This is a genomic window from Pseudomonas allokribbensis (assembly GCF_014863605.1).
Lineage (GTDB): Bacteria > Pseudomonadota > Gammaproteobacteria > Pseudomonadales > Pseudomonadaceae > Aquipseudomonas > Aquipseudomonas allokribbensis.
Genome location: NZ_CP062252.1, coordinates 5,430,957 through 5,488,132 on the forward strand (window position 1 = coordinate 5,430,957; position 57,176 = coordinate 5,488,132).

Genomic DNA, 57,176 nt, shown 5'->3' on the forward strand with positions numbered 1-57,176 from the left:
CTCGGTGCGCATGCTCGCCAGGTCGATGGTGAAGAAGCTCGACGCCACGTACGGGGCGATTCGCTGCTGCACCGCTTGCTGGCTGATGTAGCTCAGGTCGCCCTGCACCGCGATCTTGGTGATCGGCCGGTCGGCGTACGGCAACAAACGCTGCGCGCCTTCGTAGGTACCGAACCCGAGTACCACCAGCAATACCGGCCAGAACAGGCTTTTCAGAAAGCCGAAATTGGCTTTGGGCAGGCGCGCGGACATCGGCTCTTTGGCCACCATTCGGCTGGCACCCCGCGGCACCGGCTTGCGGCCGGGAGCGGGTGGCTGATGTCTGAGCTGTGCGCCTTGCATGGTCTTAACCTCGCGCCTCTTTCTTGCCATCGGCATCGACACTGGCGGCCAGAATGGCCAGGACCAGTTGCTGGAAATCCAGACCGGCCGCTTTCGCCGCCATCGGTACCAGGCTGTGATCGGTCATGCCGGGAGCGGTGTTGACTTCCAGGAACCAGAATTTGCCGTCGGCGTCCTGCATCACGTCCGCCCGACCCCAACCACCAATGCCCAGCGCTTCGCAGGCTTGCGCCGTGAGGTCCATGAGTTCTTTTTCCTTGGCGGCATCCAGCCCGCACGGAATCCGATACTGGGTATCGTTGGCGATGTACTTGGCGTCGTAGTCGTAGAACGTGTGTGGCGTACCCAGGGCGATAGGAGGCAACACCTGGTCACGCAGGGTGGCGATGGTGAACTCCGGACCGTGGATCCATTGCTCGACCAACACTTGCGAATCGTAGGTACTGGCCGCTTTCCATGCGTCGATCAACTCGGACGCAGAACTCACTTTGGCCATCCCGATACTTGAACCTTCATGCGCCGGTTTGACGATCAAAGGGAAGCCCAGTTCCGTCGCTGCCGAAATACAATCGGCCTCGCTGCGCAGCACGGCGTGACGTGGCGTCGGAATACCCAGCGTGTGCCAGACCTGCTTGGTGCGCAGTTTGTCCATCGCCAGCGCGGAAGCCAGGATGCCGCTGCCGGTGTACGGAATGCCGGCCACTTCGAGCAGGCCCTGCATACTGCCGTCTTCACCGCCACGACCGTGGAGGATGATGAACGCGCGGTCGATTTTTTCGCTCAGCAAGCGCTGCAGAATGTCAGCGCCGACGTCGATCCCGAACGCGTCCACACCGGCGCTTTGCAGCGCAGTGAGCACGGCGTTGCCGGACTTCAGCGAGACTTCACGCTCGGCACTCAAGCCACCGAACAGCACGGCAACGCGGCCGAAGTCTTTCGGGGCAATGGTGGAGAACAGATTGGCGTAGGCAGCAGTCATTTCAACTTCCCCTCGACCGGCGCCGCCACGGCACCGGCGAACAACTCGCTTTTCAACAGTTTCGGTGCGAGGCCGCCGATGTCACCGGCGCCCTGGCACAGCAGAATGTCGCCGGCACGCAGCAGCGGCTTGACCAGCGGCGCGAGATCGACACCGCGCTCGATGTAGATCGGGTCCAACTGACCGCGCTGACGGATGCTGTTGCACAGCTTGCGGCTGTCAGCCCCCGGAATCGGCTCTTCGCCGGCCGGATAGACTTCCATCAGCAGCAGCACGTTGGCGTCGGCCAGTACATTGACGAAGTCGTCGTACAGGTCACGGGTGCGGCTGTAGCGGTGCGGCTGGTAGACCATCACCAGGCGGCGCTCTGGCCAGCCACCGCGCACAGCCTTGATCACGGCCGCGACTTCGGTCGGGTGGTGACCGTAGTCATCGACCAGCATCACGTTGCCGCCGTCCACCGGCAGCTCGCCGTAGACCTGGAAACGTCGGCCGACACCCTGGAACCCGGACAGGCCCTGGACGATGGCTTCATCACTGACGCCCTCGTCGGTGGCGATGCAGATGGTCGCCAGGGAATTGAGCACGTTGTGGTTGCCCGGCATGTTCACGGACACATCCAGCGGCTCGCGATCAGGACGCAGCACGGTGAAGAAAGTCTGCATGCCTTGCTGGCGCACATTGATAGCGCGCACGTCAGCGTCTTCGCTGAAGCCGTAGGTGACGGTCGGACGCTTCACCTGCGGCAGGATTTCACGCACCACCGGGTCGTCCAGACACATCACCGCCAGACCATAGAACGGCAGGTTGTGCAGGAACTCGACGAAGGTTTTCTTCAGTTTGTTGAAGTCACCGTCGTAGGTCGCCATGTGGTCGGCGTCGATGTTGGTGACCACGGCCACCAGCGGTTGCAGGTGCAGGAAGCTGGCGTCGCTCTCGTCGGCCTCGGCGATCAGATAGCGGCTGGTGCCGAGCTGGGCATTAGTGCCCGCGGCATTCAGACGGCCACCGATGACGAACGTCGGGTCCAGGCCACCGGCCGCGAACACCGAAGCGATCAGGCTGGTGGTGGTGGTTTTGCCGTGCGTACCGGCGACGGCGATGCCATGGCGGTAGCGCATCAGCTCGGCGAGCATCTCGGCACGTGGCACCACCGGAATACGACGCTCAAGGGCGGTCGCCACTTCCGGGTTGGAGGTGTTCACGGCGCTCGACACCACCAGCACGTCAGCGGCAGCGGCGTTCTCGGCACGGTGACCGATGAAGATCTGCGCACCGAAGGATTCCAGACGCTCAGTGACCGGCGAAGCCTTCAGGTCGGAGCCGGAGACGGCGTAACCCAGGTTCAACAATACTTCGGCAATGCCGCACATGCCCACGCCGCCGATCCCGACGAAGTGGATGCGACGGATGCGGCGCATTTCCGGTTGCGGCATGGCTTTCTGATTCTCAACCATGGGCCACCTCCAGACAGGTATCGACCACGCTGCGGGTGGCTTCGGGTTTTGCCAGACGGCGGGCCGCTTGGGCCATTTCTTCGAGTCGTTGCGGTTGCATCAAGACCTCTGTCAGGCGCGCGGCAAGGTCCGCGGCACCAGTCGTTCTTTGCGGCATCAGGAAGGCAGCGCCTTCGCGGGCCAAATAATCGGCGTTGCGGGTCTGGTGATCGTCGATCGCGTGGGGCAAGGGCACCAGCATCGAGGGCAGACCGGCGGCAGCCAGCTCACTGACGGTCAATGCGCCTGCGCGGCACACCACCAGGTCAGCCCAGCCATAGGCCTGGGCCATGTCCTTGATGAAGGGCTGCACCTGCGCGTCCACGCCGGCGGCGCGGTAGCGCTCCGCAGTCACTTCATCGTGATTTTTGCCGGCCTGATGAAACACTTCCGGACGCAAGTCGGCAGCGACTTGTGCCAGGGCTTCAGGCAGCAACTTGTTCAACGGTTCTGCGCCCAGGCTTCCGCCCAGAATCAGCAAACGCGCCTTGCGTCCGGCCAGGGCCGCACGCGGTGTTTCGAGGAACAGCTCGCTGCGCACCGGATTACCGGTGGTACGGCGGCTGTCCGACAGGGTAAAGGTGTCGGGGAAGGCTTCACACACCCGGGCGGCGAACGGCACCAGCAACCGATTGGCGGTGCCGGCCACGGCGTTCTGCTCGTGAACGATCACCGGTACGCCGGCCAGTTTCGCGGCGATGCCACCAGGGCCGGTCACGTAACCACCGAAGCCGACCACACACACCGGACGCAGCCGGCGAATGATCGCCCGCGCCTGCCACACCGACTTCAGCAGCATGAACGGCGCCTTGAGCAGCGACAGCTTGCCCTTGCCGCGCAGACCGCTGGCGTTGATGCGATGCAATTCGAGGCCGGCGGCCGGCACCAGGTCGTTTTCGATCCCGCGTGGCGTGCCGAGCCAGTGCACGGTATAGCCGCGCGCCTGGAATTCACGGGCACAGGACAGTGCCGGGAACACGTGGCCACCGGTACCGCCGGCCATGATCAATACGTTAGCGCCCATGATTCGGCTCCTCCGCGAAGTCGCTCTCATGGAATTCCATCTCTTCACTGCCCAGGTGGGTCCGACTCTCCCACTCGATCCTCAGCAACAAGCCAAGGCAGGCGCAGCAGATCACCAGGGAACTGCCGCCATAACTGAGAAACGGCAAGGTCAGGCCCTTGGTCGGCAGCAGGCCGACGTTCACGCCGATGTTGATCAGGAACTGACCGATCCACAGGAACGACAGACCGTAGGCAACATAAGCGGCAAAAAACTGTTTGGCTTTCTCGGCCCACAGACCGATGTACATGCCGCGAATACACACGAACACGAACAGCGCGACGGTGCACAGCGAACCCACCGCGCCCAGCTCTTCAGCCAGTACCGAGAACACGAAGTCGGTGTGGGCTTCCGGCAGGTAGAACTGCTTCTGCACACTGTTGCCCAGACCCACGCCCAGCCACTCGCCGCGACCGAACGCGATCAACGCTTGCGACAATTGATAACCGGCACCGAACTGGTCGGCCCACGGGTCGGCGAAGTTGGTCAGACGCGCCATCCGGTACGGTTGCATCTGAATCAGCAACACCACCGCCGCCACCGCCAGCACCACCATCAGTGAGAACCGGAACAACCCGACCCCGCCGAGGAACAGCATCGCCGCCGCGGCGCCCATCATTACGACGGTGGCACCGAAGTCCGGCTCCATCAGCAACAGGCCGGCCATCGGCAGCAGCACGATGAATGGCTTGAAGAAGCCCATCCAGCTCTCGCGCACTTCCTTCTGGCGACGCACCAGATAACCGGCGAGGTAAATCACCACGAACACCTTGGCGATCTCGGACGGCTGAACGTTGAAGAAGCTGAAACCGATCCAGCGCATCGAACCGTTAACCTCACGGCCGATCCCCGGGACGATCACCATCACCAACAGACCGAACGCACCAATCAGCATCAGCCAGCCCAGCCGCTGCCAGGTGGCGATCGGAATCATCATGGTGACGATGCACGCGCCCAGTCCCAGCACCACGTAGATCAGGTGACGGGTCATGTAATACAGCGCACTGCCCGACTGCACCGCACCGACTTCAGTCGATGCCGAAGCGATCATGATCAGGCCCAAGCCGAGCAGCGCCAGGCAACCGGCGAGCATCGGGAAGTCGAGGTCGATCCCGCGCCCGGTGATGATCGGCGACGGATACGGCTTGATGATGTTTCTCAGGCTCATGCCAGTTCCTCCACGGCGCGGACGAACTGGTGACCACGGTCTTCGTAATTCTTGAACATGTCGAAACTGGCGCAGGCCGGCGACAGCAGCACCACGTCACCCGGTTGGGCGGCGGCGCGGCATTGTTCGACCGCATCGACCAAGGAAGTGGCGCGAATCAGCGGCACGGCGTCGCCGATGGCCTCGCCGATCTTGTCGGAGTCGCGGCCCATCAGGATCACGGCGCGGCAATGAGCGGCTACCGGGTCACGCAGGTCCTTGAACTCTGCACCCTTGCCATCGCCACCGGCGATCAGCACGACCTTGCCTTCGATGTCCGCACCCAGGCCTTCGATGGCAGCCAGTGCGGCGCCGACGTTGGTGGCTTTGGAATCGTTGTAGTAACCGACGCCGCCCAGGTCACGCACCCACTGGCAGCGATGCTCGAGGCCGGCGAAGTTGCGCAGGGCCGCGAGCATGGCGTCGAACGGCAGCCCGACCGCGTGGCCGAGCGCCAGCGCCGCCAAGGCGTTGGACTGGTTGTGGGCGCCGCGAATCTTCAGTTCACGTACCGGCATCAGGTTCTGGAATTCGAAGGCCAGGTATTTCTCGCCATTCTCTTCGCGCAGACCGAACGCCTTGAAATCGGGTTTGGTGAGGCCGAAGGTCCAGCATGGCTGGCCCTCGCCCATCAGCGGACGGGTCAACGCGTCCTGACGATTGACCACGAACTGCTTGGCGCCACGGAAAATCCGGTGCTTGGCCAGGTGATAGGCCGGCAGACCGCTGTAGCGATCCATGTGGTCTTCGCTGATGTTGAGCACGGTCGCCACTTCGGCGTTGAGCTGGTCGGTGGTTTCCAGCTGGAAGCTCGACAGCTCCATCACGTACAGCTCGACGTCATCGCTGAGCAGGTCCAACGCCGGCGTACCGAGGTTGCCGCCCACTGCCACACGTTTGCCGGCCGCAGCCGCCATCTCGCCGACCAGGGTGGTGACGGTGCTTTTCGCGTTGGAACCGCTGATGGCCACGATCGGCGCCTTCGCGTTACGCGCGAACAGCTCGATGTCGCCGGACAACTTCACGCCACGGGCCGCGGCGGCTTGCAGGGCCGGGGTCGCCAGCGCCAGACCGGGGCTCACGTAGAGCTCGTCGGCACGGCACAGGAACTCGACGTCCAGCTCGCCACAACGCACTTCCACGTGCGGATAGTCACGCTGGAGCGTGGCCAGTTCCGGTGGATTTTCCCGCGTGTCGGCCACCGCAAACGCCACGCCCCGGTTCGCCAGGAAGCGAACCAGGGACATGCCGCTCTTGCCGAGGCCGACAACGATACGGAAGTGGTCAGAAGCGATCAGAGACACTCGTTCTACCTCAGCTTCAGGGTGGCAAGGCCGATCAGCACGAGAATCACGGTGATGATCCAGAAACGGACGATCACACGCGGCTCGGGCCAGCCCTTGAGTTCAAAGTGGTGGTGTATCGGAGCCATGCGGAACACACGGCGACCGGTCAGCTTAAAGGAAGCAACCTGAATCACGACTGACAGGGTTTCCATCACGAACACGCCGCCCATGATGAACAGGACGATTTCCTGACGGACGATCACCGCGATGGTGCCCAAGGCTGCGCCCAGCGCCAGTGCGCCGACGTCACCCATGAAGACTTGCGCCGGATAGGTGTTGAACCACAGGAAGCCCAGACCGGCACCGATCAGTGCACCGCAGAACACGATCAACTCACCTGCGCCCGGTACGTAAGGGATCAGCAGGTATTCAGCGAACTTCACGTTACCCGACAGGTAGCAGAAGATGCCCAGGCCACCGCCGACCATCACCGTCGGCATGATCGCCAGACCGTCGAGGCCGTCGGTCAGATTGACCGCGTTGCTCGAACCGACAATCACGAAGTAGGTCAGCACGATGAAACCGGCGCCCAGCGGAATGCTGTAGTCCTTGAGCATCGGCAGGATCAGGGTGGTTTCCACCGGAGTGGCAGCGGTCATATAAAGGAAGATCGCCGCGCCGAGGCCGAACACCGACTGCCAGAAATACTTCCAGCGACTCGGCAGACCACGGGAGTTCTTCTCGATCACCTTGCGGTAGTCGTCGACCCAGCCGATGGCGCCGAACAGCAGGGTCACCAGCAGAACGGTCCAGACATAACGATTGCTCAGGTCAGCCCACAGCAAAGTGCTGACACCGATCGAAGACAGAATCAGCGCGCCACCCATGGTCGGCGTACCGGATTTGGACAGGTGCGATTGCGGGCCGTCGTTACGAACGGACTGACCGATCTGACGGTTCTGCAGGGTGCGGATCATCCACGGGCCATAGCACAGCGACAGGACCAGCGCGGTCAACACACCGAGAATCCCGCGCAGGGTCAGGTACTGGAAGACCGCGAAGCCTTTGTAGAACTGTTGCAGATACTCCGCTAGCAGCAGCAGCATTAATGTTTCTCCAGACTGGACCCGCACAGGGCCGCAACGATGTTTTCCATCGCTGCGCTGCGCGAACCCTTGATCAAAATGGTGGTGTTTTTGTCCTGCTCGGCGCCGAGGGCCTGGATCAGTTCGGCCTGTGTGCCGAAGTGATGCGCCTCGTTACCGAATGCGTTCACGGCGTGGACCATGTTCGGCCCGACGGCGTAAAGCGCGGAAACCTTGCCCCGGGCGTATTCGCCCACGTCGCGGTGCCCCTGCTCCGCCCAGTCGCCCAACTCGCCGATATCCCCGAGCACCAGAACGGTGCGGCCGGGAAAGCCGGCGAGTATATCAACGGCCGCACACATGGAGGTGGGGTTCGCGTTGTAAGTGTCATCGATCACGCGCATGCCGTTTTTCGCCAGTTGCGCGACGGTGCGACCCTTGACCGGTTGTACCGCGCCAAGCCCGGTGGCGATGCCGAACAGCGACACGCCCAGGGCGTGAGCGGCAGCGGCAGCGGCCAGGGCATTGGCGACGTTATGAGTGCCGAGCAGGTTCAGTTGAACCCGTTCCACACCTTCAGGACTGTGCAGGTTGAACGCCGGGCAGCCACGGGCATCGGTGGCCAGATCGCTGGCGTGGAAATCTGCCTGGGTGTTGCTCAGGGCAAAGGTCAGCACCTTGCGACCGGCAGCGCGGGTCTTCCAGATACCGAACGCCTTGTCATCGAGGTTCAGCACGGCGACGCCATCGGCCGCCAGCCCTTCGATGATTTCACCTTTGGCTTCGACGATTTTCTCTGGCCCACCGAACTCACCGACGTGAGCGGTGCCGGCGTTGTTGAGGATCGCTACGTGCGGCTTGGTCAGCCCGACGGTGTAGGCGATTTCACCCAGACGCGAAGCACCCAGTTCGATCACTGCCGCGCTGTGTTCCGGGGCAAGTTCGAGCAGGGTCAGCGGCACGCCGAGGTCGTTGTTCAGGTTGCCACGGGTCGCGTGCACCGAACCGCGCGTGCGCAGGATGCTCGCGAGCATTTCCTTGACCGTGGTCTTGCCGCTGGAGCCGGTGACAGCCGCAACCGGTTTGGTAAATGCGGCACGGTTCAGCGCGCCCAACTGGCCGAGGGCCTGGCGGGTGTCCTTGACCAGCAATTGAGGCAGCGTGCTGTCGGCGACCTCACGCTCGACCAGCGCCGCGACCGCGCCTTTTGCAGCGACGTCGTTCAAATAGTCATGACCGTCGAAACGCGGGCCGGTCAGTGCAATAAACAGTTGGCCAGCCTTGATGGCGCGACTGTCGATGCTCACGCCGTCAAAACTGGCGTCCGCACTGATCAGACGTGCGTCGAGTGCATTGGTCAGTTCGCTGAGTTTCAGGGCCTTAAGCATGGGCCACCTCCCACGCGGTCAGGGCGTGATCCGCCTCGACCAGATCAGAGAATGCGTGGCGCTCGCCGTTGATTTCCTGATAGTCCTCGTGACCTTTGCCGGCCAGGACCACCACGTCATCCGCCGAGGCGCTGGCGATCAATTGCGCGATGGCCTGGCCACGGCCGGCCACGAATGTCACGTTATCCACAGCCGTGAAACCGGCGCGGATGTCATCGAAGATCACCGCCGGATCTTCGGTGCGCGGATTGTCATCGGTGACCAGCACGCGGTCGGCCAGACGCTCGACCACTTCGGCCATCAACGGACGTTTGCCGCGATCGCGATCACCGCCGCAACCGAACAGGCACAGCAACTGGCCTTTGACGTGTGGACGCAGTGCGGTCAGAACTTTTTCCAGCGCATCCGGCGTGTGGGCGTAATCGACCACCACCAGCGGCTGGGTGCCACCGCCGAGACGCTGCATGCGTCCGGCCGGGCCTTCGAGTTTCGGCAGCACCTTGAGGATTTCGTCGAGGGCGTAGTCCAGACCGAGCAAGGCGCCAACCGCAGCCAGTACGTTGCTCAGGTTGAAACGGCCCAGCAATGTGCTGCGCAGATGATGCTCGCCCTGCGGCGTGACCAGCGTGGCGCGCACACCATGGTCGTCGAACTGCGCTTCGCGGACATACAGATAGGCACTGCTGTCGAGCAAGCTATATGTAATCAAACGCGAATCACGCTTTTCAGCGGCCAGTTGCCGGCCGAAATCGTCGTCCAGATTGACCACGCGGCACTTCAGGTCATTCCAGGCAAACAGCTTGGCCTTCGCTTCGGCGTAGGCCTCCATGGTGCCGTGGTAATCGAGGTGATCGCGGGACAGGTTGGTCATCACCGCCACGTCAAACGCCAGTGCAGTGACCCGGCCCTGATCCAGACCATGGGACGAAACTTCCATGGCCACGGCTTTGGCGCCGGCCTTTTTCAGGTCGCCCAAGGTCGCTTGCATGGCGATCGGATTCGGCGTGGTGTGCAGGCCGCTTTGCAGCGAACCGTAGAAACCGGAGCCAAGGGTGCCGACGATGCCGCAATGCTGGCCGAGCAGGTCCAGCGCCTGCGCCACCAGTTGAGTCACGCTGGTCTTGCCGTTGGTGCCGGTCACGCCCACCAGGTTCAGGTGATGACTTGGCTCACCGTAAAAACGACCGGCAATATCCGACAGCTGCGCGGCCAGGCCTTTGACCGGAATCAGCGGCACGTCAGTGATCGGCAGCACGGTGGCGCCTTCCACTTCGTAAGCCACGGCGGCGGCACCACGGTTGAGCGCATCAGTGATGTGCGCACGACCGTCGAACTTGCCGCCCGGCACCGCGAGGAACAGGTCGCCCGCGCGCACGTTGCGGCTGTCGAGTGCCAGTTCACGGATCAACAGATCGTGGCCGGCGTGGGGGAAAATCTTGTTCAGACTAAGAGACATCAGCCGCGCCCTCCATTGGCTTTCAGCGGAACGGCCGGGGTGGCGTTGGCCTGTTGTGTTGTCGGCAGGTTGTCCGGGGTCACGTTCATCAGACGCAGGGTGCCGGACATCACACGGCTGAATACCGGCGCCGAAACCAGACCACCGAAGTAACCGGCCTTGCTCGGTTCATCGATCACCACGACGATGGCGTAACGCGGATCGCTCATCGGGCCGAAACCGGCGAACAGCGAGCGGTACGAGTTTTCGGCGTAGCCCTTGGTACCCACCGACGTCTTGCGCGCAGTACCCGACTTGCCCGCCACGTGATACGCCGGCACCTGCGCACGGAATACACCGCGCGGGGCCTCGATCACCTGTTGCAGCATGCCTTGCATGGTTTTCGCGACGGCTTCCGGCAGCACCTGAGTGGTCTGTGGCGCCTTGTCGGTTTTGATCAGGGTCAGCGGCGCGAGGCGACCGTTGTTGGCCAGCGCCGAGAACGCGTGCACCAGCTGAATTGCGGTCACCGAAATACCGTAGCCGTAGGACAGCGTTGCGGTTTCGGCTTTACGCCACTCGCGGTAATTCGGCAGGTTACCGACACGTTCGCCCGGGAAGCCGAGGCCGGTGTCCTGGCCGAGGCCGACTTTCTGCGCGAGACGGAAAATGGTTTCGCCGCCGATATCGAACGCGACCTTGCTCATGCCGACGTTACTGGAATTGATCAGAATGCCGGTCAGGTCGAGTACCGGACCTTCGGTCTTCGATACGTCCTTGATCGTGTATTTGCCGATCTGCAGGGAGCCCGGATACACCTCGACGGTGTCGCTCGGTTTCCAGCGGCCGGTTTCGATCGCGGCGCTCATCGAGATCGCTTTCATGGTCGAACCCGGTTCGAACACGTCGATCATCGCGCGGTTACGCATCATCGCCGGTTGCAGGTTGCGACGGTTGTTCGGGTTGTAGGTCGGCTGGTTGACCATGGCGAGGATTTCGCCGGTCTTCACGTCCATGATCACCAGGCTGCCAGCCTTGGCGCCGTTCTCGATGATCGCGTTACGCAGCTCGCGGTTGGCCAGGTATTGCAGACGCAGGTCAATGGACAACGCCAAGGGCTTGCCGGCCTTGGCGTTTTTGGTGACCTGGACATCCTTGATCAGCCGTCCGCGCCGATCCTTGATGACTTGCCGCTTGCCGGGCACGCCGGCCAGCCACTCGTCGTAGGCCAGCTCGACGCCTTCACGACCGTGATCATCGATGTCGGTGAACCCGACCATGTGAGCGGTGACTTCACCGGCCGGATAGAACCGGCGGAATTCTTCGATGCCGTAGACGCCCGGCACTTTCAGGTCGAGCACGGCCTGGCCCTGCTCGGGGGTCAGCCCGCGCACCAGATAAATGAATTCTTTGTTGGCCTGGGCTTCGAGGCGTTCGGCCAGGGCTTTCGGATCCTGCCCCAGCGCCGCCGCCAGTGCCGGCCACTTCTCTTTGGCCGTCTGCATTTCCTTGGCGTTGGCCCACAGCGTGGTCACCGGGGTACTCACGGCCAGAGGCTCGCCGTTGCGGTCGGTGATCAGGCCACGGTGTGCTGGAATCGGAATGTGACGAACGCTGCGCGCATCGCCCTGCCCCTTGAGGAAGTCACGGTCGACCACTTGCAGGTCAATGATGCGCCAGCAGATCGCGGCCACCATCACGCCGAGCAGACCTACCAACAGACGGAAGCGCCACGGGAAGAGTGCCCCTTCGAGTTTCATCATGGCGCCACCATCTTCACGTCAGCCGCGCCAGGGATGTGCATCTTCAGTTGTTCGGTGGCCAGCACTTCGATCCGGCTGTGGGCGGTCCAGGTGCTTTGCTCCAGGATCAGGCGCCCCCACTCGGCCTGCGCCTTGTCGCGCACGCTCAGTTCGTTGTACAGGGTATTGAGCAACTGCCGGTTCCAGTGGGCGCTGTAAGACACGCCGATGGCCGACACGAGCACGCCGATGAACAGCAGCAGCATGAAAAAGCTGCCGCCAGGCAGTGGCTTGGCGAAAAGCTTGCTCACCGCAGCTTCTCCGCGACGCGCATGACGGCGCTACGGGAACGTGGGTTGGCTTTGAGTTCGGCGTCGGAGGCCGTCTGCGCTTTGCCATGGACTTTGATTTTCGGTTCGAACGCGACGTGGCGAACCGGCAGGTTGCGCGGCAGGTTGTCGGCTTCGCCTTTCACCAGCTTGCGCATGAACAGTTTGACGATGCGGTCTTCCAGCGAGTGGAAGCTGATCACGACCAGACGACCGCCCACTTCCAGGCATTCGAGCGCGGCTTCAAGGCCCGCTTCCAGATCGCCCAGTTCGTTGTTGACGTGAATGCGCAGACCCTGAAATGCACGGGTTGCCGGGTTCTTGCCCTTTTCCCACGCCGGGTTGGCGACTTTCAGGACTTCGGCCAGATCGGCGGTACGCTCGAACGGCGTGATGTCACGACGTTCGGCCACGGCGCGAGCCATGCGGCCGGAGAAACGTTCTTCGCCATATTCCTTGAACACCCGGGCGATTTCTTCCACAGGCGCGGTGTTGACGAACTCGGCCGCGCTGATGCCACGGGACGGATCCATGCGCATGTCCAGCGGGCCGTCATTGAGGAAGCTGAAGCCGCGTTCGGCATCATCGAGCTGCGGCGAAGACACGCCCAGGTCGAGCAGAATGCCGCTGACCTTGCCGTCCAGACCACGCTCGGCAACCACCGAACCGAGCTCGGCAAAGCTGCGCTGCACAACGACAAAGCGGCCGTCTTCGGCCGCTAGCGTTTGCCCGGTGGCAATCGCTTGAGGATCCTTGTCGAATCCGATGAGCCGGCCGTCGGGACCGAGCTTGCTGAGGATCAACCGGCTGTGCCCGCCGCGTCCGAACGTGCCGTCCAGATAGCAGCCATCAGGACGTACGGCGAGAGCCTCGACGGCTTCGTCAAGCAGTACGGTGATGTGGTTAAAGCCGCTATCAATAGTCACAGGATCAAATCACGCAGTTCGTCAGGCATGGCGCCCGGTTGTTGTATGGCAGCCAGGTCAGCGGCAGAAACCGCGTTCCAGGCATCTTCGTCCCACAATTGGAACTTGTTCAGTTGGCCGACCAGCATCGCGCGCTTGTCCAGCTTTGCGTATTCGCGCAGACGCGGCGGAACCAGAAAACGACCACTGCCGTCGAGCTCGAGGTCAACGGCATTACCAATCAATAAACGCTGCAGACGACGGTTCTCTTCGCGGAGCGAAGGAAGCGCGCGCAACTTGGTTTCAATAATTTCCCACTCATCGAGCGGGTAGACACACAAACATGGATCAACGGCATCAATGGTCACGATCAACTGGCCGGAACTACGCGAAACGAGCTCGTCACGGTACCGGCTCGGCATGGCGAGACGGCCCTTTGCGTCGAGACTGATAGCGTTAGCTCCGCGAAACACGTCTGCGTTTCTCCAATTTTTATCGTTTTGAGCTCAAAAAACCCACTTCATGCCACTTTCCGCCACTTGCGCACACTATAGGAATGCGCCCACCACACCGTCAAGGCGCGGATTAAAGGAAAACCCTTACAGAACGGAGATTTAGGAGCATAAAAGGAGGCGCAACGAGAATCTGGCGGATGCTTTTATCCAATAACTTGATGCAGCACTGAAAGCTGCGCTCGAAAGTTAAAGTAATTTGTTAAGAGTAAGATTTTTTCGGTATTACAAAAGCGCTTCTGCTGTTGATTGAAGCAAGGTGGGAAATGGCTATTACTGCGGTTGCCGCTGCCGGATTTCCAGAGCAGGCCTGCTGATAATAAACAGCCCTGTCGCCTTTAATTCAAGCAGGGAAAAGAAAAAGGTGGAGAGTCGATCTGTAAGCCGGGTTCTGTCTTGAACAGTCATTCGTCTACGATGGCCATCACTGGACATCTTTAGCAACCTACCCGGTCCCAGCGCGGGCCACGCCTTGGGACCCTATTTGGTCTTGCTCCAAGTGGGGTTTACCTAGCCACGAACTGTTGCCAGACGTGCGGTGCGCTCTTACCGCACCTTTTCACCCTTACCGGCGCCGAAGCGCTTAGGCGGTTATTTTCTGTGGCACTTTCCGTAGGCTCACGCCTCCCAGGCATTACCTGGCACTTCGCCCTATGGAGCCCGGACTTTCCTCCCCCCCCTAATTTTCATAGAGGGCAGCGACTGTCCGATCGACTCTCCGCCGCGCAGGTTAACGGCAGAGCGCCCGAAGAACAAGCGCTAATAGCCCGCAAACCGGTCTGCGCGACGGGTTACGCGTCTTTTTGCTGATCCAGCGCGACCTGATACAGCACGTTTTTGCGCTCACCGGTGATTTGCGCCGCCAGAGCCGCCGCGCGCTTGAGCGGCATCTCTTCGAGCAACAGATTGAGGATGCGCATCGCCTCGCTGCTGACGGCATCTTCGGATTCCGGCGCAGTCCAGCCAGCCACCACAACAACACATTCGCCACGCTGTTGATTGCTATCCGCCTCGACGAATGCGCGCAACTCGGCCAGCGGCAGGCCCTTGAGCGTTTCAAAGGTTTTGGTGATTTCACGGGCGAGCAATGCCGGGCGATCAGCGCCAAATACGGCTTCCATATCCTGCAGACACTCCAGAATACGATGCGGCGCCTCGTAGAAAATCAGCGTGCGCGGCTCTTCCTTGATCGCCTCAAGACGCGCCTTGCGCCCCACCGCCTTGGCCGGCAGAAAGCCTTCAAAAATGAAACGATCAGACGGCAGACCGGCAGCCGACAGTGCCGCAATCAACGCGCAGGCACCCGGTACCGGCACCACATTGATCCCGGCGGCACGCGCCTGACGCACCAGGTGATAACCCGGATCGGAAATCAGCGGCGTACCGGCATCGGAAATCAGCGCCACGTTATCGCCAGCCAACAGGCGGGTGATGAAGCGACTGCCTTCGTCACGCTCATTGTGTTCGTGACAGGCCGCCAGCGGTGTAGTGATGCCGAAGTGCTGCATCAGACGCTGGGAATGGCGCGTGTCTTCGGCGGCAATCAGCGCCACTTCGCGCAGGATTTTCAACGCCCGGGCGCTGATGTCATCCAGGTTGCCGATGGGCGTCGCCACCACATAAAGCGAGCCCATAGCGGAATTCAAAGCACCTGGAGCAGTCAAAGCGCACACCTCATGATCGGTAAAAACCGCCATTGTAGCGCGTCGAGCGACCGGCGATGCGGTCGCGGCAGACACGGTTTGTCGCACCATTGTGCGGTCGCGCAACATTTGTATCAGCTAAATTGACGGTTTCACGCCAGTAACATCGCGCCCCGGCCAGCGCTTGGGTACAATTCGACGCTAATTTGATCGAGTATCAGGAACACTTACATGATCGCTTGCCTGCGGCTGTTCACTGCCCTCTGCCTCGCTGCCTTGCTGGCGGCTTGCGCCAGCTCCCCTTCCTCCAGCCTTGGCGAACTTCCACGGACTCCGGATGCCAGCATCGAGCAACTGCTCGAACAGGCCGCCCAGGCCAAATCGCCGGATAAGGCTGCACTGCTGCGCCTGAGTGCGGCGGACATGGCTTACCGTCAAGGCAATGCCGGACAGTCCGCGCAGATCCTGCAACAGGTGCCAATGGAGCAACTCCAGCCGGGCCAGCAGGCATTCGCCAGCACATTGGCCGCTGAACTGGCCATGACCCGCAACCAGCCGAAAGCCGCGCTGGCAGCCTTGAACCATCCAAGCCTGCAGCGCCTGAGCGAAATGTCGATACCGCTGCAGGTTCGCGCCGGCACCGTTCACGCCCGCGCCCTTGAAGCCGATGGCCAGACACTGGCTGCCGCTCGCGAGCGCATCTTCATCGCACCGATGCTGGAAGGCGAAGCCGCCAGCAAGAACCACGAAGCGATCTGGACCCTGATTGCATCGCTGCCGACCGATCAACTGCAACCGAACACCACCGATGACCTCGGCGGCTGGATGAGCCTGGCTCTGGCAGTGAAAACTGCCGGCACCCTCGAGCAACAGCAAGCCGCCATCGACGCTTGGCGCTCTCAGCACCCGAAACACCCGGCCGCGATCAACCTGCCGCTGCCACTGACCAAGCTCAAGGAACTGGCCAGCCAGCCTCTGAGCAAGATTGCCCTGCTGCTGCCACAGGACGGCCAACTGGCCTCGGTCGGCAAGGCCCTGCGTGACGGCTTCATGGCCGCGCACTACCAGGCTCAGCAAGCCGGTCAGAAACCACCGGCCATCGTGTTCTACGACAGCTCGCACCTGACCAACATGGACGAGTTCTACCGCAAGGCCCAGGCCGACGGCGTGCAACTGGTTGTCGGGCCACTGGAAAAACCACTGGTCAAACAGCTGAGCACCCGCCCACAACTGCCGATCACGACCCTCGCGCTGAACTACAGCGAAGGCGACCAGGGCCCGGCGCAACTGTTCCAGTTCGGCCTGGCTGCTGAAGACGAAGCCCGCGAAGTGTCCCGCCGCGCCCGTGCCGACGGTCTGCACCGCGCCGCGATCATGGTGCCGAAAGGCGAATGGGGCGACCGCGTCCTGCGTGCGTTCAGCCAGGACTGGCAAGCCAATGGCGGCAGCATCGTCGCCACCGAGCGCGTCGATCAGCCTGTGCAACTGGCCCAACAGATCGCCGACATGTTCCAGCTGCGCCAGAGCGAAGCCCGCGCCAAGAGCCTGCAGAATGCTGCCGGCACGAACGTCGCCGCCCAGCCTTCGCGTCGCCAGGACATCGAGTTCATCTTCCTCGCCGCGACCCCGCAACAGGCGCAGCAGATCAAGCCGACCCTGAACTTCCAGTACGCCGGCGACGTGCCGGTCTACGCGACCTCCCACGTGTTCAGCGCCAGCGGCGACGTGAACCAGTACAACGACATGAACGGTGTGCGCTTCTGCGAGACCCCATGGTTGCTGGATGCCAACGACCCGCTGCGCAAGCAGGTCACCGCACAGTGGCCACAAGCCTCCGGCAGCCTCGGCCGCCTGTATGCGATGGGTGTTGATGCCTACCGCCTGGCGCCACGCCTTGATCAGCTCAAGGCGCTGCCGGACAGCCGCATCGACGGTCTGTCGGGCAGCCTGGGCATGACTCAAACACAACGTGTCGTGCGTCAACTGCCATGGGCTCAGTTCGTCAGCGGTCAGGTTCAGCGCCTGCCGGACACTCCGCGCTGATGCCCGACAGGTCACACCTGCAAAGCGGCAAGGATGCCGAGCGCCAGGCGCTCGAGCATCTGCAACACCAGGGTCTGCGCCTTCTGGCGCAGAACTGGTTATGCAAACGCGGCGAGCTTGATCTGGTCATGCTTGATGGCGATACAGTAGTATTCGTCGAAGTACGTTACCGAAAGAACACTCAATGGGGTGGAGCGCTCGACAGTATCGATGGGCGCAAACGGCAGAAACTGATTTTCGCCGCACAGTATTTTCTTCAGCGCGAGTCGCGTTGGGCCAATTCCCCCTGCCGCTTCGACGTGGTGGCCATCGACAGCCACCAGGGTCAGCTGAACTGGTTGCAGAATGCGTTCGACAGTTGAGCGCCTGCGCCGACCTGGACATTTTCACTCAACACTTTTGCTCTTTGCTTTGCGGGCTGCACATTCACGTGCCGGACAGCCGCGCTAATTAAGGTCACACAGATGGACATGCAATCCCGAATTCGCCAGCTTTTTCAGGCCAGTATCGACACCAAGCAACAGGCGATGGACGTACTTGCACCGCACATCGAGCAAGCCAGCCAAGTGATGGTCAACGCCTTGCTCAACGAGGGGAAGATGCTCTCGTGCGGCAACGGCGGTTCGGCCGGCGATGCCCAGCACTTCTCCTCGGAGCTGCTCAACCGCTTCGAGCGCGAGCGCCCGAGCCTGCCGGCTATCGCCCTGACCACCGACAGCTCGACCATCACCTCGATCGCCAACGACTACAGCTACAACGAAGTATTCTCCAAGCAGATCCGCGCGCTCGGCCAGCCAGGCGATGTATTGCTGGCGATTTCGACCAGCGGTAACTCGGCGAACATTATTCAAGCGATCCAGGCCGCACATGATCGAGAAATGATTGTCGTAGCATTGACCGGCCGCGATGGCGGCGGCATGGCGTCGTTGCTGTTGCCCGAGGACGTCGAGATTCGCGTACCGGCCAACGTCACCGCACGTATTCAGGAAGTCCACTTGCTGGCGATCCATTGCCTTTGCGATCTGATCGACAGCCAACTGTTCGGGAGTGAAGAATGACCCCTAATCGCCTTGGCCTTCTGGCCTTGACCCTGTGCCTCGGAATTACTGGCTGCACCTCCGTGGTGAATGCCAGCCGCGAAGCACCGATCGAAGACGATCGCGGCACCCGCACCTTCGGCAGCAAGATCGACGACTCACTGATCGAAACCAAAGTCGGCGTCAATGTGTCCAAGGCCGATCCGAACATGGACAAAAAATCGCACATCGTCGTCACCAGCTTCAACGGCGTCGTACTTCTGGCCGGCCAGACCGAGAACGCAGACCTCAAAGCCAAGGCCGAACAGGCTGCCGCCAACGTGCAACGAGTGAAGACGGTGCACAACGAGCTGCAATTGATTGCACCTTCAAGCTTCCTCGCCCGCCAGAATGACTCCTGGCTGACGACCAAGATCAAAACCCAGATGCTTGCCGACGCCAACATTCCCGGCTCGCGCATCAAGGTCGTGACCGAGAACGGTATCGTCTATCTGCTCGGCCTGCTGACCAAGCAGGAAGCGGCCCAGGCCACCAATCTGGTGCAGGGTGTTTCCGGCGTGCAGAAAATTGTGAAACTGTTCGAATACATCGACTGATACGCAAAGCGCAGGCACAAAAAAGGCGATCCGATTGGATCGCCTTTTTTATTACTTCACCACTTTCAGGCTTGGCCGGCCGCTTGGGCGTGGCGGCTCGCTGTCCGGCGGCGGAATATCGTCATCCTGATCGATCTCGTCTTCGTCATCCATCGGCGACTCCAGATCGAACACCATGCCCTGACCGTTCTCCCGGGCATAAATACCCAGGATCGCGGCAATCGGCACGTACAGGCTGTGCGGAACGCCACCGAAGCGACCTTCGAAGGTCACGACGTCGTTGTCCATGTGCAGATGACGCACGGCACTCGGCGAAATATTCAGGACAATCTGCCCGTCACTGGCAAAACCCTGTGGCACCTGAACCGCCGGGTATTCGGAATTGACCAGCATGTGCGGGGTGCAATCGTTATCCACAATCCACTCGTAGAGCGCGCGGACCAGATAAGGTCGACTGGAGTTCATAGCGGCTCCTTAAGCCTTAGCGCATGTCGCGTTCGACACCAGACAGACTCGCCTGGAAAGCCTCACGCGCAAACTGACGCTCCATATAATCAAGCAGCGGCTTGGCTGGCCGCGGCAGTTCTATACCCAGAATCGGCAAACGCCAGAGTATTGGCAATAGGCAGCAATCCACCAGACTTTGTTCCTCACTGAGGAAAAACGGCTTGTCGGCAAACAACGGCGACACGCCCGTCAGGCTTTCGCGCAATTCCTTGCGCGCCACGACGCGCGCGGCTTCCTTGGTGCGTGAATCCAGAATCAGATCCACCAGACCACACCAGTCGCGCTGGATACGGTGTATCAACAGACGACTGTTGGCACGCGCCACCGGGTACACCGGCATCAATGGCGGATGCGGGTAACGCTCATCCAGATATTCCATCACCACGGTCGACTCCCACAACGCCAGGTCGCGATCGACCAGCGTCGGGAGACTCCCGTAAGGGTTCACCTCAATCAGTTTAGGCGGCTGACGACCAGCCTCCACATAAATGATTTCGGCGCTGACACCCTTCTCTGCAAGCACGATGCGCACTCGGTGGGAATAGTGGTCGGCGGGGTCGGAGTAACAGGCCAACCGATTGGTCACGCCCATGGCGATCCTCCTCGCTTGTTGAAATTGTCGGAGCCGGAAAAACGCGCGCGCCCAGAGGGCGCCTCCCGCAATACCTGACAGACCAGGCGTTGCGTTTTCAGAGGCGCCCTTGGGCGCGCGCGATTAACAGCAATTGCTTGAAGCGTTATCAGTGCACGTCTTTCCAGTATTCACGCTTGAGCAGGTAGGCGAACACAAAGAAGAACGCCAGGTACAGCAAGACGTAAGTACCGATGCGCTGATGTTGCAGCTTAACCGGGTTAGCCGAGTAAGCCAGGAAGGTTACCAGATTCTTGACCTTCTCATCGAACTGCTCTTCGTTCAGGGCTCCGGTTTTCGGCACGATGGTCAACTGATCGCACGCTTCATGAGTCAGAGGCGTACCGGTCAGCGGGTCATATTGCTTCTTGCCGTTTTCGACGATCTGCACCTGCTTGCAACCCACGACCTGACGACCTTGCAGGCCGACCAGCACGTTTGGCATGCCGACGTTCGGGAAGACCTTGTTGTTCACGCCCCATGGACGCGCAGGGTCTTCGTAGAACGACTTGAGGTAACCATAAAGCCAGTCAGTGCCACGAACACGAGCCACCAGGGTCAGGTCCGGCGGCGCTGCGCCGAACCAGGTCTTGGCGTCGGCCGGCTGCATGCCGATGGTCATGTGATCGCCGATCTTGGCGCCAGTGAACACCAGTTTCTGCAGCATCAGGTCATGCGGTACGCCGAGGTCATCGGCAACACGCTCGTAACGCTGGAACTTGGCACTGTGGCAACCCATGCAATAGTTGGCGAAGGTACGCGCACCATCCTGAAGGGCAGCCTTGTCGGAAACGTCGATGTCGACTTTTTCCAGTTCCGGACCACCGTGTTCGGCAGCGAAAGACAGCACTGGCAGCGCAGCAAAAATCAGAGCAAAAAATAACTTTTTCATCAGCCAGTCACCCTTTCCGGAACCGGTTTGGTCTTCTCGAGCCTGGTGTAGAAAGGCATCAGAATGAAGTAGGCGAAGTACAGGAAGGTACATACCTGCGACAGCAAGGTGCGCTCCGGCGTCGGGGCCAGAACGCCCAGAATGCCGAGGATCACGAACGAAATGCAGAACACCACCAGCCAGATCTTGCTCATCCAGCCTTTGTAGCGCATCGACTTGACCGGGCTGCGGTCGAGCCATGGCAGGACAAACAGCACCGCAATCGCCGCACCCATGGCGATAACACCCATGAGTTTGTCAGGGACCGCACGCAAGATCGCGTAGAACGGCGTGAAGTACCAGACCGGTGCAATGTGCTCAGGCGTCTTGAACGGGTTGGCTTGCTCGAAGTTTGGTTTTTCGAGGAAGTAGCCGCCCATTTCCGGGAAGAAGAACACAATGAAGCAGAAGATGAACAGGAACACCACGACGCCGACAATGTCTTTCACGGTGTAGTACGGGTGGAAGGCGATGCCGTCCAGCGGGATACCGTTTTCGTCTTTGTGCTTCTTGATGTCCACGCCGTCGGGGTTGTTTGAACCGACTTCGTGCAACGCCAGGATGTGCAACACCACCAGACCGAGAATCACGATCGGCAGGGCCACAACGTGCAGAGCGAAGAAGCGGTTCAGGGTGATTCCGGAAATCAGGTAGTCACCACGAATCCACTGGGTCAGGTCGTTACCGATTACCGGAATCGCGCCGAACAGCGAGATGATCACCTGGGCGCCCCAGTAGGACATCTGGCCCCATGGCAGCAGGTAACCCATGAAAGCCTCAGCCATCAGCGCCAGGTAGATCAGCATGCCGAACACCCACACCAGCTCGCGCGGCTTCTGGTACGAACCGTAAAGCAGGCCACGGAACATGTGCAGATAGACCACGATGAAGAACGCCGAAGCGCCGGTGGAGTGCAGCAAACGCAGGATCGAGCCGTACTCGACGTCGCGCATGATGTATTCGACGGAGGCAAACGCCTCTTCCGCCGACGGGGTGTAGCTCATGGTCAGCCAGACACCGGTGACGATCTGGTTGACCAGAACGAGCAGCGCCAGCGAGCCGAAGAAGTAGAAGAAGTTGAAGTTTTTTGGAGCGTAATACTTGCTGAGATGGTCTTCCCACATCTTGGTGGCGGGGAAGCGCGCATCAACCCAATCCATGAACTTGCTCATCACGCTTTCTCCGTATCGACGCCAATGACAATCAGGTCATCGGTCTCATAGGAATGCGGGGGTACTGGCAGGTTCAAAGGCGCAGGTTGCGACTTGTAGACGCGGCCAGCCAGATCGTAGTGGGAACCGTGGCAAGGGCAGAAATAGCCGCCTACCCAGTCTTTTCCCAGATCCGCGGGTGCCACTTCGGGACGGAAAGTTGGTGAGCAACCCAGGTGAGTGCAGATCCCGATCAGCAGCAGAATTTCCGGCTTGATCGAACGCACTTCAGGGTCGACATAGGTAGGTTGCGTGGAGTTTTTGGAGGTCGGATCGGAGAGCTGGCCCTCGATCTTCTTGAGATTCCCCAGGATTTCCGCAGTACGGCGAACAATGAATACCGGCTGGCCGCGCCATTCAGCAATCATCTGCTGTCCGGGCTCGATTTTGCTGACATTCACTTTCACCGGTGCACCGGCAGCTTTCGCCTTGGCACTGGGAAACCATGACCCCACGAACGGGACCGCAGCCCCCACCGCTCCTGCAGCACCCACCACGGATGTGGCTGCTACCAAGAAGCGACGCCGGCCTGCATTCACGCCGTCATTGCTCATTCAGTCCTCTCCCATCAGCTTTGTGGCCTGTTAAATCAGGCATCTACTAAATATGAATCTATGTACTTATAAAAATTTTGCCGAATGGTAATGAAAAGCCCCAATTCTGACAAGGTAATTACCCGGAGGGGTGGCCCCCAAGCCTTGTAGTATAGGGGGTCTACGAATGTGGCAAGTTGTCACAGCGCAATTATTCGAGAAATCGCACGCATAAAAAAACGCCCGGTTCCGTGAGGAATCGGGCGTTCTTTTTGAACGTGGAAGCGAAATTAACGCTTCGAGTACTGCGGACGCTTACGCGCTTTACGCAGACCAACTTTCTTACGTTCAACTTCACGGGCGTCGCGGGTAACGAAGCCAGCTTTGCGCAGAGCGCTACGCAGGGTTTCGTCGTAGTCCATCAGAGCGCGAGTGATGCCGTGGCGGATTGCGCCAGCTTGACCACTTACACCACCGCCGATCACGGTGACGTAGATGTCGAATTTCTCGACAGTCTCGGTCAGTTCCAGCGGCTGACGAACTACCATGCGGGCAGTTTCGCGGCCGAAGAACGAATCCAGCGAACGGTTGTTGATGGAGATGTTACCAGTACCCGGACGCAGGAAAACGCGTGCGGTTGCGGTCTTGCGACGGCCAGTGCCGTAATTTTGAGTCGCCGACATAATGAACTATTCCGTTAAATCTTCAGTTCTTGGGGCTGCTGAGCAGTATGAGGGTGTGCAGCGCCCGCATAGACTTTCAGCTTACGGTACATGTCGCGACCCAGTGGGTTCTTAGGCAGCATGCCTTTAACCGCGGTCTCGATCACGCGCTCAGGGGCTTTGGCGATCAGCTTTTCAAAGTTGATCGACTTGATGCCGCCCGGGAAACCGGAGTGGGAGTAGTACATTTTGTCAGTGGTTTTAGCACCGGTAACACGGATCTGCTCGGCGTTGATTACGACGATGTAGTCGCCGGTGTCAACGTGAGGAGTGTACTCAGGCTTGTGCTTGCCACGCAGACGGCTCGCGATTTCGGTGGCCAGACGACCCAGGGTCTGACCAGCAGCGTCGACGACAAACCAGTCGCGCTTTACTGTTTCCGGTTTAGCAGTAAAAGTTTTCATTCTTTATAGCCTCAGGGGCCGCCTGTAAATAAGACGGCGGATCTTACTGAATAGTGCGTACTTTGACAAGTCAAAGGCAGCCGGATACAGACGCTTTCGGGGGCTCGGGTCGGCGCGTCCGTTCAACGGCAAGATTCTTCGGCGGCGGCGCATCACTTCCACTGCAGAAAGAGGTCGGCAATTATGCAGATTGCGAAAAAAATTTCAACCTGCTTTTATGCTTGTTTTGCCCAAGGAGCACCCGATGGACTATCGCCAGCTAGGCCGTACCGACCTGAACGTGAGTGCAATCTGCCTCGGCACCATGACCTGGGGCGAGCAAAACACTGAAGCTGAAGCCTTCGCCCAGATCGAACGGGCCAAGGGCGCCGGGATCAATTTCATCGACACCGCCGAGATGTACCCGGTGCCGCCGAAAGCCGAAACCTATGCCACCACCGAGCGCTACATCGGCAATTACTTCAAGAGTCGCGGCGACCGCGCCGACTGGATCCTCGCCAGCAAGATCGCCGGTCCCGGCAATACCATCGACTACATCCGCGACAAGAACCTGCGCCACAACCGCCAGCACATCACCGAAGCCGTGGACGCCAGCCTCAAGCGCCTGCAGACCGACTACATCGACCTGTATCAATTGCACTGGCCGGAGCGCAGCACCAACTTTTTCGGACAACTGGGCTACAAACACAAGATCGAAGCCAACCTCACCCCGCTCGAGGACACCCTCGAAGCGCTCGACGAGCAAGTGAAGGCCGGCAAGATCCGCCACATCGGCCTGTCCAACGAAACCCCGTGGGGCACCATGCGTTTCCTGGCTTTGGCCGAAGCCCGTGGCTGGCCGCGCGCGGTGTCGATCCAGAACCCGTACAACCTGCTCAACCGCAGCTTCGAAGTCGGTCTGGCGGAAGTCGCCATTCGCGAACAGTGCGGCCTGCTCGCCTATTCGCCGCTGGCGTTCGGTTTCCTGTCGGGCAAGTACGAAGGTGGCGCCCGTCCGCCAAAAGGTCGCCTGAGCCTCTACAGCCGCTTCAGCCGCTATTTCAACCCGCAATCGGAAGCGGCGTGCAGCCGTTACGTGGCACTCGCTCGGGAGCACGGCCTGGATCCGGCGCAAATGGCGTTGGCCTTCGTCAATCAGCAACCGTTCGTCACCAGCAACATCATCGGGGCGACGACGCTTGAGCAACTGGACAGCAACATTGCCAGTTTCTATCTGAATCTTTCAGACGAAGTGCTTGAAGGGATTGAAGCGATTCACAAGGATCATCCGAACCCGGCGCCTTGATCCCGCGCTAAAAGTCGCGCTCCCACGCACGAGCGTGGGAGCGCCCAGGTCATAGCGACCGCGCAATGATCTCTTTCATGATTTCGTTGGTGCCGGCATAGATCCGCTGCACCCGCGCATCTGCCCACGCCCGGGCCACCGGGTACTCCCACATGAAACCGTAGCCACCATGCAACTGCACGCATTCGTCGAGCACCTTGCATTGCAGATCCGTGCCCCAGTACTTGGCCATCGCTGCGGTCGGTACGTCGAGCTTGCCTTGCAGGTGCAGCTCCAGGCAGCGATCGACGAACACCCTGCCGATCTGAATCTCGGTGGCCATTTCCGCCAGCTTGAAGCGCGTGTTCTGGAAGTCGGCAATCGCCTTGCCGAACGCCTTGCGGTCACGGGTGTATTCCAGCGTCCATTGCAGCGCCGCCTCGGCCGAGGCCAGCCCGCCAATGGCCACGGTCAGACGCTCCTGCGGCAATTCCTGCATCAGATAGGCAAACCCGGCCCCGGCCTGACCCAACAGGTTTTCCTTCGGCACTCGCACGTCCTGGAAGAACAATTCCGACGTGTCCTGAGCCTTCATTCCGACCTTCTCCAGGAGCTTGCCCTTGTCGAAGCCCGGCGTGTTCGCCTCCACCAGAAACAGACTGGTGCCCTTCGCTCCAGCCTTGGGATCGGTCTTGGCGACGACGATCACCAGATCGGCGAGAAAACCATTGGTGATGAAGGTTTTCGAACCGTTGATGACATATTCGTCACCGTCCAGCACGGCGGTGGTCTTGACCCCCTGCAAGTCGGAACCCGCGCCTGGCTCGGTCATGGCGATGGCCGTAACCATCTCGCCGGACACCAGTTTCGGCAGGTACTTGTGCTTCAACGCCTCGCTGCCGTAATGCAGGATGTAAGGCGCAACGATGTCCGAATGCAGCGAGAAACCGATGCCGGTCAGACCCAGCCGCCCCACTTCTTCGATGACCACAGCGCTGTACAGGAAGTCCGCCCCCAGCCCGCCGTATTCTTCCGGCAGGTGTGAGCAGAGCATCCCCGCCTCCCCTGCCTTGTTCCACAATTTGCGGTCGATGTAGCCTTGTTTTTCCCATTGCCCGTGGAACGGCACGGCCTCTTTTTCAAGGAATGTCCGCACGCTGTCGCGGAACAATTCGTGCTCGGAGCTGAACAGGGTTCTGGGGATCATGCGACACCTTTTCTTTATTGTTGAAGGGATCAGACCTTCAGAGACTAAGCCTCGCTTCCGATACAGGACACTGGACACATCCGACAAAAAATAAGACGATCCAGCCGTCTGGTGACCACTTTCCCTTATAAAAACAAAAGTTGAATTATGTCTAAGCAAGTCTCCACGCCCTTGCGGCGCGTCAGCATCCTGGCGATCGACCGGGTTTTCGCTTCCACCCTCATGCAAGCCAAGGATTTCTTCCATCTGGCCAGCCTGCGTTACGGCAAACAACTGGGCCACGGCCTGACTCCGGCGTTCGAAACCCGCCTGGTCAGCCCCGACGGCAAACCGGTGAACAGCTTCAGTGACGTGGTCATGCCGGTGGACGGCGGCCTGGAAAACGCCGACGTCATCATCCTTCCTGCGTTCTGGGATGACTTCGACACGCTGTGCCAACGTTATCCACAGGTGCTGCCGTGGCTGCGCGAACAACACGCCCGCGGCGCAGTACTCTGCGGCGAAGCCACCGGGGTGTTCTGGCTGGCCGAAGCCGGCCTGCTCAATGGCAAGGAAGCGACCACCTACTGGCGCTTCTTCAATGCCTTCGCCGAGCGTTTCCCGCAGGTCTATCTCAATCAGGACAAGCACCTGACCGACGCCGACAACCTGTACTGCGCCGGCGGCACCACCTCGGCCTGCGACCTTTACATCTATCTGATCGAACGCTTCTGCGGCGCCAATGTGGCGCAAGCTGTAGCCCGCGACATCCTCTACGAAGTGCAGCGCAGCTATTCGCCGGGCCGCATCGGTTTCGGCGGGCAGAAACTGCACCAGGACGTGATCATCTTGCAGATCCAGCACTGGCTCGAAGAGCATTTCGCCGACAAGTTCCGCTTCGAAGACGTGGCCCGCGAGCACGGCATGAGCATCCGCAACTTCATGCGCCGCTTCCAGACCGCCACCGGCGACAAGCCGCTGCACTACCTGCAACGGCTGCGCATCGAGACCGCCAAAGGCTTGCTCTCCGGCAGCCGCAAGAGCATCAAGACCATCAGCTACGAAGTCGGCTACGACGATGCGAGCTTCTTCGCACGCCTGTTCCGCCAGCACACCGAACTGTCGCCGAACCAGTATCGACAGCAGTTCCAGCAAGCTGCCTGACGATTCGACCAGACACAAAAAAGGGCCTGCATCTGCAGGCCCTTTTTGTTTGCCGAATCCGCTTAAGGCTTGTGTGCCCGGGACAGGAATTCGTGGGATTGCATTTCCAGCAGACGGCTGAGGGTCCGCTGGAATTCGAACGTCAGACGCCCGCCGGTGTACAGGTCTTTCAACTCGACTTCAGCAGAAATGATCAGCTTGACGTTACGGTCGTAGAACTCGTCGACCATGTTGATGAAACGTCGGGCGATGTCGTCGGTAGCAACGCTCATCTGCTCCACGCCACTGAGCAACACGGCGTGGAAAATCTTGCCCAGCTCGATGTAGTCGTTCTGGCTACGCGGGCCGTCGCACAGTTCGCGGAAGTCGAACCAGGCCACGTCATCGCAGGTGCGCAGCGCGCGGATTTCGCGGTTTTCGATGATCAGCACATCGTTTTCCACGGCAGCCGTGCATTCCGGCGTCAGCGCACGGAAGCTCTTGCGCAGGCTTTCGTGAGCGGCTTCGTCGAGCGGGAAGTGGAACAGCTCCGCTTGTTCGAGGTGGCGCAGACGGTAGTCGACGCCGCTGTCGACGTTGACGATCTCGGTGTTCTGCTTGATCAGCGCGATGGCCGGCAGGAAGCGCGCGCGTTGCAGGCCGTCCTTGTACAAGCCGTCCGGCACGATGTTCGACGTGGCGACCAGGGTCACGCCGTTCTTGAACAGCTCTTCCATCAGCGTGCCGAGGATCATGGCGTCGGTGATGTCGGAAACGAAGAATTCATCGAAGCAGATGACCCGCGATTCAGTGGCGAAACGCTTGGCGATGATGGTCAGCGGGTTTTTCTCGCCGCCGAGGGTCTTCATCTCTTCGTGCACGCGCTTCATGAAGCGGTGGAAGTGGGTACGGGTCTTTTCCTTGAATGGCAGCGCTTCGAAGAAGGTGTCCACCAGGTAAGTCTTGCCGCGACCCACGCCGCCCCAGAAGTACAGGCCCTTGACCGGGGTCTGATCCTTTTTGCCAAACAGCTTGCCCAGCAAACCCGGCTTGTTCTGCTCGGCCGCGATCAGATCGTCGTACAGGCGTTGCAAGTGACGCACGGCAGTTTCCTGCGCCGCGTCATGGAAGAAGTCCGGGCGTTTCAGATCAGCTTGATATCGTTCTAGGGGCGTCATAATTCGTTAGCAAGGCAACAAAAACGGGCCGTCACTGTAGCGATGGCCCGTGGGAATGGCAATCGGCCCTTGGTCGGGCCGGCCCGTTGATTATTCCTGAACCGGTGTCAGAGCGATCCGCAAAGCTTCGACGGCCGCATCCCGCGCAGCCACGTCGGCGAACGCCGGGCTGTCGCCGACGCACTCGCCTTCCAGCCAGACGCTGAAGCTCAGGTCTTCGCTGCGCACATCCAGCGCCTGACCCGATTGCAGCTGCTTGGTCACCTGGCCCGCGGTCTTGCCGTCGGCGAAGTTGCGCGAGAGCAGCAATTGCTCGCCATCGGCGGCCAGCAGACGGAAACGGAAGCTGCCGTCGTCTTCACGGAAGCTGACGAAACGTGCGGCTTTCGCAGCCTTCTTCTTGGTGGTTGCGGCCACCTGAACCTGATTGACGAAGGAGCGCAGGCCGACCGCCTCGCGCAGTTCGTTGAGGAACGGCGTCGCTACCGCACGGGCCTTCTTGGCGCCGTGTTGCAGGATGTCTTCCAGATCCGCCGGACGTTCGATCAACTGGTGATAACGCTCGCGGGACTCGCCCAACTCGTTGTCCAGCAGCTGGAACAGACGGTTCTTCGCCTCGCCCCAACCCAGACCGCCCAGCAGCTCGCTGCGGAACTCGTCGGCCTGCGTCGGCGTGGAGAACGCCTGGAACAGGGTGAACAGGTGCGAATTGTCAGGATCCTTCGCTTCGCCCGGCGCGCGGGAGTCGGTGACGATGCGCGAGATCGCGTCCTTCATTTCCTTGGCGCTGGAGAACAGTGGAATGGTGTTGTCGTAGCTCTTGGACATCTTGCGACCGTCCAGGCCCGGCAAGGTGGCAACGCTTTCCTCGATCAACGCTTCGGGCATGGTGAAGAACTCCTTGCCCTGGCCGAACAGGTGGTTGAAACGCTGGCCGATGTCGCGGGCCATTTCCACGTGCTGGATCTGGTCACGACCGACCGGCACCTTGTGTGCGTTGAACATCAGGATGTCCGCTGCCATCAGCACCGGATAGCTGTACAAGCCCATGGTGATGCCGGCATCCGGGTCTTCGCCGGTCTCGACGTTCTTGTCCACCGAGGCCTTGTAGGCGTGGGCGCGGTTCAGCAGGCCCTTGGCAGCGACGCAGGTCAGCAGCCAGGTCAGCTCGGGGATTTCCGGGATGTCGGACTGGCGGTAGAAGGTCACGCGATCCACATCCAGGCCACCGGCCAGCCAGGTCGCGGCGATTTCCAGACGCGAGCGCTGAATGCGCAGCGGGTCATCGCACTTGATCAGGGCGTGATAGTCGGCCAGGAAGTAGAACGAGTCGGCATTGCTGTCGCGGCTGGCGAGAATCGCCGGGCGGATGGCGCCGGCGTAGTTGCCCAGGTGCGGGGTGCCGGTGGTGGTGATGCCAGTGAGGATGCGGGTACGGTTCGTCATGGGTAATCGCTTGTCAGACTGCAATCAATTCGAGAGACGCGGCAGGATCAGATCCTTGAGATCGGTCAGCTTGCCATGAAAAAAGTGTCCGCATTCTGCCACTTTCAGCAGCTCATGGGGGCGCTGGAGTTTGTCAGACCAGTCGTAGACCAGCTGCGGATCGATCACTTCGTCGGTTTCCGGCTGGATCACCGTGAGTTCGCCCTGCTGCGGCAACTGATCCTGATCGCCCAGGCGCATCACCGCCGGTGCAACCATGAACAGGTGCTTGAGCTGTACGCCCTGGGCTTCGAGTCGGCCGTCGAGACTTGCTGCAACAAATCCGCCGAAGGAGAAACCAAACAGGGTCAACGGCAGATCCGGGTGTTTTTCCAGCAGCCAGGCAGCGGCTGCCTGGGCGTCATCGACTTCACCGCTGCCCATGTCATGGGAACCTTCGCTGGCACCGACGCCACGATAGTTGAAGCGCAAGGTGATCAGACCCGCGTCACGCGCGGTGCGCTGCAGGGTCGAGACGACCTTGTTGAGCATGGTGCCGCCCTGCACCGGGTTGGGATGGCAGATCAGCGCGATGCCGCGCGGCTGCTCGTTATCCAGGTACAGACTTTCAAGTTGACCCACCGGGCCATCAATCACTACAGGGGTTTCACGCATCAGCAAGGAAGGAACTCCGTGACCTCGAATCGGGTCGACTCGTCTAGCAAATTGTCTGTGCCAATCTATTGCGAGTGAATCGCGGTATACAGCGCAGGTTCGAGCCGTTAACGTAAAGCAAAGCCGTTTATAGAGGAAGGACTCGTGGAACACTCGCTCTTAGTTTGGTTGTTACCGACTCTTGCCCTGGTTGTGGGTGTCGCCATTGGTTTCCTGATCGCACGCGTTGCGCCGAACGCCGCGCCCAGCCGCACACAGCGTCAACTGGACGACATTCAGGAACGCTTCGACAGTTATCAGAACGAAGTGGTGACCCACTTCAACAGCACCGCCAATCTGGTCAAGAAGCTGACCCAGAGCTATCAGGAAGTGCAGGATCACCTCGCCGAGGGCGCCAATCGCCTGGCCCTGGACGAACAGACCCGTCAACGTCTGCTCGCCTCTCTGCACGCAGAGGCTGCGCAGGCCCCACGCGAACGCCTGACGCCACCGCGCAATCAGGAGCCGCCGCGCGACTACGCGCCGAAGACTCCAAACTCGCCGGGCATGCTCGATGAGCATTACGGCCTGAAGAAGTAATCAGTCTTCAGCGCAAAAAAAGCCCCCGGACAATCACTTGTCCGGGGGCTTTTTTGTGCCTGACGATTACGGATACTGCTGAACCGTACCCGGCTGCTGTTGCTGCTGACCACCGTACTGCTGGCCCGGAATCGCCTTCAGGTTGACTTCAACGCGACGGTTCTGCGCCCGACCGTTGACGTCACCGTTGCTGGCAATCGGATTATCCGGGCCGGCACCGCGGGCCGACAGGTTGGCACCGCTGACACCTTGCGAAGTCAGGTAGGTCGCCACGCTCTGCGCACGACGCTGGGACAGGTCCATATTGTGCTGGCGGCTGCCCGTGCTGTCGGTGTATCCGACGATCTCGATCTGGTTCTGGCTGAACTCCTTGAGCGAGCCGGCCAGGTTGTTCAGCGGCTGGTAGAAGCTTGGAGCGATGTTCGCCGAATCGGTGGCGAAGGTGATGTTGCCCGGCATGATCAGCTTGATCTGATCGCCCTGACGCTGCACCTCGACACCGGTGTTGGCCATGCTGGCGCGCAGCTTCTTCTCTTGCTGGTCGGCGTAGTAACCGTAACCGGCTGCCGAAGCACCGACGACGGCGGCACCGATCAAGGCGCCCTTGCCGCGGTTGTTGTGGTCGATGGCAGCACCGGCCAACGCGCCGGCCAGTGCGCCGAGGCCACCGTATTTGGCGGTTTTGCTCATGCCCTGGGAGCCGCCGTCGGCCTGGCCCTGATTGTCATACGGGTTGGGCGAGGCGCAGCCGGACAGCACGGCGACGGCAGTAGCGACAATAATCAAACGACGCGTGGTGAACATGGAGAGCTCCTACTTTTTGCATTCTGTGGTGCAACGGCCGTTTGGCAATGGACCTTTGCGGGCGTTGGATCATGACAATGCACAAAAATTCCACCGCGCACTCGTGACAAAATGTTTAGGCGCGCACGAACGGATTTTCCCGCATTTCATCGCCCAGACGCGTGTCCGGGCCATGTCCGGCCACAACGATCGCGTCTTCATCCAGTGTGTACAGCCGCTGCTTGATCGATCGCACGATGGTCGCCTGATCGCCGCCCCACAAATCCGTGCGCCCTACTCCGCGCCGGAACAACGTGTCGCCGGCAATCAACAGCTTAGCCTCGGAAAACCAAAAGCTCATGGAACCGGGTGTATGTCCCGGCGTGTGCAGTGCCACGCCGCAGCCGCAGGCCAGTTCCTCGTCGTCGCTCAGCCAGCGATCCGGTGACGGCACCGGGGTGTAGGGCACGCCGAACATCTGGCATTGCATTTCGAGGTTGTCCCACAGGAACTGATCTTCCTTGTGCAGGTGCAGGGTCGCGCCGGTTTTCTCTTTCATCTGACCGGAGGCCAGGAAGTGATCAAGGTGCGCATGGGTGTGGATGATGCTCACCACTTTCAGACCCAGCGCATCGAGGCGCGCCATGATCAGATCGGGATTGCCGCCCGGGTCGACGACAATGGCTTTTTTCGTGACCGGATCGCCGATGATCGTGCAGTTGCACTGGAGCGGGCCGACGGGGAAGGTTTCGCGAATCAGTGCAGGGCTGGGAGCAGTCATGAAAAATCCTGGACGAACGGTCGTGAGGCTTATTTCAGAATTCTACTGCACAAGCCGATACAGATCGCCCGGTCAGTTATTTGACGCCACTAATCCGAAAAATGATGGCTCAATGATGTCAAATGTATTGTTTCTGGTGCAAAATCGCATTTTTTTGTAGCGGTCGCATTCAGGAAGGGCCGCAGCGCACTCAGGAAATCCCCGCATGCCTACGCCCAAGACTTACTCCATTTCGTTCCCCGCTACTCTGACCGGCAATGCCACTGTTGACAGCCTCATTTCCGGCACCTACTGGCTGGGATCCAACTGGGGTAAAGGTGGAACCAGTTTGAGCTATAGCTTCATGGCTCCTGGTACCTCGTACTTCGTCACCGACTACAGCCCCGACAATGAATACAACGCGCTGTACGAGCTCACCCCGGGTCAGAAGGCGGCGGTGAACTACTCACTGGGGACTTGGGCAGCCGTCACCAATCTCAACTTCAGCTTTACCACAGACACGCTGACCAACGTGGGCGACCTGCGTTTCGGCGGCTATCGGTTGATGGACAACAAGACCGCTGCCTGGGCTTATTTCCCTGCCAACACCCCGGCCGGTGGCGATGTCTGGATTGGCCCGCAAACGGGCGAAGCCACCCCGCTGAAGGGGTCTTATGATGTCATGACCTTCATCCATGAGATCGGTCACGCACTGGGTCTCAAGCATCCGTTCGACGCCAGCTCGACCAACAAGACACTGCTGGATCCTTCACTGGACGACGTTCACTTCACGGTGATGAGTTACAGCAGCAATTACTCGTACCAGCCGACGACACCGATGGTTCTCGACATCATCGCGATTCAGAGCCTGTATGGCGTCAACACGATGTGGCAGACCGGCGACAACGTCTACAAGTGGGCACCTGACCAGTCGATTTTTGAAACCATCTGGGATGCCGGCGGTAACGACACCATTGATGGCAGCAATCAACTTGCCTCCGTGAAAATCAACCTGAATGAAGGGGCCTACAGCCAGATCGGCAAGACCTTCACTGACCTGAACACTCAGGCTGCGATCAATGACGGCCTGGCGATTGCCTATGGCGCAAAAATCGAGAATGCCATCGGCTCGGCATTCGATGACGTCCTGATCGGCAACGCACTGAACAACACCCTTAACGGCATGGCAGGTGCAGACTCCATGACCGGGGGCGACGGTAATGACACCTACTACGTCGATAACGCCGGCGATACCGTGGTTGAGCTTGCAAACGCCGGCTCGGGTATCGATACCGTCATTTCTTCCCTCAGCTACACCTTGGGCAACAATGTCGAAAACCTTACGCTGGTGGGCACCGACAATCTGACAGCCACCGGCAATGCGCTGAACAACGTATTGAACGGCAACAGTGGCAACAACTTCATTGATGGTGGCGCCGGCGCGGACTTCATGGCCGGTGGCGCGGGCAACGACACCTACATCGTCGACAATGCCGGCGACGTGGTCAGCGAAACCAGTACCGTAGCCGGTGAAATCGACACCGTTCGCTCTTCGGTCAACTTCATCCTGGGCGCTAACCTCGAAAACCTCACCCTCACCGGCACTGGCGACATCTTTGCCTTGGGCAACTCGCAGGACAACGTGCTGATCGGCAACGACGGCAACAACCAGCTGTCCGGCGCCGGCGGCCTCGACACCATGATCGGCGGCAAGGGCAACGACACCTATGGCCTCGATCAGGCCGGTGAACTGGCCCTGATCCAGGAGCTGGCCAACGAAGGCACCGACACCCTGCTTCTGACCTATGCCGCCACCTCGCAGATTGTCGATATGACCATCAGCAACCTGCAGAACGTGGAAAACGTGACAGTGCTGGGCAGCGGTGCTTTCGCAGTACTCGGCAACAGCCTGGACAACGTGCTGATCGGTAATGCCGACAACAATGTTCTCAACGGCGGAGCGGGCGCAGACACCCTCAATGGCGGCGCAGGCAATGACACCTATGTAGTCGACAACGTCGGTGACGTGGTTATCGAAAACGGCACCTCGGCGACGGAAATCGATCAGGTTTACTCCTACATCAACTACACCCTGGGCAATAACGTCGAAAACCTTTCGCTGGTGGGTACTGACAATATCAACGCGACAGGCAACGCCCTGAACAACGTGTTGAACGGCAACAGCGGCAACAACATTCTCGACGGCGGAGCCGGCGCGGACTTCATGGCCGGTGGCGCCGGCAACGACACCTACATCGTCGACAATGCCGGCGACGTGGTCAGCGAAACCAGCACCGTAGCCGGTGAAATCGACACCGTTCGCTCTTCGGTCAACTTCATCCTGGGTGCCAACCTCGAAAACCTCACCCTCACCGGCACTGGCGACATCTTTGCCTTGGGCAACTCGCAGGACAACGTGCTGATCGGCAACGACGGCAATAACCAACTGTCCGGCGCCGGCGGCCTCGACACCATGATCGGCGGCAAAGGGAATGACACCTATGGCCTCGATCAGGCCGGTGAACTGGCTCTGATTCAGGAGCTGGCCGACGAAGGCACCGACACGCTGCTTCTGACCTATGCCGCCACGGCGCAGACCAACGTCGTCGACCTGAACCTCAGCAACCTGCGCAACGTCGAGAACGTCACGCTGCTGGGCAGCGGCAACTTCACGCTGACCGGTAACAGCCTGAACAACACCCTGATCGGCAACGCCGACAGCAACATTATCGACGGCGGTGCCGGCGCGGACTTCATGGCCGGTGGCGCGGGCAACGACACCTACATCGTCGACAATGCCGGCGACGTGGTCAGCGAAACCAGTACCGTAGCCGGTGAAATCGACACCGTTCGCTCTTCGGTCAACTTCATCCTGGGCGCTAACCTCGAAAACCTCACCCTCACCGGCACTGGCGACATCTTTGCCTTGGGCAACTCGCAGGACAACGTGCTGATCGGCAACGACGGCAACAACCAGCTGTCCGGCGCCGGTGGCCTCGACACCATGATCGGCGGCAAAGGTAACGACACCTATGGCCTCGATCAGGCCGGTGAACTGGCCCTGATCCAGGAGCTGGCCAACGAAGGCACCGACACCCTGCTTCTGACCTATGCCGCCACCTCGCAGATTGTCGATATGACCATCAGCAACCTGCAGAACGTGGAAAACGTGACAGTGCTGGGCAGCGGTGCTTTCGCAGTACTCGGCAACAGCCTGGACAACGTGCTGATCGGTAATGCCGACAACAATGTTCTCAACGGCGGAGCGGGCGCAGACACCCTCAATGGCGGCGCAGGCAATGACACCTATGTAGTCGACAACGTCGGTGACGTGGTTATCGAAAACGGCACCTCGGCGACGGAAATCGACCTGGTTTACTCCTACATCAACTACACCCTGGGCAATAACGTCGAAAACCTTTCGCTGGTGGGTACTGACAATATCAACGCGACAGGCAACACCCTGAACAACGTGTTGAACGGCAACAGCGGCAACAACATTCTCGACGGCGGTGCCGGCGCGGACTTCATGGCCGGCGGCGCCGGCAACGACACCTACATCGTCGACAATGCCGGCGACGTGGTCAGCGAAACCAGCACCGTAGCCGGTGAAATCGACACCGTTCGCTCTTCGGTCAACTTCATCCTGAGTGCCAACCTCGAAAACCTCACCCTCACCGGTACTGGCGACGTCTTTGCCTTGGGCAACTCCCAGGACAACGTACTGATCGGCAACGACGGCAATAACCAACTGTCCGGCGCCGGCGGCCTCGACACCATGATCGGCGGAAAAGGTAACGACACCTATGGCCTCGATCAGGCCGGTGAACTGGCCCTGATTCAGGAACTGGCCAACGAAGGTAACGACACCCTGCTTCTGACCTATGCCGCCACCTCGCAGATTGTCGATATGACCATCAGCAACCTGCAGAACGTGGAAAACGTGACAGTGCTGGGCAGCGGTGCTTTCGCCGTGCTCGGCAACAGCCTGGACAACGTGCTGATCGGTAATGCCGACAACAATGTTCTCAACGGCGGAGCGGGCGCAGACACCCTCAATGGCGGCGCAGGCAATGACACCTATGTAGTCGACAACGTCGGTGACGTGGTTATCGAAAACGGCACCTCGCCGACGGAAATCGACCTGGTTTACTCCTACATCAACTACACCCTGGGCAACAACGTCGAAAACCTTTCGCTGGTGGGTACTGACAATATCAACGCGACAGGCAACGCCCTGAACAACGTGTTGAACGGCAACAGCGGCAACAACCTTCTCAACGGCGGTGCCGGGGCGGATACGCTCACCGGTGGTGCAGGTGCGGACACGTTTGTCTTCGGTGGCGTCAACGAAATGGGTACCGGCAGCAACCGCGATGTCATTACCGACTTCAACAGTGCGCAAGGCGACAAGATCGACCTGACGAAGTTCGACGCCAACCTGCTGACCGCAGGCTTCAACGGCTTCACCTTCATCGGTGCGAGCGACTTCACCGGCGCCGGCCAACTGCGTTTCGTCGACCACGTGCTTTCGGGCAACGTCAGCGGCAACGCCGGTGCGGACTTCGAAATCCAGCTGGTGGGTGTAAACAGCTTCAGCGCCACCGATCTGGTGGCCTGATACAACCCGACATCCGACCTGTTTTCACAGGTCGGATGCCAACAAAAACGCCCCGATGATTCGGGGCGTTTTTGTTGGCGTCGATCGAGCCAAAGACCTAGCTCAGAACCCCGAGCTCCTTGGCCCTCGCCACTGCCTGTGTGCGCCGCTCAACCCCCAGTTTGCTGTTGATATGACTGGCGTGGGTTTTCACGGTATGCAGCGAAATGAACAGTTGTTCGCTGATTTCCTGATTCGAGCATCCTTGGGCAATCAGACGCAGGACTGCCAGTTCGCGACTGCTCAACTGTTCAGTAATCGGAGAATCCTGCACCGTGCGCAACGCTGGCGGCGGGAAGTGCTCCAGCAGTTGCTGACCGACAAGACCCGGTGCGTTCAGCGACAGTTGCCCGCGCAACCAATCGGCGTGGTCTTTGACCAGGCACTCGAATGGCTGCAACACCCCGCCACTGGCTGCTTCCATTGCCTGTGCCAACGCTTTGCGGGCCTCGGGTTCGCGATTGTTCACCAGCAGCGCCACCTTCTGCGTCAACGCCATCACACTCAACAACTGGCGCCCGGTCTGCTGGCCGTTTTCCAACAGTACATTCAACCGGCCTTCGGCCAGCATCGGTTGCCCCTGAATGACATCCAGCAGCGCCTGCTGCAATTCGACATGCAACGGCAACTGCGGGTGAAACTCCGGCGGTGCCGCGGCGCGTTCGCCGGTGTAGGTCTGCCCCAGACGCGCCAGCCAGGCCTCGGCCAGGTCAATCCGCCCCTGCGCCAGCCACAGCTCGCATTTGACCAGCGTGATCATCGCCAGGTAGTAGATCGGCGGAACATCCCAGATGTGCATCAGACGCTCGGCTTCGGCCAGTTCGGCAAAAGCCCGGGCGTAATCCCCGCGGCTGCCGTCGAGCCGGGCAATCACACAGTGACCAATCAACACGCTGATATCACGACAGGCGCGCGCTTCACTCAGGCCGGCCTGCAATCGCACTCGCGCCGCGTCGGGCTGCAAGCGCATGGCCAACAGAAACCCCTCATACAGCGTCAATCGCGCGCGCACGGCATACAAACGCTGCGCCGACAATCCGCGCAGACGCTCGAGGCCCTGATGCACTTCATCGAGCGAGCGCACTATCTCCCCCCGCGCCTGCAATACCCGGGCACGGTCGTAGTGGGCCAGCGCTTCGAACAGTGGATTGCCGACCCGCTGCGCCAGCTCCAGAGATTCGCGGTTCAAGCCCCGGGCGCGCCACAGATCGCCGTCGGCAATCGCCAGGTTGGACAAAGTCGACAAACACATCAGGCGCTGGCCGTAGCGTTTGGCCGGCAGGCTTTCCAGCGCTTCGCTGCAATACTCGATGGTCTGCTCGCGATGCCCTCGGCCACGGGCGATGATGCCCTTGAGCGCCAGCCATTGGGCCAGCATGGATTTCTGCGCGGTGGCCGACGGCGCCGGCAGAAACCGGCTCAGGTGACTGGCGAGCTCTTCGGCCGCGTCGAGCTGACACGCCAGCCCCAGCGCCCAGCTGTACAACACGATCAGGCGTGGCGTGCTGATCAGCAGACTGTCAGGCAAGTCCATCTTCCAGCGCAGCAACATGCCGACGTTCTGCTCGGCGAGCAGTTGTTCCTCGGACAGGTTCTGCACCAGATTCGCCGCCACGTCCAGGTGCCCTGCCCGCAACGCCTGCTCCACGGCCTCATCCAGCAGACCCTGGGCATTGAACCAGCGACAGGCGCGCAGGTGCAGTGTTGCCGCGGGGACGATCGCCCGGGCGATCGGCCTGCTGCGCAACAGATCGGAAAACAGATGGTGATAGCGATACCAGTGCCCGTGCTCATCCAGCGGCACCAGAAACACCTGATGCGCCAGCAGGAAGCGCAGAATCTCGGCACTGTCGTGGGATTCGCGCACCGCGTCGCATAACTCGCTGCAAAAGCGTTCCTGCGGTGCGGTGTCGTAGAGAAACGCCTGCACCTCGGCCGGCAGGCAGTCGATGACTTCTTCCAGCAGGTAATCACGGATCAGCCCTTCCCCGCTGTTCAAGGCCTGCGGCAACGCTGCGTCACTCCCGGCCTCGGACACCGCCAGCAACCAGAAGCGCAGCCCGGCCACCCAGCCTTCGCTGCGCTGGATCAGGTTTTCCAGGGCCTCGCCGCGCAGCGAGCTACTGTGACGGTCGAGCAACGCCAGGGCTTCGTCGTGGGTCAGGCGCAGATCCTGTTCATGCAGTTCCAGCAACTGTCGCGACAGGCGCAGACGGGCGAGATGCCAGTCCGGTCGCTGACGGCTGGTAACCATGACCAGCAGGCCATCGGGCAAATGATTGAGGAAAAATTGCAGGCAACGGTCGAGTACCGGCCCTTGGGCGAGGTGGTAATCGTCCAGCACCAGCAACAGGGGCGAGGTCGGTTGCAGGTGCAGGGCCAGCTCATCAAGCAGGCCGTCGAGCCATTCTTCGAAGGCGAACGGCTGATGACGCTGACGCATTTTCAACAGGCCGAGTGCACGGCTGCCGAGTTCCGGGAAGTAGTCCTGCAAGCCTTCGAGCAAGCGCTCGAGAAAGCGCCCCGGGTCACTGTCCCGGGCGCTCAGTCCCAGCCACAGGCTTTGCCAATGGCCCGGCAGGCTTTGACAGAACTCCACGGCCAGCGAGCTTTTGCCGAACCCGGCCGGGGCGCAGACCAGCAACAGACGTCCACCGAGCCCGGCTTGCAGGCGCTCGCAGAGGCGGGGTCGCAGTACGTATCCGTCAGGCAGCGGAGGACGGAAAAAACGTCCGTCCAATGCCGCGACGGCAACGCTTGCGGGACCCGGAAGTGGGGACAGATCAGTCATGGCCGGCTCTTGTTTGAATGGCTGTTGGCGGCGTAGCAGATGTCCGCAGACTAGCCTTAAACGGCGTACATATGAAGTTGTTGCTACAAATGGCTACAAAATCACGACGCAAAAAAACGCCCCGAACCAGTCGGGGCGTTTTTTCGAGGATGCGGCCTCGGGTTACAGCTTAGCGGATACCGTCCTGGCCCAGGTTGCCTGGCTGGAATTCGCTTTTACTGGCAGAGAAGCCGAAGTCATACGCTGATTTCTCTTCGTTCTTCATGCCCAGTGCCAGATAGCGACCCGATTGCAGGTCATACAGGGTTTCCAGCGCGTACCACGGCACTTGCTTGTCGTAGTAGTCCTCGGCATGGGCCTCGGCGACACGCCACAGCTGACCGCGACCGTCGTAATGGTCGATGACGGCTGCCTGCCAGGTATCTTCATCGATGAAGAAGTCACGTTTGGCGTAGATGTGACGCTGACCCGGTTTCAAGGTTGCCACCACATGCCAGACGCGACGCAGCTCGTAACGAGCCAGGTCCTGATTGATGTGGCCGGCCTTGATGATGTCGGTGTACTTGAGCGTTGGCGAATCGATCTTGTAGCTGTTGTTGGCAATGTACATCTCTTTCTTGCCTTCAAGCTTCCAGTCATAACGATCCGGTGCACCGTTGTACATGTCCAGGTTGTCGGAGGTACGCAGACCGTCCGCCGCTGTGCCCGGACCGTCATAGGACACTTGTGGCGCCTGACGTACGCGACGCTGGCCGGTTGCATAAACCCAGGCCTTGCGCGGCTCCTTCACCTGGTCGAGGGTCTCGTGCACCAGCAGCACGGTACCTGCCAGACGAGCCGGCGCTGTCACTTTCTGCTTGAAGTAGAACAGCACGTTGCCCGGGTTGGCCGGATCGTAATCCTTCATCTTGTCGCGGAACACGAACTGATCCTGGAAATACACCAGGCTGAACGAGCCGTTGGTCTGCGGCGTCGCCTGGGTCACCAGACGGGTCACGCTGCCACCGCGATAGCGAGTGATGTGGTTCCAGATGACTTCCAGACCGTCTTTCGGGATCGGAAACGGTACGGCAGTCTGGAAGTTTTCCAGACCGTTGCCACCGGCCACCAGCGTGGTGGTCGTGGCGTTTTTCCTGATGGCGGCGAACACGTCATCCGGCACGGTGGCACCGCGATGGGACGGGTAAACCGGCATCTTGAACGTGTCCGGGTAACGCTTGAACATCGCGTACTGGCCCGGCGCAAGCTTGTCCTTGTACTGGTCGACGTTCTGCGCGGTGATGGTGAACAGCGGTTTCTCACTGCCGTATGGATCGGACAGGAAGCCTTTGCTGTCGACGGTGCCGGCATTTTTCGCCAGCGGTTTCCAGGCCGGGATCGAACCGTCGGCGTTGCCCGCCATCTCGGCACCCATCGGGGTCAGGCTCTTGCCCAATTTGTCGGCCTCGGCGGCAGGGACCGCCGCCATCACGCTGGTCGCCAGCAGCGAAAGCCCCAGAACACCGGCGTGGAACAGACTCTTTGTTATTTTCATATGGTTGTTCGTCCTGAAAAAACTGTGCTTAGAAGTTCACGCCAACACTGAGGGCAACGAAGTCGCGATCATCCACCGTGCTGTATTCACCACCAAAGAAGTTGGTGTAGGCCAGGCTTGCGGTGTAAGTGTTCTGGTATTCGGCATCAAGCCCGAGGCTGATGGCCTTGCGGCCTTCCTCGAAGTTGCCGCCAGGGCCTGGGGAGTAACCCTTGACGTCGTGGGACCAGGCCACGTTCGGCTTCAGGTTCACGCCGGCGAACACGTCGCTGTAATCCCAGATGGCACGAGCGCGATAGCCCCAGGAAGTGGCGGTGGTGAAGCCATTGTTGTCGCAATTGCTGGAGCGGTTGCTGGTCGAAGCGCCAGGGCCGGCACCGTTGATGGTCGAGGTGTTGAGGATCTGCGAGCAGGTATCCAGGCCGCCGGTCGCCGGCAGCTCACCCGGACCGAAGACCGGATCGCGGCCGTAACGGGCTTCGGACTTGCTCTCGAGGCCGCCGACGTGAGTCACACCGACTTCACCCACCAGGGTCAGACGGTTGGCGCCCATCACCTGATCGAAGAAGTGCGTCAGGGTGGTCTGGAGCTGAGTGATTTCCTTGCGGTTGTAACCGTGCAGATCCTGGCCCGGAACACCATTGAGGATCGAGGCGTTGGTCAGCGCGCCGCCCAGCGGACGCACACCGGCGAACAGGATGTCGGTGGAGTTCAGTTGCACTGGCGCGTTCGGCCGGTAGCTGATCTCACCACTCCACGCCGTGCCGGTAGGCAGGGTGGTGGAGAAACTCAGACCGTAGAGACGAATGTCCTCTGGATACTCGATGAAATACTCGGAGTTACCCGCTACCACCAGAGGGCCCAATGCCTGGAACGGGCCCGGGAGCGCCTTGACGCCGTTGTAGATGGACTGTGGCGCACCGGTTGCGCTGAAGATCGGCGCCCGGCTGTGGTAGTTCATGAAGTACGCACCGAACTCGGTGGCCAGCGGATCGAACATGTACTTGGCGGACACGCCCCACTGCCCGCTGTCCCGCGCATTGCGGTTCGGGGAGCGACGCACCAGCACGCCTTCTTCGTTGACGTCGACATTGGCGGCTGCCAGCGGGCCGAGGGCAACACCCGGAATGGTCGAGCGCTTGTTCAGCACGCGCAGGTTGTCGTCGCAACCGGTGGTGACGATGTCAGGCTGGGAGAAGAACGTGCCGCAGTTGTCGGTCACGGTCTTCTGCCAGTCGATCTGGTAGAAACCTTCGGCCGACAGGTTTTCGGTGATGCTCTGGGACAGGTAGAACATGTTGACCGGGATCAGGCCTTCCTTGATCTCGGCGCCCGGACGGCGGAAGGCGGAAACGTCGATCGGGTTGATCGAGTTGATGCCGCCACCGATGAAGGTACTTTCACCCCAGTTCACCACCTGTTTGCCCAGACGCACCGAACCCGGCTCATCGGCGATGGAGTAGTTGTGGTAAACGAAGGCATCGAGGATCTGGCCACCCGAAGAGCGGGCTGCCACGTCGCGGTTATGGTTGCTGACGTCCTTGTATTCCAGATCCTGGTTCTGCAGCGCGAAGTCGTACCAGTATTTGCCCCGGACGAAGACACCGGTGTCGCCATATTTCAATTCGAGGTCGTGGATGCCCTTGAAGATCTTCGAGAAGGCTTGACCGCTCTTGAAGTTCAAGTGACCGTCGTCGGAGGTCTGGGACAGGCCCCGGCCGCCGTTGTTGACACCAATAAGATCCTTGTTCGGCTGCTGGGTCGAAATACTCATGCCCAGGGAGAGCGAGGAGTCGAACTGGCCTTCGATTTCACCGACGTTGAAGCTGACGCCGAATGCGGGCCCGGCGAGCGTGGAGGCAAGACTGACCGCCAGAGGCAGTTTCGCCCGGCGCCAGAACTGGTTTACTGAGGTCATCGACGCTACTCCATGTGCATTATTGTTATGGCAGTGAGTACTTTTAAAAACGCCTGAAGGACCGGGCGCCAGAGGCCTCCCGAAATCACTTCAATGTTGCATCGCCCCGTGTGTGCGTGTGCCCCGTTTCTAAAAATCCTTGAGCGGACTATAGCCAGCAGGTGGTACTGCTTGATCCCTCTAAAGTGTGATTTGCAGCTGCCGGCCACTCTGGAACAGTCCTTTCGCCAGTCCGACACATGTCGGCACGGCAAGGATGGCTGAAAATTCGGATTTAACAAGCCAAGCGCTTGCTTGGTGGGTCTGGCGCGCCGTTTTCGGCGCGCCAGGGGACGCTCAGAGCGTCGAGAGGAAGGTGCTGTTATTGGCCTGCCATTCGGTGATGTCGAGGCGGATGCGCTTCTTGTCGAGCTTGCCGACACTGGTCTTGGGAATTTCAGTAACAAGGGCGATCTGACTCGGAATCGCCCACTTGCTCAGGTGCCCCAGTTCCACGAACGGCTTGAGGTGTTCCTTGAGCTCACGGGCCCCGATGGCGTGCCCTTCGCGGATCACCAGCAAGGCAAACGGGCGCTCGCCCCACTGCGGATCGGCGATGCCCACCACTGCTACTTCACGTACCGCGACGTGGCGACTGATCAGGTCTTCGAGGTCCAGCGAGGAAATCCATTCGCCACCGGTCTTGATCACGTCCTTGATCCGGTCGCGGATGTCGATCACACCCATGCTGTCGAGCGTGGCGACGTCCCCGGTGTGCAGCCAGCCGCCGGCCCACAGCTCGGCGCCCTTCTGCGGTTCGTTGAAATAGCCTTCGGTCAGCCACGGTGCACGCAGCACCAGTTCGCCCTGGGTTTCGCCATCGGCCGGCAGGAAGTTGCCGTCGCCGTCGACGATGGCCGCTTCGACCAACGGCCCCGGCACGCCGGCCTTGATCCGGTAGGTGGTGCGTTCGTCTTCGGTGCCCGCCATCAGCTCGTCGTTCAGATGCGCGCACGAGACCAATGGCCCGGTTTCCGACATGCCGTAGGCGGCCGTCAGTTGAATGCCCTTGCTCTTGGCCGTTTCGTACAGCGTGCGATTGAGCGCGCTGCCGCCGATGACGATTTTCCAGCCGCCGAAATCAGTGCCTTGCGCGCTCTTGGCGTTGAGCAGCATTTGCAGGATGGTCGGCACGCAATGGGAGAAGGTGACCTTCTCCTTGCGCCACAGCTCGACGAGGAATTCCGGGTCGTAACGCCCCGGATAAACCTGCTTGAGCCCGAGCATGGTCGCCACGTAAGGCAGGCCCCAGGCATGCACATGGAACATCGGGGTGATCGGCATGTACACGTCGTTGGTGCCCAACAGCCGCACACTGTCGATGGCGCCCATGATGGTCGACACGCCCATGGTGTGCAGCACCAGTTGCCGATGGGTGAAGTACACGCCTTTCGGATTGCCGGTGGTGCCCGTGGTGTAGAACGTGGTGGCGACCGAGTTTTCGTCGAAGTCCTGGAAGTCGTACTGCGGGCTCGCGGCCGCCAGCAACTGTTCGTACTCGCCGACCAGATTCGGCAGATCCGCGGTTTTTTCCGGCAGATCGGTCAGCAGCAGGGTTTTCTCCACCGTCGTCAGGTGCGGCGCGATGGCCTGGTACAGCCCGACGAACTCGCTGTTGACCAGCACAAAGCGGTCCTCGGCGTGATTCATGGTGTAGAGAATCTGTTCCGGGGACAGGCGCACGTTGATGGTGTGGATCACCGCGCCGATCATCGGAATGGCAAACATGCACTCCAGGTAGCGATGGCTGTCCCAGTCCATCACCGCCACGGTATCGCCGGCCTTCACGCCGGCCGCCGTCAGTACGTTGGCCAGTCGCGCGACGCGTTCGATCAGCGTCGGGTAGCTGTAGCGCAACTGGTCACGGTAGATGATCTCGCGGGTTTTCTCGTAACGGGCGCCCGACATCAGCAGCCGTTTAATCAGCAGTGGATACTGGTAGGCCCCTTCAGCGGGCGGAATAACGCGAGTCTGCAACATAAGAATCCCTTTTCTGACTGCACGGTGTTGGCGTTGGAGTTTTGTACTCTAGAACCCTTATACGCCAGCCAAATCAGCCAAAGGAATGATTTGCAGAGCCGTACAAATGCTAGCTTTGCGCCAGCATTTGCCGGTATTCGTCACCGATCAGGCCGTTTGCCCTACCGCCGCTTCGGAAGGTGTGCGTGGGAAAACCACCGCCGCAAGGAAGGTCAAAGCGCCAAAACCGGCCAGAATCAGGTAAAGCCCCACAAAACCATGGCGCGGTTCGACATAGGCAATCAGCGGAATCGCCGTCGCACTGGCACCGAACGATAAACAGTAACGCAAGGCAAATACCCGCGACTGCCATTGCGGCGCGACGAAGTTGGCGACCATCGAATCGTTCACCGTCACCTGGCCGAACACCACGAACATGAACGCCGCCCCGACGGCGATCACCGCCCAGCCCTCGACATAAGCCAGCGCGAACAGTAACGGCGCCTGACACAACGTCAGCGCGATAAACGGCCATTTCAGACTGACGCGGTGCAACACCCGACCGATGCTCAACTGCGCAATCGCACCGAAGGCGTAAGCCAGACTGACCACCACACCAAGGGTTTGCGGTGAGGCGAACAGGTCATGCAACCGCTCCTGGAACAGTTTCGGATAGGTCATGGTGGTGGCGTTGAACACCACCCCGCCGGTGGCCGTGGCCAGCGCCAGCACACCAAACACCATGACCATCGAAATACGCTGGCCGCCGGCGCCCTTGAGCGCGGTGTGCGGGCGCTTGGGAATCGGCTCCTCGCGCACCTGCAAGGCAAAACCAATCCCCAGCACGATCGCCACCGCCCCCGGTAACAGAAATGCCGAGCGCCAGCCGAACTGCGCCACCAACAGCCCGGTGACCAGCGCCGAGAACGCCACGCCGAGGTTGCCCCACATGCCGTTGATACCGATCTCGCGCCCGCGATTCTGCGCGTAGGCCACCAGCATCGCCGTGCCGACCGGGTGATAGATCGCGGCAAAAATGCCGATCAGGGTCAGGCCGAGCACCAGCATCGTCGGGCTGTTACTGAGGCCAGTGAAGATTGCCGAGGCACCGATGCCGAAGAAAAACACCAGCATCATCCGCCGCCGGCTCCAGTGATCGCCCAGCCAGCCGGCCGGTAGCGAGCACGCGCCGAACGCGATGAAGCCACCCAGCGACAAGCCGATCAACGCGGCGTAGTCGAGGGCGAAGGCCTGGGTCATACCAAGCACGGCGGCGGGGAAAATCAGCATGAACATGTGATCGATCACATGGGCTGCGTTGATGTAGCGAATGACGTTTCTGGACTGGTTCATGACGGCACGCTTTACGTTGTAGTGAGCGCTCATGCTAAGTTGGCCGGAAAGCGCATTCCTGCCAACCAAGTCATCGAATCCGACATGTTGATCAGCCATTTCGAACACGGACCGGTCAGTGCCTATCCCCGGGACTATCTGGACGGCTCGCACCAGCCGCTGCACCTGCACCGCGAGGCGCAATTGCTCTATGCCGTGAACGGGGTGATGCGCGTGGTCACGGCGCAAGGTGCCTGGGTGCTTCCGCCGAGTCGTGCGGTGTGGATTCCGCCGGAAGTCGCCCACGAGATTTTCATGTCCGGCGATGTGCAGATGCGTTCATTGTTCATCGCACCCGAGCTGTCGCCGGCCAGCCTGCAACACTGTTGCGTGCTGGCAGTGACGCCGTTGCTGCGCGAACTGATCCTGCGCGCGGTGCAGGGCCCGCCCCACGCCGACAACCCGCTGATCCAGCAATTGATGCTGGAGGAACTGGCCGGCCTCGAAAACCTGCCGCTGCACATCCCGATGCCGAGCGACCGGCGCTTGCAAAGCATTTGCCTGGCGCTGCTGCGCACCCCGGATCATCCCAATACCCTGGAGGACTGGGCGCAGCAGGTCGGCGCCAGCTCGCGCACGTTGGCGCGGCTGTTCCAGCAACAACTGAAGATGAATTTCAATGCCTGGCGCCAGCAACTGCGCCTGATGGAAGCCCTGCCCCGCTTGCTCGCCGGGGACAGCGTGCAGAGCGTGGCGCGGGATCTGGGTTACGGCAGCGCGCGGGCGTTCAGCGCGATGTTTCGCCGTTTGCTCGGGGACAATCCCCGGGAGTACCTCAACGCCCTGAATCAGCTCAGCTCGATCAATGCATCTCGGTGAACGCGAGTTTCACGCCGATGGCGATCAGCACGGCACCCATGGTGCGGTCGAACCAGTGGCCCATGCGGGCGAAACCGGCGCGCACGCGCTGTTGGCTGAACAACATCGCCACCAGGCAGAACCAGGTGGCGGTCGCGGCAGCCAGGTAAAGCCCGTAACCGGCCTGTACCGCCAGCGGCGTGTGCGGGTTGATCACCACGGTGAACAGCGACAGGAAGAACAGCGTGGCTTTCGGGTTCAGACCATTGGTCACGAAACCTGAGGTGAAGGCGCCACGGGCGGTGCGTTCGCCGGCCTCTTTGTGCAAATCGTCGGTCACGGCCGGTGCCGGTTGCGCGCGCAAGGCCTTGAAGCCGATGTACAGCAGGTAAGCGGCGGCGGCCCATTTCAGGGCGTTGAACAACACGATCGATTGGGAAACGATCAGGCCGATGCCCAGCAGCGAATAACCAACGTGCAGGAAAATCGCCGTGCCCACGCCCAGTGCCGTCCAGGTACCGGCGCGACGACCGTGGGTCACGCTCTCGCGCACCACCACGGCAAAGTCCGGGCCGGGGCTGGCGACGGCCAGCAGGTGGATCAGTGCAACGGTCAAGAACTCGGTCCAGTACATGGGGGCTCCTTTCGGCCAAGCGTAACGTTTTGTTTCATCTGGTAGGCTCGGCAGATTACGCCTTCCCTTCAAAGCACAACAGGTACAGTTGATGACGAACGCCCACCGCGCCGTATTCCTCGATCACCCTTCCCTGGATCTGGGCGACCTTGACCTCGAGCCGTTGCGCGCCTGCTTCAGCGACCTGCAACTGTTCGCCCAGACACTGCCTGCGCAGGTTGCCGAACGCCTGCAAGGCGCGACCGTTGCCATCAGCAACAAGATCCTGATCGATGCCGCAGCCATGGCTGCCAACCCTCAACTGAAACTGATCCTGATCACGGCCACCGGCACCAACAATGTCGATCTGGCCGCCGCCCGCGCCCAGGGAATTACCGTGTGCAACTGCCAGGGTTACGGCACGCCATCGGTGGCGCAACACACGATCATGCTGTTGCTCAACCTCGCCACGCGCCTGGCCGATTATCAAAAAGCCGTCGGTGAAGGACGCTGGCAACAGGCGAAACAGTTCTGCCTGCTGGATTATCCGATCGTCGAACTGGAGGGAAAAACCCTGGGCCTGCTCGGGCATGGCGAACTCGGTGGCGCGGTCGCGCGTCTGGCCGAAGCCTTCGGCATGCGCGTCCTGCTCGGACAGATTCCGGGGCGCCCGGCCCGGCCGGATCGCCTGCCGCTGGAAGAACTGCTGCCACAGATCGACGCCCTCACCCTGCACTGCCCGCTCAATGAACACACCCGGCACTTCATCGGTGCCCGCGAACTGGCGTCCATGAAACCCGGTGCCTTCGTGGTCAACACCGCCCGTGGTGGTCTGATCGACGAACAGGCCCTGGCCGATGCCTTGCGCAACGGTCATCTGGGCGGCGCGGCCACCGATGTGCTGAGCGTCGAGCCACCGACTAATGGCAATCCACTGCTGGCTGCCGACATCCCGCGCCTGATCGTCACCCCGCACAACGCTTGGGGCAGCCGCGAAGCCCGGCAGCGGATCGTGGGTCAATTGGTCGAAAACACCCAGGCGTTCTTCAGCGGTAAGGCGCTGCGGGTCGTCAGTTGATAAACTGCGGCACTTTTTTTCACAGGAGCAGTTATGGATCCGCGCAGTGAAGTACTGCTTCGTCAGGTCGAGTTATTCCAGGGTTCGCTGTTGTTGGCCGGTCTGCCCGCCGACGATCTGCTCGGGCGCCTGCCCAACGCCTTTGGCTGGTGCTGGCATGCCGGCGATCAGGCGACGCTCGATGCGCGCTTTGAAGGCCGCAGCCATTTCGGTGTCAACGTGCCGGAGCGCGAGTTCGACAGCGCGGTGGTGTTCCTGCCCAAGTCCAAGGATTTGACCGATTACATCCTCAATGCCGTGGCTTCACGCCTGGCCGGGCGCGAAGTGTTTCTGGTCGGGGAAAAGCGCAGCGGCATCGAAGGTGCATCCAAGCAGCTCAACCCGTTCGGCAAGCCGCGCAAGCTCGACAGCGCGCGTCATTGCCAGTTGTGGCAAGTGACTGTGGCCAACGCTCCAGAAGCCAAATCCCTGGAAAGCCTGGCGCAGACTTATGAGCTGCCACTGGCCGAGGGCCCGCTGAAAGTCATCAGCCTGCCGGGCGTCTTCAGCCATGGCCGACTGGATCGCGGCAGCGCCCTGCTGCTGGAGCATCTGGACAAACTGCCGAGCGGTCATCTGCTGGACTTCGGTTGCGGTGCCGGTGTGCTTGGCGCGGCGGTCAAACGTCGCTACCCGCACAATCAGGTCACGTTGCTCGACGTCGACGCCTTCGCTGCCGCCAGCAGTCGCCTGACTCTGGCAGCCAACGGTCTGGAAGCCGACGTGTTGACCGGTGACGGAATCGACGCCGCACCGATGGGATTGAACGCAATTCTGAGCAACCCGCCGTTCCATGTCGGCGTACACACCGACTATTTCGCCACAGAGAACTTGCTGCGAAAAGCAGCCAAACATCTGAAAAACGGTGGCGAACTGCGCCTGGTAGCGAACAGCTTCCTGAAGTACCAGCCGCTGATCGAAGAGCATCTGGGCGTGTGTGCGATCAAGGCCGAAGGCAATGGTTTCCGGATTTACCGGGCCAAGCGCGGCTGAAAATTAGCACTTGCCGAATGGATTCTGCCTAGGCAGAATCCGCTCCGTCCTAGGGGAGTAGTCTCCCACGAGCGCCATGCTCGTCCGGCATACGTCAACATACTTGATCCTCAGATCATGGCGTATGCGACCCAAGCGTCCGCAGCAGACGGATCGCAGGGTTTGACAAGACCTATGACACGCACACCTTACCCGGGGCGGGAAGGCTGTACGTGTCATAGCCGTGTCGACCCGCCCCTTAGGAAATCCTGATGCTGGACTCGTTACTCGTTCCCACCGCAATCGTTGCCTTGGCCGAAATCGGCGACAAGACGCAACTGCTCGCGCTGATTCTCGCCGCTCGCTTTCGCAAACCCTGGCCGATCATTGCCGGTATCGTCGCTGCGACCCTGGCCAACCACGCGGCAGCCGGTGCGGTAGGCGCCTGGTTCGGCAGCTTCTTCTCCGATGCGGTCCTGCACTGGATTCTCGCCGCGAGCTTCACCGCCACCGCCCTGTGGACGCTGGTGCCGGACAAGATGGACGACGATGAAGCCAGCACCGCCCGCAAATTCGGGCCGTTCCTGACCACCCTGATCGCATTCTTCCTCGCGGAAATCGGCGACAAGACCCAGATCGCCACCGTGATGCTGGCCGCGCAATACCCGGAACTGTGGCTGGTGATCATCGGCACCACGCTCGGCATGTTGATTGCCAACGTACCGGTGGTTCTGGCGGGTAACTTTGCCGCAGACAAATTGCCATTGACCCTGATCCGTCGCCTCGCGGCTTCGGCGTTCATGATTCTGGCGATTGTCGCGGTGTACAAGGCGATGCAGAGCAGCGGCTGGGTCTGATCTGGCAGATCGCTCCCACACTCAGTGCGGGAGCGATCATTGCTTCAGGATTTTGGCGCTTTTTCGTAAAGCGGCATGACCTTCGGAATGGCCGCCTGCAACGAGGCGATCCGGCTGGAGGATGCCGGGTGAGTGCTCATGAACTCTGGCGGCGCGCCTTCGGACGCCTTGCTCATCTTGTTCCACAAGGTGATCGCGGCGTTCGGATTGTAGCCGGCGCGAGCGGCCAGTTCCAGGCCGATCAGGTCGGCTTCGTTTTCATTGGCACGGCTGTTGGGCAGCGTCATCCCGTAGTTGGCCACGGTGTCGGCCAGCGCCAGGCTGTCCTGCCCCAGACCGAGCAATGCACCGGCGCCCTGCTTGGCCATCTCGATGCCATAGGCCTTGGACATTGCTTCACGACCGTGCTCGCGCAGGGCGTGGGCGATTTCATGGCCCATGACCGCGGCGATTTCATCGTCGGTCAGTTTCAGGCTGTCGATCAGCCCGGTGTAGAAAATGATCTTGCCGCCAGGGCCGCAGTTGGCGTTGAGCTCGTCACTCTTGATCAGGTTCACTTCCCACTGCCACTGCGCGGCATCCGGACGAAAGTTCGGCGCCTGAGCGATCAGACGGTTGGCAATCGCCTGAACCCGTTTGGCTTCGTTGCTGGTCTTGTCCAGCACACCTTTGCTGGACGCTTCGCCAACGGTCTTCTGATAGGACTGGGCATACATCTGGTCGACCTCTTGCGAGGACAGCATGCTGAACATGTACTGCTTGCGCTCCACGCCCACGGCACCGCCGCTGGTGGTGTTGACCGACTGACAACCGGCCAGCAACAGCGCCGCGCTCAGTGCACTTACAACCAAAGTCTTGTTCATTCAAAAGCTCCCTGAAAACATGCCGCGTATCCTAGGCGGGTAATTGTATCGACGCCAGATACAACAGACGTGATGCACCTGTTTTCAGAAGACACTCCTCTGCCCTGTAGGAAAAAATTCACATCCACCGACAAGCCCTCTGCAACTGCGTCGCGCACTGATCCATTTGCGACATCCACCGTCAATTGCGCGCACTTCGCCTCATGGCGCAATAGTGGCTGCCGATACAGCAGCGCAGATGTCCTCTTGCGTGCGGAGCTTCCATGAAATTCAAGTCGATCCAGTTTTCCGTGGCGGCCCTGGCCGGCGCCATCGTTCTCAGCGTGGTGGCTGCGTTGGTGCTGTATGCGCTGTTTTCCGGCGCCCGCACTCAAGATATGGTCCAACAGCGAACCCAGGCCCAGTTCGAACAAGTCATCGAACAACGCCTGACCTCGCTGGCACAGACCCAGGTCAGCCAGATCCAGCGCGAACTGGAAGCGCCGTTGCTGATTGCCGGCGGACTGGTGCGGGTCAACGCCCTGCTCGGCACGCCCGGCGCCGATGGTCAGCCACGACTGACCGTCAGCCGCGAGCAACTGATCAGCCTGATCAAGGAAAACGTCGAGAAAAACCCAAAGATTCTCGGCACCTACATCGGCTGGGAAAAGAACGCACTGGACCACAATGACGCGGCTTACGTCGGCACCAGCGTGGTCGGCATCGACGCCGCAAACGGGCGCTTCTTGCCTTGGTGGTTCCGCAACGAGGACGGCACCCTCGGCCTGGACAAACTGGTGGACGTCGACGACCAGAAAGTCCTGTCCACCGGCGTGCGCGCCAGCGAGTACTACCTGTGCTCGAAAGAAACCAGGAAATCCTGCGTGATCGATCCGGCGCCCTACAAGGTCGGCGACAAGATCGTCATGCTCGCGTCCTTCATTGAACCAATCATGCTCAACGGCGCGTTCCAGGGCATCGTTGGCGCCGACCTGTCGGTGAACTTCATTCAGGAAATGCTCCTGGGCGCGAACCAGAAACTGTACAGCGGCGCCGGGCAAATGGCCCTGATCGGCGGCAACGGCCGGATCGTCGCCTACACCAAGGACCCGAGCAAATTCGGCGAGAAGGTCAGCGACATCCTCGACGCCCAGCAGATTGCCAACATGGCCAATCTCAAGCGCGGCGAAGTGACCTACACCGTCAATAAGGATTCGGGCCGGATCGAGTTGTACCTGCCGTTCGGCATCGGTCAGACCGACGCACGCTGGACGCTGATGCTGCAACTGCCGCTCAACGCAGTGATGGCCGACCTGCAGAAACTCCAGGGTGACCTCGACGCCCAGCGCAAATCCGACACCTTCGGCATGGCCATGGTCGGCCTGATCATCGCCGGCCTCGGCCTGTTGGTGATCTGGCTGGTGGGCCACGGCATCGCTCGGCCACTGAAGCAAATGGTGACCATGCTCGATGACATCGCCCAGGGCGAAGGCGACCTGACCCGTCGTTTGAGCAGTGATCGCAAAGACGAACTTGGCTCAATCGCCAAAGGCTTCAACACCTTCCTCGCCAAGTTGCAGGCGATGATCACGCAGGTGGTGTCGTCGGTGCAGAGTGTCAGCGATTCCTCGGAGCACACGGCGGACATTGCGATCCGCACCAATATCGGCATACAGAAGCAGATGGCCGAGATTGATCAGGTCGCCACCGCCGTGCAGGAAATGACCGCCACCGCCCAGGACGTGGCGCGCAACGCGACCCAGGCCGCGCAAGCCGCCAGCCATGCCGATCAGGCTGCCAGCCAAGGCATGCAGATCGTGCGCGACACGTCGAATTCGATTGGCGTGCTGGCTGTGGAAATCAGCAAGGCGGTGGACGTGGTGCAGACGCTGGCCAAGGACAGCGAAAACATCAACGCGATCCTCATCGCCATTCGCGGGATCGCCGAGCAGACCAACCTGCTGGCCCTCAACGCGGCCATCGAGGCCGCCCGTGCCGGTGAGCAGGGTCGCGGATTTGCCGTGGTGGCCGACGAGGTGCGCAACCTGGCGCAGAAAACCCAGAAGGCTACCGAAGAAATCCAGAGCATGATCCAGCAACTGCAACAAGGCACCCGCGACGTGGTGCGGGTCATGGAAGACAGCCAGAACCGCACCGACGAAAGCGTGCAGCACGCGGCCAAGGCAGCCGAAGCGCTGGAGACCATCACCCAGGCGGTGTCGGTGATCAACGACATGAACACCCAGATCGCCAGCGCCGCCGAGGAACAGAGCGCGGTGGCCGACGACATCAACCGCAACGTGATCAACATCGGTCAGGTGGCGAATGAAGTGGCGGGGGGCGCGGACGAGTCCAGTTCGGCGAGTGCGGACCTGACCAAACTGGCGGAGCAGCAGCGGCGGTTGATCAATCAGTTCAAGGTCTGACCGATCAGGCCGGAGTCAGGCACTCCGGCCCGTTGAGCTTCGGATCATTGACCATGTTCGCCAGCACCCGCTCGCGCAAGGCGGCGGGTTCACTGGCGAGCAGGCCTTGCAGGACATGCAGCGGCGTCTCGGGATCGAGCCATGCCGCCTGCCCCGCCTCATCGAGAATCAACGGCCGGCGCTGACTGGCTGCTGGCTGTGTAATCACCGCCGTACTCAGCCACACCTGTTCCTGCACCGGATACGCCTCCCAGATCGCCGCAAAAAACAACGAAGAACCCTCCCCCGGCGTCAGCCAGTACGGGCGCTTGCGTGTGGTGCCGCGCCATTCGTAGAAACCGTTGGCCGGCAGCAGGCAACGGCGCAGGCGCAGGGCTTCGCGGAACATCGGTTGTTCGGCGACGGTTTCGGCCCGGGCATGGGCCGGCGTACGCGACAGATCGGTCAGCCACGGCGGCGTCAGCCCCCAACGGGCGCGGGCCAGCGTGCGCTGGCCATCGGCTTCGGCGCGCAGCATCAACACCGAATCATTGGGGGAAATGTTCCACTGCGCCAACTGATCGGCGGGAAAACCTGGCAGCGCCGCAAAGTCGCGGTTCCAGCGAAACAGGGCATAACGTCCACACATGGGGCAGCACGACTCAAGAATAAAACGAACGCCAGCCTAACAGACCAGCGTACCGGGGAAGCTCTCCGGTTCATCGCCGGGCAGCGGCAGCGCGGCATTGTACGCGCTGATCAGCTCGCGGGCGTATTCGGCCTGATCGTTCTCGACCGACAGTCCGAGCAAACCGAAGATCGGCAGCTCGCCCGTGCCACCGAGCAAATCGCGACCGACCAGATGCGCCTCGATGCCTTCGCTGGCGAGCATGCCCTTGAGCATCTCGCCTTCCATCAGGTTTTCCGGCTCGTAGATTCGCTGCATGGGCGCACCTCACTCGTTTTCGCTGAAGACTTCCAGAAACCAGTCCTGACCATCGACCTGCAGGACAAAGGTGATCGGCCGGCAACACACCTGACAGTCTTCGATATAGGTCTGATCGCCCCCCGACAGATCCACGGACGTCTCGACCTCTTCACCACAATACGGACATTCATATACTGCGCTTTCCAGCATCGCGGTCTCCCGGGTGACTTGTGCGTATAATCGCCGGTCTATTTGCAGGGCTATTTTTGTCTGGCTACTTTTTCAGACCGTGCCCCGTTGGTTTTCGATCAAAACCTTTACTTACCCTAGCCGTTTCCAACAAGAGAGCATGATGGGCGAATTCGATGCCATCCGACCTTACGACGACAGCGAAGTACCTGCGGTACTGGCAAGACTGCTCGGCGACAAGGCGTTTCTAGATATCCTCACCCACTTCCGCTTCCCGCGTTTCGCCGGTGCCTTCGGCTGGATGCTCAAACCACTTATAGCCCATCGGCTGCGTCGTGAGTTCGCCGACGTGACATCGGTGGCGACTTTGCAGGACAAGGTCGAGTTCTACGTCGACCACACCATCGAGCGCGCCACCGACGGCGTGACCTACACCGGTGTCGAGCAATTCAAGTCCGGCAGCGCTTATCTGTTCATCGCCAACCACCGCGACATCGTGATGGACCCGGCCTTCGTCAACTATGCGGTGTACCACGCCGGCCTGCCGACCCCACGCATCGCGATTGGCGACAACCTGCTGCAAAAGCCGTTCGTCAGCGACCTGATGCGCTTGAACAAGAGCTTCATCGTTCACCGTTCGATCACCGGGCGCCGCGAGAAAATGGCCGCTTATCAACTGCTGTCGGCCTACATCAACCACTCGATCCGCAACGATTGCGCCTCGATCTGGATCGCCCAGGCCGAAGGCCGCGCGAAGGACGGCGACGACCGTACAGAATCGGCGATCCTCAAGATGTTCCACATGAGCCGCAAGGACGAGCCGTTCGGCGAGGTTATCCAGTCGCTGAACCTGACCCCGGTGTCGATCAGCTACGAATACGACCCGTGCGACCAGGCCAAGGCCCGCGAGCTGTACATCCGCGCCACCACCGGCACCTACAGCAAGGCGCCGGGCGAGGATGACGTGAGCATCGCCAAGGGCATCACCGGCTACAAGGGCCGGGTGCACGTGAACTTTGCCGCGCCGATCACCGAGCTGTTCGAAGACACCAAGCAATTGGCAGTCGAGATGGACAAGCAGATTCTCGGCGGCTACCGGTTGTTCCCGGTGCATTACCTGGCGTACGCGCAGTGGGCGGATG

The 57,176-nt window shown here is 60.6% G+C and carries 51 protein-coding genes, 1 other RNA gene, 1 pseudogene and 1 riboswitch (2 of these 54 cut by a window edge); of the genes and pseudogenes, 15 read left to right on the forward strand and 38 right to left on the reverse strand.

Annotated elements, in window-relative coordinates; genetic code table 11:
• The 15 genes from IF199_RS24865 to rsmI form a co-directional block, all read right to left on the reverse strand.
• Positions 1–342, reverse strand: partial view of a cell division protein FtsQ/DivIB gene (locus IF199_RS24865; protein WP_096822827.1) — the start only. 525 nt of this gene lie to the left of the window's left edge; the window shows 342 of its 867 coding nt (coding positions 1–342); the start codon lies at positions 340–342; the stop codon falls past the left edge of the window.
• Positions 343–346: 4 nt separating this feature from the next.
• The gene (locus IF199_RS24870; protein WP_096822828.1) at positions 347–1,321 is read right to left on the reverse strand and encodes a D-alanine--D-alanine ligase; all 975 of its coding nucleotides are present in this window, start codon (positions 1,319–1,321) and stop codon (positions 347–349) included.
• Complete coding sequence (gene murC / locus IF199_RS24875) at positions 1,318–2,778, reverse strand: UDP-N-acetylmuramate--L-alanine ligase (protein ID WP_085733672.1); 1,461 nt, start codon at positions 2,776–2,778, stop codon at positions 1,318–1,320. Before murC ends, IF199_RS24870 begins: the two co-directional genes overlap by 4 nt.
• On the reverse strand, positions 2,771–3,841 hold the full coding sequence (gene murG, locus IF199_RS24880) for an undecaprenyldiphospho-muramoylpentapeptide beta-N-acetylglucosaminyltransferase (RefSeq protein WP_096822829.1): 1,071 nt from the start codon (positions 3,839–3,841) through the stop codon (positions 2,771–2,773). Before murG ends, murC begins: the two co-directional genes overlap by 8 nt.
• Positions 3,831–5,048 carry a putative lipid II flippase FtsW gene (ftsW, locus tag IF199_RS24885; RefSeq protein ID WP_096822830.1) on the reverse strand — a complete coding sequence of 406 codons (1,218 nt, stop codon included), beginning with the start codon at positions 5,046–5,048 and terminating at the stop codon, positions 3,831–3,833. Before ftsW ends, murG begins: the two co-directional genes overlap by 11 nt.
• Complete coding sequence (gene murD, locus IF199_RS24890; protein ID WP_192558953.1) at positions 5,045–6,391, reverse strand: UDP-N-acetylmuramoyl-L-alanine--D-glutamate ligase; 1,347 nt, start codon at positions 6,389–6,391, stop codon at positions 5,045–5,047. Before murD ends, ftsW begins: the two co-directional genes overlap by 4 nt.
• Positions 6,392–6,396: 5 nt before the next feature.
• Positions 6,397–7,479 (reverse strand): phospho-N-acetylmuramoyl-pentapeptide-transferase, encoded by a 1,083-nt coding sequence (gene mraY, locus IF199_RS24895; RefSeq protein WP_096822832.1) that lies wholly within the window; start codon positions 7,477–7,479, stop codon positions 6,397–6,399.
• Positions 7,479–8,846 carry a UDP-N-acetylmuramoyl-tripeptide--D-alanyl-D-alanine ligase gene (locus IF199_RS24900; protein WP_192558954.1) on the reverse strand — a complete coding sequence of 456 codons (1,368 nt, stop codon included), beginning with the start codon at positions 8,844–8,846 and terminating at the stop codon, positions 7,479–7,481. Before IF199_RS24900 ends, mraY begins: the two co-directional genes overlap by 1 nt.
• A complete protein-coding gene (locus IF199_RS24905) occupies positions 8,839–10,302 on the reverse strand; it encodes a UDP-N-acetylmuramoyl-L-alanyl-D-glutamate--2,6-diaminopimelate ligase (RefSeq protein WP_192558955.1) in 1,464 nt (487 codons plus the stop codon). The genes IF199_RS24900 and IF199_RS24905 overlap by 8 nt, the downstream gene beginning before the upstream one ends.
• Positions 10,302–12,041: a peptidoglycan D,D-transpeptidase FtsI family protein gene (locus tag IF199_RS24910; RefSeq protein WP_173861365.1), complete on the reverse strand. Its 1,740-nt coding sequence runs from the start codon at positions 12,039–12,041 to the stop codon at positions 10,302–10,304. The genes IF199_RS24905 and IF199_RS24910 overlap by 1 nt, the downstream gene beginning before the upstream one ends.
• Entirely contained in the window at positions 12,041–12,334 is a 294-nt protein-coding gene (gene ftsL, locus IF199_RS24915; protein WP_007956777.1) for a cell division protein FtsL, read from the reverse strand. Before ftsL ends, IF199_RS24910 begins: the two co-directional genes overlap by 1 nt.
• Complete coding sequence (gene rsmH, locus IF199_RS24920) at positions 12,331–13,278, reverse strand: 16S rRNA (cytosine(1402)-N(4))-methyltransferase RsmH (protein WP_425220332.1); 948 nt, start codon at positions 13,276–13,278, stop codon at positions 12,331–12,333. The genes ftsL and rsmH overlap by 4 nt, the downstream gene beginning before the upstream one ends.
• Positions 13,275–13,730, reverse strand: a complete 456-nt coding sequence (mraZ, locus tag IF199_RS24925) for a division/cell wall cluster transcriptional repressor MraZ (RefSeq protein ID WP_003205355.1) — start codon at positions 13,728–13,730, stop codon at positions 13,275–13,277. The genes rsmH and mraZ overlap by 4 nt, the downstream gene beginning before the upstream one ends.
• Before the next feature lie 403 nt (positions 13,731–14,133).
• An RNA gene (gene rnpB / locus IF199_RS24930) (RNase P RNA component class A) lies at positions 14,134–14,487 on the reverse strand.
• 73 nt (positions 14,488–14,560) lie between these two features.
• On the reverse strand, positions 14,561–15,403 hold the full coding sequence (gene rsmI, locus IF199_RS24935; protein ID WP_173861362.1) for a 16S rRNA (cytidine(1402)-2'-O)-methyltransferase: 843 nt from the start codon (positions 15,401–15,403) through the stop codon (positions 14,561–14,563).
• A 240-nt stretch (positions 15,404–15,643) separates the two neighbouring features.
• Between rsmI and IF199_RS24940 the strand changes: the two genes are divergently transcribed.
• From IF199_RS24940 to IF199_RS24955, 4 genes are all read left to right on the forward strand, one after another.
• Positions 15,644–17,455: a penicillin-binding protein activator gene (locus IF199_RS24940; RefSeq protein ID WP_096822837.1), complete on the forward strand. Its 1,812-nt coding sequence runs from the start codon at positions 15,644–15,646 to the stop codon at positions 17,453–17,455.
• Positions 17,455–17,817 (forward strand): YraN family protein, encoded by a 363-nt coding sequence (locus IF199_RS24945; RefSeq protein ID WP_007956783.1) that lies wholly within the window; start codon positions 17,455–17,457, stop codon positions 17,815–17,817. The genes IF199_RS24940 and IF199_RS24945 overlap by 1 nt, the downstream gene beginning before the upstream one ends.
• A gap of 102 nt (positions 17,818–17,919) precedes the next feature.
• Positions 17,920–18,513 carry a phosphoheptose isomerase gene (locus IF199_RS24950; RefSeq protein WP_007928463.1) on the forward strand — a complete coding sequence of 198 codons (594 nt, stop codon included), beginning with the start codon at positions 17,920–17,922 and terminating at the stop codon, positions 18,511–18,513.
• Positions 18,510–19,088 carry a BON domain-containing protein gene (locus IF199_RS24955; RefSeq protein WP_096822839.1) on the forward strand — a complete coding sequence of 193 codons (579 nt, stop codon included), beginning with the start codon at positions 18,510–18,512 and terminating at the stop codon, positions 19,086–19,088. The genes IF199_RS24950 and IF199_RS24955 overlap by 4 nt, the downstream gene beginning before the upstream one ends.
• Before the next feature lie 51 nt (positions 19,089–19,139).
• Here IF199_RS24955 and IF199_RS24960 read toward each other — a convergent pair whose 3' ends face one another.
• The 7 genes from IF199_RS24960 to rplM all read right to left on the reverse strand — a co-directional run bounded on the left by IF199_RS24960 (position 19,140) and on the right by rplM (position 24,027).
• Entirely contained in the window at positions 19,140–19,553 is a 414-nt protein-coding gene (locus tag IF199_RS24960) for a ClpXP protease specificity-enhancing factor (RefSeq protein ID WP_192558956.1), read from the reverse strand.
• Positions 19,554–19,569: 16 nt separating this feature from the next.
• Positions 19,570–20,187, reverse strand: a complete 618-nt coding sequence (locus IF199_RS24965) for a glutathione S-transferase N-terminal domain-containing protein (RefSeq protein ID WP_096822840.1) — start codon at positions 20,185–20,187, stop codon at positions 19,570–19,572.
• A 148-nt stretch (positions 20,188–20,335) separates the two neighbouring features.
• The gene (locus IF199_RS24970) at positions 20,336–21,118 is read right to left on the reverse strand and encodes a cytochrome c1 (protein WP_096822841.1); all 783 of its coding nucleotides are present in this window, start codon (positions 21,116–21,118) and stop codon (positions 20,336–20,338) included.
• Positions 21,118–22,329: a cytochrome b gene (locus IF199_RS24975; protein WP_096822842.1), complete on the reverse strand. Its 1,212-nt coding sequence runs from the start codon at positions 22,327–22,329 to the stop codon at positions 21,118–21,120. The genes IF199_RS24970 and IF199_RS24975 overlap by 1 nt, the downstream gene beginning before the upstream one ends.
• A complete protein-coding gene (gene petA, locus IF199_RS24980) occupies positions 22,329–22,922 on the reverse strand; it encodes a ubiquinol-cytochrome c reductase iron-sulfur subunit (RefSeq protein ID WP_003228055.1) in 594 nt (197 codons plus the stop codon). Before petA ends, IF199_RS24975 begins: the two co-directional genes overlap by 1 nt.
• A gap of 269 nt (positions 22,923–23,191) precedes the next feature.
• Positions 23,192–23,584, reverse strand: coding sequence for a 30S ribosomal protein S9 (gene rpsI / locus IF199_RS24985; protein WP_007961615.1), 393 nt, complete (start codon positions 23,582–23,584; stop codon positions 23,192–23,194).
• 14 nt (positions 23,585–23,598) lie between these two features.
• On the reverse strand, positions 23,599–24,027 hold the full coding sequence (gene rplM, locus IF199_RS24990) for a 50S ribosomal protein L13 (RefSeq protein WP_003228062.1): 429 nt from the start codon (positions 24,025–24,027) through the stop codon (positions 23,599–23,601).
• Between the two features lie 244 nt (positions 24,028–24,271).
• Here rplM and IF199_RS24995 point away from each other — a divergent pair, with 244 nt between their 5' ends.
• The gene (locus IF199_RS24995) at positions 24,272–25,312 is read left to right on the forward strand and encodes an NADP(H)-dependent aldo-keto reductase (protein ID WP_192558957.1); all 1,041 of its coding nucleotides are present in this window, start codon (positions 24,272–24,274) and stop codon (positions 25,310–25,312) included.
• Positions 25,313–25,361: 49 nt separating this feature from the next.
• Here IF199_RS24995 and IF199_RS25000 read toward each other — a convergent pair whose 3' ends face one another.
• Positions 25,362–26,498, reverse strand: coding sequence for an acyl-CoA dehydrogenase family protein (locus IF199_RS25000; protein WP_192558958.1), 1,137 nt, complete (start codon positions 26,496–26,498; stop codon positions 25,362–25,364).
• Between the two features lie 246 nt (positions 26,499–26,744).
• Between IF199_RS25000 and IF199_RS25005 the strand changes: the two genes are divergently transcribed.
• Positions 26,745–27,641 carry a GlxA family transcriptional regulator gene (locus IF199_RS25005; protein ID WP_173861364.1) on the forward strand — a complete coding sequence of 299 codons (897 nt, stop codon included), beginning with the start codon at positions 26,745–26,747 and terminating at the stop codon, positions 27,639–27,641.
• Positions 27,642–27,703: 62 nt separating this feature from the next.
• Here IF199_RS25005 and zapE read toward each other — a convergent pair whose 3' ends face one another.
• From zapE to IF199_RS25020, 3 genes are all read right to left on the reverse strand, one after another.
• Positions 27,704–28,798, reverse strand: coding sequence for a cell division protein ZapE (gene zapE / locus IF199_RS25010; RefSeq protein ID WP_045121816.1), 1,095 nt, complete (start codon positions 28,796–28,798; stop codon positions 27,704–27,706).
• Between the two features lie 90 nt (positions 28,799–28,888).
• Positions 28,889–30,244 (reverse strand): tryptophan--tRNA ligase, encoded by a 1,356-nt coding sequence (locus tag IF199_RS25015; RefSeq protein ID WP_102621239.1) that lies wholly within the window; start codon positions 30,242–30,244, stop codon positions 28,889–28,891.
• A 24-nt stretch (positions 30,245–30,268) separates the two neighbouring features.
• Positions 30,269–30,898 carry an alpha/beta hydrolase gene (locus IF199_RS25020; RefSeq protein ID WP_192561005.1) on the reverse strand — a complete coding sequence of 210 codons (630 nt, stop codon included), beginning with the start codon at positions 30,896–30,898 and terminating at the stop codon, positions 30,269–30,271.
• A 144-nt stretch (positions 30,899–31,042) separates the two neighbouring features.
• Between IF199_RS25020 and IF199_RS25025 the strand changes: the two genes are divergently transcribed.
• On the forward strand, positions 31,043–31,477 hold the full coding sequence (locus tag IF199_RS25025; protein ID WP_096822847.1) for a Z-ring associated ZapG family protein: 435 nt from the start codon (positions 31,043–31,045) through the stop codon (positions 31,475–31,477).
• A gap of 66 nt (positions 31,478–31,543) precedes the next feature.
• Here IF199_RS25025 and IF199_RS25030 read toward each other — a convergent pair whose 3' ends face one another.
• Together IF199_RS25030 and IF199_RS25035 are read right to left on the reverse strand one after the other, a co-directional pair.
• Positions 31,544–32,281: a YiaD family glycine zipper/OmpA-like lipoprotein gene (locus tag IF199_RS25030; protein ID WP_096822848.1), complete on the reverse strand. Its 738-nt coding sequence runs from the start codon at positions 32,279–32,281 to the stop codon at positions 31,544–31,546.
• 115 nt (positions 32,282–32,396) lie between these two features.
• Positions 32,397–33,041 (reverse strand): MBL fold metallo-hydrolase, encoded by a 645-nt coding sequence (locus IF199_RS25035; protein ID WP_192558959.1) that lies wholly within the window; start codon positions 33,039–33,041, stop codon positions 32,397–32,399.
• Between the two features lie 205 nt (positions 33,042–33,246).
• Between IF199_RS25035 and IF199_RS25040 the strand changes: the two genes are divergently transcribed.
• On the forward strand, positions 33,247–37,641 hold the full coding sequence (locus tag IF199_RS25040; RefSeq protein WP_192558960.1) for a M10 family metallopeptidase C-terminal domain-containing protein: 4,395 nt from the start codon (positions 33,247–33,249) through the stop codon (positions 37,639–37,641).
• 97 nt (positions 37,642–37,738) lie between these two features.
• Here IF199_RS25040 and IF199_RS25045 read toward each other — a convergent pair whose 3' ends face one another.
• From IF199_RS25045 to IF199_RS25065, 5 genes are all read right to left on the reverse strand, one after another.
• Positions 37,739–40,471, reverse strand: a complete 2,733-nt coding sequence (locus IF199_RS25045; protein ID WP_192558961.1) for a winged helix-turn-helix domain-containing protein — start codon at positions 40,469–40,471, stop codon at positions 37,739–37,741.
• A gap of 169 nt (positions 40,472–40,640) precedes the next feature.
• Positions 40,641–42,005 carry a DUF1329 domain-containing protein gene (locus tag IF199_RS25050; RefSeq protein ID WP_192558962.1) on the reverse strand — a complete coding sequence of 455 codons (1,365 nt, stop codon included), beginning with the start codon at positions 42,003–42,005 and terminating at the stop codon, positions 40,641–40,643.
• Positions 42,006–42,033: 28 nt separating this feature from the next.
• Positions 42,034–43,923: a DUF1302 domain-containing protein gene (locus tag IF199_RS25055; protein ID WP_096822786.1), complete on the reverse strand. Its 1,890-nt coding sequence runs from the start codon at positions 43,921–43,923 to the stop codon at positions 42,034–42,036.
• A 336-nt stretch (positions 43,924–44,259) separates the two neighbouring features.
• Positions 44,260–45,942, reverse strand: coding sequence for a fatty acid--CoA ligase (locus tag IF199_RS25060; protein WP_192558963.1), 1,683 nt, complete (start codon positions 45,940–45,942; stop codon positions 44,260–44,262).
• A gap of 147 nt (positions 45,943–46,089) precedes the next feature.
• Complete coding sequence (locus IF199_RS25065) at positions 46,090–47,274, reverse strand: MFS transporter (protein ID WP_192558964.1); 1,185 nt, start codon at positions 47,272–47,274, stop codon at positions 46,090–46,092.
• An 84-nt stretch (positions 47,275–47,358) separates the two neighbouring features.
• Between IF199_RS25065 and IF199_RS25070 the strand changes: the two genes are divergently transcribed.
• Positions 47,359–48,132 carry an AraC family transcriptional regulator gene (locus IF199_RS25070; RefSeq protein ID WP_192558965.1) on the forward strand — a complete coding sequence of 258 codons (774 nt, stop codon included), beginning with the start codon at positions 47,359–47,361 and terminating at the stop codon, positions 48,130–48,132.
• On the opposite strand, the gene IF199_RS25075 is transcribed toward IF199_RS25070, so the two are convergent.
• Positions 48,116–48,745 (reverse strand): LysE family translocator, encoded by a 630-nt coding sequence (locus IF199_RS25075; protein ID WP_096822784.1) that lies wholly within the window; start codon positions 48,743–48,745, stop codon positions 48,116–48,118. The two genes, IF199_RS25070 and IF199_RS25075, sit on opposite strands and share 17 nt — an antisense overlap.
• A gap of 91 nt (positions 48,746–48,836) precedes the next feature.
• Here IF199_RS25075 and IF199_RS25080 point away from each other — a divergent pair, with 91 nt between their 5' ends.
• From IF199_RS25080 to IF199_RS25090, 3 genes are all read left to right on the forward strand, one after another.
• The gene (locus IF199_RS25080; protein WP_096822783.1) at positions 48,837–49,802 is read left to right on the forward strand and encodes a 2-hydroxyacid dehydrogenase; all 966 of its coding nucleotides are present in this window, start codon (positions 48,837–48,839) and stop codon (positions 49,800–49,802) included.
• Between the two features lie 33 nt (positions 49,803–49,835).
• Positions 49,836–50,834 carry a class I SAM-dependent methyltransferase gene (locus IF199_RS25085; protein WP_192558966.1) on the forward strand — a complete coding sequence of 333 codons (999 nt, stop codon included), beginning with the start codon at positions 49,836–49,838 and terminating at the stop codon, positions 50,832–50,834.
• A 39-nt stretch (positions 50,835–50,873) separates the two neighbouring features.
• Positions 50,874–50,998, forward strand: a riboswitch (yybP-ykoY riboswitch).
• Between the two features lie 87 nt (positions 50,999–51,085).
• Complete coding sequence (locus tag IF199_RS25090) at positions 51,086–51,670, forward strand: TMEM165/GDT1 family protein (protein ID WP_096822781.1); 585 nt, start codon at positions 51,086–51,088, stop codon at positions 51,668–51,670.
• Positions 51,671–51,714: 44 nt separating this feature from the next.
• Here the strand turns inward: IF199_RS25090 and IF199_RS25095 are convergent, their stop codons facing one another.
• Positions 51,715–52,533: a M48 family metallopeptidase gene (locus IF199_RS25095; protein WP_096822780.1), complete on the reverse strand. Its 819-nt coding sequence runs from the start codon at positions 52,531–52,533 to the stop codon at positions 51,715–51,717.
• 1,352 nt (positions 52,534–53,885) lie between these two features.
• Here IF199_RS25095 and IF199_RS30695 point away from each other — a divergent pair.
• Together IF199_RS30695 and IF199_RS30700 are read left to right on the forward strand one after the other, a co-directional pair.
• Positions 53,886–54,083 (forward strand): annotated as a pseudogene (locus IF199_RS30695) (HAMP domain-containing protein); the annotation flags it as partial.
• Positions 54,084–54,194: 111 nt separating this feature from the next.
• Positions 54,195–54,938, forward strand: coding sequence for a methyl-accepting chemotaxis protein (locus IF199_RS30700; protein ID WP_371858593.1), 744 nt, complete (start codon positions 54,195–54,197; stop codon positions 54,936–54,938).
• 4 nt (positions 54,939–54,942) lie between these two features.
• Here IF199_RS30700 and IF199_RS25105 read toward each other — a convergent pair whose 3' ends face one another.
• From IF199_RS25105 to IF199_RS25115, 3 genes are read right to left on the reverse strand one after another with little or no spacing between them, the layout of a single operon-like run.
• The gene (locus tag IF199_RS25105; RefSeq protein WP_096822778.1) at positions 54,943–55,566 is read right to left on the reverse strand and encodes an SOS response-associated peptidase; all 624 of its coding nucleotides are present in this window, start codon (positions 55,564–55,566) and stop codon (positions 54,943–54,945) included.
• Positions 55,567–55,602: 36 nt separating this feature from the next.
• On the reverse strand, positions 55,603–55,863 hold the full coding sequence (locus IF199_RS25110; RefSeq protein ID WP_085709319.1) for a putative signal transducing protein: 261 nt from the start codon (positions 55,861–55,863) through the stop codon (positions 55,603–55,605).
• Between the two features lie 9 nt (positions 55,864–55,872).
• Complete coding sequence (locus IF199_RS25115; RefSeq protein ID WP_096822777.1) at positions 55,873–56,055, reverse strand: CPXCG motif-containing cysteine-rich protein; 183 nt, start codon at positions 56,053–56,055, stop codon at positions 55,873–55,875.
• A gap of 142 nt (positions 56,056–56,197) precedes the next feature.
• Between IF199_RS25115 and IF199_RS25120 the strand changes: the two genes are divergently transcribed.
• Positions 56,198–57,176 carry the 5' portion of a 1-acyl-sn-glycerol-3-phosphate acyltransferase gene (locus IF199_RS25120; RefSeq protein WP_170929378.1) on the forward strand. The gene runs 185 nt beyond the window's last position, so only the first 979 of its 1,164 coding nucleotides appear in the window; it begins with the start codon at positions 56,198–56,200; the stop codon falls past the right edge of the window.

Excerpts from the sequence above, each read along its gene's own strand:
- IF199_RS24870 (WP_096822828.1), bottom strand. The coding sequence starts at position 1,321 with ATGACTGCTGCCTACGCCAATCTGTTCTCCACCATTGCCCCGAAAGAC.
- murC (WP_085733672.1), bottom strand. The coding sequence starts at position 2,778 with ATGGTTGAGAATCAGAAAGCCATGCCGCAACCGGAAATGCGCCGCATC.
- murG (WP_096822829.1), bottom strand. The coding sequence starts at position 3,841 with ATGGGCGCTAACGTATTGATCATGGCCGGCGGTACCGGTGGCCACGTG.
- ftsW (WP_096822830.1), bottom strand. The coding sequence starts at position 5,048 with ATGAGCCTGAGAAACATCATCAAGCCGTATCCGTCGCCGATCATCACC.
- mraY (WP_096822832.1), bottom strand. The coding sequence starts at position 7,479 with ATGCTGCTGCTGCTAGCGGAGTATCTGCAACAGTTCTACAAAGGCTTC.
- IF199_RS24900 (WP_192558954.1), bottom strand. The coding sequence starts at position 8,846 with ATGCTTAAGGCCCTGAAACTCAGCGAACTGACCAATGCACTCGACGCA.
- IF199_RS24905 (WP_192558955.1), bottom strand. The coding sequence starts at position 10,302 with ATGTCTCTTAGTCTGAACAAGATTTTCCCCCACGCCGGCCACGATCTG.
- IF199_RS24910 (WP_173861365.1), bottom strand. The coding sequence starts at position 12,041 with ATGAAACTCGAAGGGGCACTCTTCCCGTGGCGCTTCCGTCTGTTGGTA.
- rsmI (WP_173861362.1), bottom strand. The coding sequence starts at position 15,403 with ATGGGCTCGCTTTATGTGGTGGCGACGCCCATCGGCAACCTGGATGAC.
- IF199_RS24940 (WP_096822837.1), top strand. The coding sequence starts at position 15,644 with ATGATCGCTTGCCTGCGGCTGTTCACTGCCCTCTGCCTCGCTGCCTTG.
- IF199_RS24945 (WP_007956783.1), top strand. The coding sequence starts at position 17,455 with ATGCCCGACAGGTCACACCTGCAAAGCGGCAAGGATGCCGAGCGCCAG.
- IF199_RS24950 (WP_007928463.1), top strand. The coding sequence starts at position 17,920 with ATGGACATGCAATCCCGAATTCGCCAGCTTTTTCAGGCCAGTATCGAC.
- IF199_RS24955 (WP_096822839.1), top strand. The coding sequence starts at position 18,510 with ATGACCCCTAATCGCCTTGGCCTTCTGGCCTTGACCCTGTGCCTCGGA.
- IF199_RS24960 (WP_192558956.1), bottom strand. The coding sequence starts at position 19,553 with ATGAACTCCAGTCGACCTTATCTGGTCCGCGCGCTCTACGAGTGGATT.
- IF199_RS24965 (WP_096822840.1), bottom strand. The coding sequence starts at position 20,187 with ATGGGCGTGACCAATCGGTTGGCCTGTTACTCCGACCCCGCCGACCAC.
- IF199_RS24970 (WP_096822841.1), bottom strand. The coding sequence starts at position 21,118 with ATGAAAAAGTTATTTTTTGCTCTGATTTTTGCTGCGCTGCCAGTGCTG.
- IF199_RS24975 (WP_096822842.1), bottom strand. The coding sequence starts at position 22,329 with ATGAGCAAGTTCATGGATTGGGTTGATGCGCGCTTCCCCGCCACCAAG.
- petA (WP_003228055.1), bottom strand. The coding sequence starts at position 22,922 with ATGAGCAATGACGGCGTGAATGCAGGCCGGCGTCGCTTCTTGGTAGCA.
- rpsI (WP_007961615.1), bottom strand. The coding sequence starts at position 23,584 with ATGTCGGCGACTCAAAATTACGGCACTGGCCGTCGCAAGACCGCAACC.
- rplM (WP_003228062.1), bottom strand. The coding sequence starts at position 24,027 with ATGAAAACTTTTACTGCTAAACCGGAAACAGTAAAGCGCGACTGGTTT.
- IF199_RS24995 (WP_192558957.1), top strand. The coding sequence starts at position 24,272 with ATGGACTATCGCCAGCTAGGCCGTACCGACCTGAACGTGAGTGCAATC.
- IF199_RS25000 (WP_192558958.1), bottom strand. The coding sequence starts at position 26,498 with ATGATCCCCAGAACCCTGTTCAGCTCCGAGCACGAATTGTTCCGCGAC.
- zapE (WP_045121816.1), bottom strand. The coding sequence starts at position 28,798 with ATGACGCCCCTAGAACGATATCAAGCTGATCTGAAACGCCCGGACTTC.
- IF199_RS25015 (WP_102621239.1), bottom strand. The coding sequence starts at position 30,244 with ATGACGAACCGTACCCGCATCCTCACTGGCATCACCACCACCGGCACC.
- IF199_RS25020 (WP_192561005.1), bottom strand. The coding sequence starts at position 30,898 with ATGCGTGAAACCCCTGTAGTGATTGATGGCCCGGTGGGTCAACTTGAA.
- IF199_RS25030 (WP_096822848.1), bottom strand. The coding sequence starts at position 32,281 with ATGTTCACCACGCGTCGTTTGATTATTGTCGCTACTGCCGTCGCCGTG.
- IF199_RS25035 (WP_192558959.1), bottom strand. The coding sequence starts at position 33,041 with ATGACTGCTCCCAGCCCTGCACTGATTCGCGAAACCTTCCCCGTCGGC.
- IF199_RS25040 (WP_192558960.1), top strand. The coding sequence starts at position 33,247 with ATGCCTACGCCCAAGACTTACTCCATTTCGTTCCCCGCTACTCTGACC.
- IF199_RS25045 (WP_192558961.1), bottom strand. The coding sequence starts at position 40,471 with ATGACTGATCTGTCCCCACTTCCGGGTCCCGCAAGCGTTGCCGTCGCG.
- IF199_RS25050 (WP_192558962.1), bottom strand. The coding sequence starts at position 42,005 with ATGAAAATAACAAAGAGTCTGTTCCACGCCGGTGTTCTGGGGCTTTCG.
- IF199_RS25055 (WP_096822786.1), bottom strand. The coding sequence starts at position 43,923 with ATGACCTCAGTAAACCAGTTCTGGCGCCGGGCGAAACTGCCTCTGGCG.
- IF199_RS25060 (WP_192558963.1), bottom strand. The coding sequence starts at position 45,942 with ATGTTGCAGACTCGCGTTATTCCGCCCGCTGAAGGGGCCTACCAGTAT.
- IF199_RS25065 (WP_192558964.1), bottom strand. The coding sequence starts at position 47,274 with ATGAACCAGTCCAGAAACGTCATTCGCTACATCAACGCAGCCCATGTG.
- IF199_RS25070 (WP_192558965.1), top strand. The coding sequence starts at position 47,359 with ATGTTGATCAGCCATTTCGAACACGGACCGGTCAGTGCCTATCCCCGG.
- IF199_RS25075 (WP_096822784.1), bottom strand. The coding sequence starts at position 48,745 with ATGTACTGGACCGAGTTCTTGACCGTTGCACTGATCCACCTGCTGGCC.
- IF199_RS25080 (WP_096822783.1), top strand. The coding sequence starts at position 48,837 with ATGACGAACGCCCACCGCGCCGTATTCCTCGATCACCCTTCCCTGGAT.
- IF199_RS25085 (WP_192558966.1), top strand. The coding sequence starts at position 49,836 with ATGGATCCGCGCAGTGAAGTACTGCTTCGTCAGGTCGAGTTATTCCAG.
- IF199_RS25090 (WP_096822781.1), top strand. The coding sequence starts at position 51,086 with ATGCTGGACTCGTTACTCGTTCCCACCGCAATCGTTGCCTTGGCCGAA.
- IF199_RS25095 (WP_096822780.1), bottom strand. The coding sequence starts at position 52,533 with ATGAACAAGACTTTGGTTGTAAGTGCACTGAGCGCGGCGCTGTTGCTG.
- IF199_RS30700 (WP_371858593.1), top strand. The coding sequence starts at position 54,195 with ATGGCCGAGATTGATCAGGTCGCCACCGCCGTGCAGGAAATGACCGCC.
- IF199_RS25105 (WP_096822778.1), bottom strand. The coding sequence starts at position 55,566 with ATGTGTGGACGTTATGCCCTGTTTCGCTGGAACCGCGACTTTGCGGCG.
- IF199_RS25110 (WP_085709319.1), bottom strand. The coding sequence starts at position 55,863 with ATGCAGCGAATCTACGAGCCGGAAAACCTGATGGAAGGCGAGATGCTC.
- IF199_RS25115 (WP_096822777.1), bottom strand. The coding sequence starts at position 56,055 with ATGCTGGAAAGCGCAGTATATGAATGTCCGTATTGTGGTGAAGAGGTC.